This window comes from Erythrobacter sp. 3-20A1M (genome assembly GCF_018636735.1).
GTDB lineage: Bacteria > Pseudomonadota > Alphaproteobacteria > Sphingomonadales > Sphingomonadaceae > Alteriqipengyuania.
The window spans coordinates 673744-729957 of record NZ_CP045200.1 but is presented as its reverse complement, the minus strand read 5'-3'; the positions used below and the strand labels follow the sequence as shown (position 1 = coordinate 729957).

The 56214-nt window shown below is 65.0% G+C and carries 52 protein-coding genes and 1 other RNA gene (2 of these 53 cut by a window edge); 30 read left to right on the top strand and 23 right to left on the bottom strand.

What is annotated here, in order from left to right:
* The 4 genes from F7D01_RS03525 to F7D01_RS03510 form a co-directional block, all read right to left on the bottom strand.
* A protein-coding gene (locus F7D01_RS03525; protein WP_215228860.1) for a cation diffusion facilitator family transporter crosses the window boundary here: on the bottom strand, positions 1–607 show its 5' portion. The gene continues 305 nt to the left of window position 1, outside the view; the window shows 607 of its 912 coding nt (coding positions 1–607); it begins with the start codon at positions 605–607; the stop codon falls past the left edge of the window.
* Between the two features lie 5 nt (positions 608–612).
* A complete protein-coding gene (gene mtgA, locus F7D01_RS03520; RefSeq protein WP_215228859.1) occupies positions 613–1281 on the bottom strand; it encodes a monofunctional biosynthetic peptidoglycan transglycosylase in 669 nt (222 codons plus the stop codon).
* 94 nt (positions 1282–1375) lie between these two features.
* Positions 1376–2281 (bottom strand): RNA polymerase sigma factor RpoH, encoded by a 906-nt coding sequence (gene rpoH / locus F7D01_RS03515; RefSeq protein WP_215228858.1) that lies wholly within the window; start codon positions 2279–2281, stop codon positions 1376–1378.
* A 125-nt stretch (positions 2282–2406) separates the two neighbouring features.
* On the bottom strand, positions 2407–3348 hold the full coding sequence (locus tag F7D01_RS03510) for an RluA family pseudouridine synthase (protein WP_215228857.1): 942 nt from the start codon (positions 3346–3348) through the stop codon (positions 2407–2409).
* A 74-nt stretch (positions 3349–3422) separates the two neighbouring features.
* Here F7D01_RS03510 and F7D01_RS15470 point away from each other — a divergent pair, with 74 nt between their 5' ends.
* The 5 genes from F7D01_RS15470 (at position 3423) to rnpB (ending at position 6571) form a co-directional block, all read left to right on the top strand.
* Positions 3423–4121 carry a Mov34/MPN/PAD-1 family protein gene (locus F7D01_RS15470; protein WP_371819676.1) on the top strand — a complete coding sequence of 233 codons (699 nt, stop codon included), beginning with the start codon at positions 3423–3425 and terminating at the stop codon, positions 4119–4121.
* 129 nt (positions 4122–4250) lie between these two features.
* Entirely contained in the window at positions 4251–4910 is a 660-nt protein-coding gene (locus tag F7D01_RS03495; RefSeq protein WP_215228856.1) for a histidine phosphotransferase family protein, read from the top strand.
* Complete coding sequence (locus tag F7D01_RS03490) at positions 4910–5662, top strand: N-acetylmuramoyl-L-alanine amidase (protein ID WP_215228855.1); 753 nt, start codon at positions 4910–4912, stop codon at positions 5660–5662. The genes F7D01_RS03495 and F7D01_RS03490 overlap by 1 nt, the downstream gene beginning before the upstream one ends.
* A gap of 58 nt (positions 5663–5720) precedes the next feature.
* Positions 5721–6101 carry a PRC-barrel domain-containing protein gene (locus F7D01_RS03485; RefSeq protein ID WP_215228854.1) on the top strand — a complete coding sequence of 127 codons (381 nt, stop codon included), beginning with the start codon at positions 5721–5723 and terminating at the stop codon, positions 6099–6101.
* 60 nt (positions 6102–6161) lie between these two features.
* An RNA gene (rnpB, locus tag F7D01_RS03480) (RNase P RNA component class A) lies at positions 6162–6571 on the top strand.
* A 22-nt stretch (positions 6572–6593) separates the two neighbouring features.
* Here the strand turns inward: rnpB and F7D01_RS03475 are convergent.
* Genes F7D01_RS03475 through F7D01_RS03465 form a run of 3 tightly spaced genes read right to left on the bottom strand, consistent with a single transcriptional unit; the run spans position 6594 to position 9129 of the window.
* The gene (locus tag F7D01_RS03475; RefSeq protein ID WP_215228853.1) at positions 6594–6992 is read right to left on the bottom strand and encodes a hypothetical protein; all 399 of its coding nucleotides are present in this window, start codon (positions 6990–6992) and stop codon (positions 6594–6596) included.
* 3 nt (positions 6993–6995) lie between these two features.
* Entirely contained in the window at positions 6996–8312 is a 1317-nt protein-coding gene (locus tag F7D01_RS03470; RefSeq protein WP_215228852.1) for a UDP-glucose/GDP-mannose dehydrogenase family protein, read from the bottom strand.
* A 7-nt stretch (positions 8313–8319) separates the two neighbouring features.
* Positions 8320–9129 carry a metallophosphoesterase family protein gene (locus F7D01_RS03465; protein ID WP_215228851.1) on the bottom strand — a complete coding sequence of 270 codons (810 nt, stop codon included), beginning with the start codon at positions 9127–9129 and terminating at the stop codon, positions 8320–8322.
* 256 nt (positions 9130–9385) lie between these two features.
* On the opposite strand from F7D01_RS03465, the gene F7D01_RS03460 reads away from it, so the two are divergent.
* Together F7D01_RS03460 and F7D01_RS03455 are read left to right on the top strand one after the other, a co-directional pair.
* Entirely contained in the window at positions 9386–10279 is an 894-nt protein-coding gene (locus F7D01_RS03460) for a TorF family putative porin (RefSeq protein WP_251567034.1), read from the top strand.
* A gap of 74 nt (positions 10280–10353) precedes the next feature.
* Positions 10354–10791 (top strand): VOC family protein, encoded by a 438-nt coding sequence (locus tag F7D01_RS03455; RefSeq protein WP_215228850.1) that lies wholly within the window; start codon positions 10354–10356, stop codon positions 10789–10791.
* 48 nt (positions 10792–10839) lie between these two features.
* On the opposite strand, the gene nhaA is transcribed toward F7D01_RS03455, so the two are convergent.
* Complete coding sequence (gene nhaA, locus F7D01_RS03450) at positions 10840–12069, bottom strand: Na+/H+ antiporter NhaA (protein ID WP_215228849.1); 1230 nt, start codon at positions 12067–12069, stop codon at positions 10840–10842.
* Positions 12070–12164: 95 nt separating this feature from the next.
* Between nhaA and F7D01_RS03445 the strand changes: the two genes are divergently transcribed.
* The 5 genes from F7D01_RS03445 (at position 12165) to F7D01_RS03425 (ending at position 18165) form a co-directional block, all read left to right on the top strand.
* Positions 12165–13562 carry a glycosyl transferase family protein gene (locus F7D01_RS03445; RefSeq protein WP_215228848.1) on the top strand — a complete coding sequence of 466 codons (1398 nt, stop codon included), beginning with the start codon at positions 12165–12167 and terminating at the stop codon, positions 13560–13562.
* Entirely contained in the window at positions 13559–14671 is a 1113-nt protein-coding gene (locus F7D01_RS03440) for a hypothetical protein (RefSeq protein WP_215228847.1), read from the top strand. Before F7D01_RS03445 ends, F7D01_RS03440 begins: the two co-directional genes overlap by 4 nt.
* A gap of 77 nt (positions 14672–14748) precedes the next feature.
* Positions 14749–15663 (top strand): sulfite exporter TauE/SafE family protein, encoded by a 915-nt coding sequence (locus F7D01_RS03435; protein ID WP_215228846.1) that lies wholly within the window; start codon positions 14749–14751, stop codon positions 15661–15663.
* On the top strand, positions 15660–16412 hold the full coding sequence (locus F7D01_RS03430) for a TIGR02186 family protein (RefSeq protein WP_215228845.1): 753 nt from the start codon (positions 15660–15662) through the stop codon (positions 16410–16412). Before F7D01_RS03435 ends, F7D01_RS03430 begins: the two co-directional genes overlap by 4 nt.
* 85 nt (positions 16413–16497) lie before the next feature.
* On the top strand, positions 16498–18165 hold the full coding sequence (locus tag F7D01_RS03425; RefSeq protein WP_371819675.1) for an ATP-binding protein: 1668 nt from the start codon (positions 16498–16500) through the stop codon (positions 18163–18165).
* A 20-nt stretch (positions 18166–18185) separates the two neighbouring features.
* Here the strand turns inward: F7D01_RS03425 and F7D01_RS03420 are convergent, their stop codons facing one another.
* Positions 18186–18920, bottom strand: coding sequence for a 7-carboxy-7-deazaguanine synthase QueE (locus F7D01_RS03420; RefSeq protein WP_215228844.1), 735 nt, complete (start codon positions 18918–18920; stop codon positions 18186–18188).
* Between the two features lie 170 nt (positions 18921–19090).
* Positions 19091–21805, bottom strand: a complete 2715-nt coding sequence (locus tag F7D01_RS03415) for a valine--tRNA ligase (RefSeq protein ID WP_215228843.1) — start codon at positions 21803–21805, stop codon at positions 19091–19093.
* A gap of 70 nt (positions 21806–21875) precedes the next feature.
* On the opposite strand from F7D01_RS03415, the gene F7D01_RS03410 reads away from it, so the two are divergent.
* Genes F7D01_RS03410 through F7D01_RS03395 form a run of 4 tightly spaced genes read left to right on the top strand, consistent with a single transcriptional unit; the run spans position 21876 to position 25417 of the window.
* Entirely contained in the window at positions 21876–22988 is a 1113-nt protein-coding gene (locus F7D01_RS03410) for an ABC transporter permease (protein WP_215228842.1), read from the top strand.
* Positions 22985–23854, top strand: coding sequence for an ABC transporter ATP-binding protein (locus F7D01_RS03405; protein ID WP_215228841.1), 870 nt, complete (start codon positions 22985–22987; stop codon positions 23852–23854). Before F7D01_RS03410 ends, F7D01_RS03405 begins: the two co-directional genes overlap by 4 nt.
* A 7-nt stretch (positions 23855–23861) precedes the next feature.
* Entirely contained in the window at positions 23862–24812 is a 951-nt protein-coding gene (locus tag F7D01_RS03400; protein WP_215228840.1) for an MlaD family protein, read from the top strand.
* An 8-nt stretch (positions 24813–24820) separates the two neighbouring features.
* Positions 24821–25417 carry an ABC-type transport auxiliary lipoprotein family protein gene (locus F7D01_RS03395; RefSeq protein ID WP_215228839.1) on the top strand — a complete coding sequence of 199 codons (597 nt, stop codon included), beginning with the start codon at positions 24821–24823 and terminating at the stop codon, positions 25415–25417.
* Between the two features lie 34 nt (positions 25418–25451).
* On the opposite strand, the gene F7D01_RS03390 is transcribed toward F7D01_RS03395, so the two are convergent.
* The 7 genes from F7D01_RS03390 to crcB are packed head-to-tail and all read right to left on the bottom strand — an operon-like array spanning position 25452 to position 30089.
* A complete protein-coding gene (locus F7D01_RS03390) occupies positions 25452–26258 on the bottom strand; it encodes a ThuA domain-containing protein (RefSeq protein WP_251567033.1) in 807 nt (268 codons plus the stop codon).
* A 41-nt stretch (positions 26259–26299) separates the two neighbouring features.
* Positions 26300–27007, bottom strand: a complete 708-nt coding sequence (locus F7D01_RS03385) for an ATP12 family chaperone protein (RefSeq protein ID WP_215228838.1) — start codon at positions 27005–27007, stop codon at positions 26300–26302.
* Positions 27004–27216, bottom strand: a complete 213-nt coding sequence (locus F7D01_RS03380; protein ID WP_215228837.1) for a hypothetical protein — start codon at positions 27214–27216, stop codon at positions 27004–27006. Before F7D01_RS03380 ends, F7D01_RS03385 begins: the two co-directional genes overlap by 4 nt.
* Positions 27209–27865 (bottom strand): HAD-IA family hydrolase, encoded by a 657-nt coding sequence (locus F7D01_RS03375; protein WP_215228836.1) that lies wholly within the window; start codon positions 27863–27865, stop codon positions 27209–27211. The genes F7D01_RS03380 and F7D01_RS03375 overlap by 8 nt, the downstream gene beginning before the upstream one ends.
* Positions 27862–28461 (bottom strand): FMN-binding negative transcriptional regulator, encoded by a 600-nt coding sequence (locus F7D01_RS03370; protein WP_215228835.1) that lies wholly within the window; start codon positions 28459–28461, stop codon positions 27862–27864. Before F7D01_RS03370 ends, F7D01_RS03375 begins: the two co-directional genes overlap by 4 nt.
* Positions 28461–29660 carry an RluA family pseudouridine synthase gene (locus tag F7D01_RS03365; RefSeq protein ID WP_215228834.1) on the bottom strand — a complete coding sequence of 400 codons (1200 nt, stop codon included), beginning with the start codon at positions 29658–29660 and terminating at the stop codon, positions 28461–28463. The genes F7D01_RS03370 and F7D01_RS03365 overlap by 1 nt, the downstream gene beginning before the upstream one ends.
* An 18-nt stretch (positions 29661–29678) precedes the next feature.
* On the bottom strand, positions 29679–30089 hold the full coding sequence (gene crcB / locus F7D01_RS03360) for a fluoride efflux transporter CrcB (protein ID WP_215228833.1): 411 nt from the start codon (positions 30087–30089) through the stop codon (positions 29679–29681).
* Between the two features lie 234 nt (positions 30090–30323).
* On the opposite strand from crcB, the gene rpsU reads away from it, so the two are divergent.
* From rpsU to F7D01_RS03320, 8 genes are all read left to right on the top strand, one after another.
* A complete protein-coding gene (gene rpsU / locus F7D01_RS03355) occupies positions 30324–30530 on the top strand; it encodes a 30S ribosomal protein S21 (protein WP_215228832.1) in 207 nt (68 codons plus the stop codon).
* A 127-nt stretch (positions 30531–30657) separates the two neighbouring features.
* A complete protein-coding gene (locus tag F7D01_RS03350; RefSeq protein WP_215228831.1) occupies positions 30658–31236 on the top strand; it encodes an FKBP-type peptidyl-prolyl cis-trans isomerase in 579 nt (192 codons plus the stop codon).
* A 183-nt stretch (positions 31237–31419) separates the two neighbouring features.
* On the top strand, positions 31420–32163 hold the full coding sequence (locus F7D01_RS03345; RefSeq protein ID WP_251567032.1) for a PEPxxWA-CTERM sorting domain-containing protein: 744 nt from the start codon (positions 31420–31422) through the stop codon (positions 32161–32163).
* A gap of 83 nt (positions 32164–32246) precedes the next feature.
* The gene (gene gatC / locus F7D01_RS03340; protein ID WP_215228830.1) at positions 32247–32549 is read left to right on the top strand and encodes an Asp-tRNA(Asn)/Glu-tRNA(Gln) amidotransferase subunit GatC; all 303 of its coding nucleotides are present in this window, start codon (positions 32247–32249) and stop codon (positions 32547–32549) included.
* 100 nt (positions 32550–32649) lie between these two features.
* The gene (gene gatA, locus F7D01_RS03335; protein ID WP_215228829.1) at positions 32650–34134 is read left to right on the top strand and encodes an Asp-tRNA(Asn)/Glu-tRNA(Gln) amidotransferase subunit GatA; all 1485 of its coding nucleotides are present in this window, start codon (positions 32650–32652) and stop codon (positions 34132–34134) included.
* Positions 34128–35255 carry an acyltransferase gene (locus F7D01_RS03330; protein ID WP_215228828.1) on the top strand — a complete coding sequence of 376 codons (1128 nt, stop codon included), beginning with the start codon at positions 34128–34130 and terminating at the stop codon, positions 35253–35255. Before gatA ends, F7D01_RS03330 begins: the two co-directional genes overlap by 7 nt.
* A 39-nt stretch (positions 35256–35294) precedes the next feature.
* Positions 35295–36794, top strand: a complete 1500-nt coding sequence (gatB, locus tag F7D01_RS03325; protein WP_215228827.1) for an Asp-tRNA(Asn)/Glu-tRNA(Gln) amidotransferase subunit GatB — start codon at positions 35295–35297, stop codon at positions 36792–36794.
* Between the two features lie 62 nt (positions 36795–36856).
* Positions 36857–37408 carry a hypothetical protein gene (locus tag F7D01_RS03320; protein WP_215228826.1) on the top strand — a complete coding sequence of 184 codons (552 nt, stop codon included), beginning with the start codon at positions 36857–36859 and terminating at the stop codon, positions 37406–37408.
* A 15-nt stretch (positions 37409–37423) separates the two neighbouring features.
* Here the strand turns inward: F7D01_RS03320 and F7D01_RS03315 are convergent, their stop codons facing one another.
* The 5 genes from F7D01_RS03315 to F7D01_RS03300 form a co-directional block, all read right to left on the bottom strand.
* Positions 37424–38758, bottom strand: coding sequence for an AarF/ABC1/UbiB kinase family protein (locus F7D01_RS03315; protein WP_215228825.1), 1335 nt, complete (start codon positions 38756–38758; stop codon positions 37424–37426).
* A gap of 81 nt (positions 38759–38839) precedes the next feature.
* Positions 38840–39145 (bottom strand): hypothetical protein, encoded by a 306-nt coding sequence (locus F7D01_RS03310; RefSeq protein ID WP_215228824.1) that lies wholly within the window; start codon positions 39143–39145, stop codon positions 38840–38842.
* Positions 39146–39213: 68 nt separating this feature from the next.
* A complete protein-coding gene (locus F7D01_RS03305; protein WP_251567031.1) occupies positions 39214–42018 on the bottom strand; it encodes a pitrilysin family protein in 2805 nt (934 codons plus the stop codon).
* Complete coding sequence (locus F7D01_RS15130) at positions 41955–42155, bottom strand: hypothetical protein (protein ID WP_251567030.1); 201 nt, start codon at positions 42153–42155, stop codon at positions 41955–41957. Before F7D01_RS15130 ends, F7D01_RS03305 begins: the two co-directional genes overlap by 64 nt.
* Before the next feature lie 33 nt (positions 42156–42188).
* Entirely contained in the window at positions 42189–44441 is a 2253-nt protein-coding gene (locus F7D01_RS03300; protein WP_215228823.1) for an acylase, read from the bottom strand.
* A gap of 136 nt (positions 44442–44577) precedes the next feature.
* On the opposite strand from F7D01_RS03300, the gene F7D01_RS03295 reads away from it, so the two are divergent.
* The 5 genes from F7D01_RS03295 to F7D01_RS03275 all read left to right on the top strand — a co-directional run bounded on the left by F7D01_RS03295 (position 44578) and on the right by F7D01_RS03275 (position 52152).
* Positions 44578–46023 carry an ATP-binding protein gene (locus tag F7D01_RS03295; protein WP_215229644.1) on the top strand — a complete coding sequence of 482 codons (1446 nt, stop codon included), beginning with the start codon at positions 44578–44580 and terminating at the stop codon, positions 46021–46023.
* Positions 46024–46159: 136 nt separating this feature from the next.
* Positions 46160–48739, top strand: a complete 2580-nt coding sequence (gene clpB, locus F7D01_RS03290) for an ATP-dependent chaperone ClpB (protein WP_215228822.1) — start codon at positions 46160–46162, stop codon at positions 48737–48739.
* 130 nt (positions 48740–48869) lie between these two features.
* On the top strand, positions 48870–49391 hold the full coding sequence (locus F7D01_RS03285) for a hypothetical protein (protein WP_215228821.1): 522 nt from the start codon (positions 48870–48872) through the stop codon (positions 49389–49391).
* Between the two features lie 262 nt (positions 49392–49653).
* On the top strand, positions 49654–50346 hold the full coding sequence (locus tag F7D01_RS03280; RefSeq protein ID WP_251567028.1) for a 2OG-Fe(II) oxygenase family protein: 693 nt from the start codon (positions 49654–49656) through the stop codon (positions 50344–50346).
* A 12-nt stretch (positions 50347–50358) separates the two neighbouring features.
* On the top strand, positions 50359–52152 hold the full coding sequence (locus F7D01_RS03275; RefSeq protein WP_215228819.1) for a tetratricopeptide repeat protein: 1794 nt from the start codon (positions 50359–50361) through the stop codon (positions 52150–52152).
* A gap of 89 nt (positions 52153–52241) precedes the next feature.
* On the opposite strand, the gene F7D01_RS03270 is transcribed toward F7D01_RS03275, so the two are convergent.
* Positions 52242–55250, bottom strand: a complete 3009-nt coding sequence (locus F7D01_RS03270) for a TonB-dependent siderophore receptor (protein ID WP_215228818.1) — start codon at positions 55248–55250, stop codon at positions 52242–52244.
* Positions 55251–55593: 343 nt separating this feature from the next.
* Here F7D01_RS03270 and F7D01_RS03265 point away from each other — a divergent pair, with 343 nt between their 5' ends.
* Positions 55594–56214 carry the 5' portion of an acetyl-CoA C-acetyltransferase gene (locus F7D01_RS03265; RefSeq protein ID WP_215228817.1) on the top strand. The gene runs 552 nt beyond the window's last position, so only the first 621 of its 1173 coding nucleotides appear in the window; it begins with the start codon at positions 55594–55596; its stop codon lies beyond the right edge, outside the window.

The following is a 56214-nucleotide window of genomic DNA, read 5'->3' as shown; positions in this document are numbered from 1 at the left end:
AGGCGATGACGGCGACAATCACGACGCTGGTGACCGGATCGATCCAGGCGAGCCCAGTCCACCAGATCGCCGCGCCTGCCAGTACCACGCCGGCCGACACGGCGGCGTCGGCGGCCATATGCAGATAGGCACCGCGCACGTTGAGATCGCTTTTGCGTCCGCGCATGAACAGGAGCGCGGTGACGGTGTTGATCACGATCCCGATGCCGGCGACCACCATCACCGTTCCCGCGGCGACCGGCTGCGGGTCGGAGAAGCGCTGGATCGCCTCGACCAGGATCATACCGATCGCGATCAGGAGCAGCATCGCGTTCGCCAGCGCGGCGAGGATGGTCGAGCTCTTGTAGCCATAGGTGTATCGCTGGCTCGCCGGCTTCTTGGCCGCCACGCTCGCGCCCCACGCCAGCAGCAGGCTGAGCACGTCGGACAGATTGTGCCCGGCATCGGCGATCAGCGCCATCGAATCGGCGGCGAAACCGTAGAACGCCTCCACCGCGACGAAGGCGGTGTTCAGCCCGACCCCGATCGCGAAGGCGCGCCCGAAATCGGCGGGAGCATGGCTGTGCCCTGCGCCGTGATCATGCGAATGGGAGTGCCCTGCGCCCATCGCCGTCAGTCGTACACGCAGCGATCGAGCCCGTCACGCCGTACGGTGCCGATCCGGCGGGCGATGGTGCCGCCGTGACGCCGCAGCCAGCCCGATGGGTTGGCGACCGCGCGCTTCTTGGGCAGCGGCAGGGCAGCGGCCATCCGCGCGGCCTCCAGCGGGGTGAGCCGGGCGGCGGAATGGCGGAAGTAGCGCTGCGCACCCGCCTCCACGCCGTAAGTCCCGATCCCGGTCTCCGCGACGTTCAGGTAGACTTCCATGATCCGCCGCTTGCCCCAGATCTTCTCGATCAGGAAGGTGAACCAGGCTTCCAGACCTTTTCGGAAATAGCCGCCGTCCTGCCACAGGAAGACGTTCTTCGCGGTCTGCTGGCTGATGGTGGAGCCGCCGCGAATCCGCCCGCCTTGCGCGTTGCGCTGGATCGCGTTCTCGATTGCCTCGCGGTCGAAGCCGTCATGGCTGCAGAACTTGCTGTCCTCCGCCGCGATCACCGCGCGCACCATATTCCGATCGATATTGGACAGCGGCTCCCAATCCTTCGTGATGCCGTTATCGTCCATCAGCATGGTCGCGGTGACGGGCACCGGCACGAACTTGTAGAGCAGTACGAAGAGCAGGCTGAGCCCGAGAAACAGGCCGACCGCCCAGGCGAGTATTTTCAGCAGCCAGCGCATTGCGGTGGCTCTTAAAGCGTGCGGACGGCCGATACAACAAGGGCCCTGCCGGTCCGCACCGGCAGGGCCCTCGTTTGCGTACTCATGCGCCCGGTCAGGCGGCGGTCGGCAGCAGCTTCTCGCTGGCGATGGTCTTCATCGCCTTTTGCACCTTCTCGAACGCGCGTACCTCGATCTGGCGGATACGTTCGCGGCTGACGTCGTAGACCTGACTCAGCTCTTCGAGCGTCTGCGGGTTCTCGGTCAGGCGCCGTTCGGTGAAGATATGTTTCTCACGGTCGTTCAGACTGTCCATCGCCTCGATCAGCATCCCGTGGCGCACCTGCGCTTCTTCCGCGTCGGCGACGGTTTCATCCTGCAGGGGGCGATCGTCGGTCAGCCAGTCCTGCCACTGGCCGCTGCCCTCCTCGTCGCTGCGCATGGAGACGTTCAGCGAGGAATCGCCCCCCATCAGCATGCGCCGGTTCATGTTGATCACTTCCTGCTCCGGCACGCCGAGATCGGTGGCGATCTTGGCTACGTCGTCCGGATGCAGGTCGGTATCCTCGTAGGCGTCGAGCTGCTTCTTCATCCGGCGCAGGTTGAAGAACAGCTTCTTCTGCGCGGCGGTGGTGCCCATCTTCACGAGGCTCCAGCTGCGCAGGATGAATTCCTGGATGCTGGCCTTGATCCACCACATGGCGTAGGTGGCGAGGCGAAAGCCGCGATCGGGCTCGAATTTCTTCACGCCCTGCATCAGGCCCACATTCCCTTCGGAAATGAGGTCGCTGACGGGCAGTCCATAGCCGCGATAACCCATGGCGATCTTCGCCACGAGCCGCAGGTGGCTGGATACCAGCTGTGCTGCCGCGTCGGGATCCTCGTGCTCGGCATAACGCTTGGCGAGCATGTATTCCTGCTCCGCCGTCAGTACGGGATATTTCTTGATTTCGGACAGATAGCGGTTGAGGCTCTGTTCCCCGCCGAGTGCCGGAATGGCCACCGCTTTATTGCTACTCATGTCTTCCCTAACCTTTCTTGCGCCGACCCCGTCGAACGGACCCCTGCCGGGCATCCGATGGCGTTGGGCCGCGAACCTTCGATATAGGACGCGCGGCAAGATATTGCGAGTTTACTATTCCGATATTAACGAGCGGTCGTTTCGATCAGTTCCGCCATGTCGGGGGGCGGTTCGGCGCGAAATTCGACCCGTTCGCCGGTCGCCGGATGGGTGAAGCCCAGCTCTGCTGCATGGAGGGCCTGTCGGTGGAAGCCGAGATCGGACAGCAGCGCTCGCAACGCCTTGGGATCGCGTCCATAGACTTGATCCCCCAATAGCGCATGGCCGATTGACGCACAGTGAACGCGCACCTGGTGCGTGCGTCCGGTTTCCAGGCGGCACTCGATCAAGCTGCAATGGTCGAGCCGGCGAAGCGTCCGATAATGGGTCACCGCGCGTTTTCCGCGCCGCGCATCGTCGGGCAGCACCGCCATCTTCTTGCGATCCCGGTCGCTGCGGCCGATCCGGCCCGCGATCGTTCCGGCGGGCGGGGCAGGGTGCCCGGCGCACACCGCCAGATAGGCGCGGTCGATCGAATGGTCGGCGAACTGCTTCGCCAGCCCCTCGTGCGCCGCGTCGGTCTTCGCCACGACCAGCAGGCCGGACGTGTCCTTGTCGATCCGGTGGACTATTCCCGGCCGCGCGACGCCGTTGATGCCGGACAGCTGCCCCGCGCAATGGTGGAGCAGGGCGTTCACCAGCGTGCCGTCGCGATTGCCCGCGGCGGGGTGGACGACCATCCCGGCGGGCTTGTTCACCACCACCAGATGCGCATCCTCGAACACGATATCGAGTGCGATGTCCTGCGGCTGAGCGGCCAGCGGCGTGGGCTCTGGCAAGGCAATCGAGAACGGCGCGCCTGCTTTGCCCTTTGCCGAAGGATTGGTCGCGGCAACGCCGTCGACGGTGACGGCACCTTCGGCCATCAGCGCCTTCACCCGCTCGCGCGACAGGCCCGTCTCCTCGGCCAGCGCCTTGTCGAGGCGGGTGGCGGCGGCAAGCGCGCCGGTGATGGTGCGGGTGGTCATGGGCGTGCAGTAACAAAACAAAGTCCGCTCGTCCTGAGCTTGTCGAAGGACCGTCTTTCCTTCTAGCGAGACATATGCCGTTCTGGACCTACCTTCTCCATTGTCGCGGAGGTTCCTTCTACACTGGGCACACCGACGATCTGGATCGGCGGATCGCGGAACACCAGAGTGGCGCGTTCCCCGGTTTCACCCGTGATCGTCTGCCGGTCGAGCTGGTTTGGTCGGGCGAGTTTCCGGATCGGCAGCAAGCGTTCGAGTTCGAACGACGGATCAAGGGCTGGTCGCGGGCGAAGAAGCTGGCGCTGATCCGAGGCGACTGGGAGGGAATTTCGCGCTTGGCCCGGAAAAAGGACGGTCCTTCGACAGGCTCAGGACGAGCGGGATTTGGTTTGGCGAGCGGAATCGAACAGAAAATCCTCGGCCACGCCCGGGACGCGCATCCGCACGAATGCTGCGGGTTGTTGCTCGGGCACGGGGACCGGATCGAGGAAATCCGCCCGGCTGCCAATGTCCATCGCGAACCGGCCACGCATTTTGAGATCGACCCGCAGGCGCTCCTCGACGCGCATCGCGCCGCTCGCGACGGGGGGCCGCAGGTGCTGGGCTATTACCATTCGCATCCCACCACGCTGCCCGAACCATCTGCCACCGACCGGGCACGCGCTGCGGGCGATGGATCGATCTGGGCGATCGTGGGGGAGGGGCGGGTGACCTGGTGGCGCGATGAAAAGGATGGCTTCGCTCCGCTTCCCTACGCGGTGCGAGACGGCTAGAGGCGGTCGGATGCACCGACGCACCGTCCTCTTTCCCCAACGATCCGTCGCGCCGGCGTTCGCGGGCGGATTTTCCGCTCTAGGACAGTGTTCCAAGTGTTCCATCCAGTAGGATTTCGCAGTTTCTAGATGACCCAGATCGATCCCATTGCCTTTGCCAGCCAGCTCTGCTCGCGCCTGTGCCACGACCTCCTCAGCCCCGTGGGCGCGCTGTCCAACGGGTTGGAGCTGATGGCGGACGAAACCGATCCGGCGATGCGCGAACGCTGTCTCGACCTGCTCGAACAGAGCGCGGCGACGAGCGCGGCCAAGCTCAAATTCTTCCGCCTCGCCTTCGGCGCAGGCGGTGGTTTCGGCGACAAGGTCGATATCGCCGAGCCGCGCGATGTCATCCAGACGCTGGCGCACGATGCCAAGCGGATCGAGCTCGCCTGGGCGTTGGAGGTCGACAGTCTGCCCAAGCCCGCCGCCAAGGTGCTGCTCAATTTTGCGCATATGGCGATCGAGGCGCTGGTGCGCGGCGGCACGCTCGACATCGGGGCCGAACGGCGCGACGGCGCGCATGAAATCGTGGTTCGGGCGCAGGGCGTGCGGATCGCGTTCGACGAAAGCGTGGGCGCCGCGCTCGACGGCGACATCGATCCCGCCGAGCTGACCGGCCGCACCGCGCCCGCCTACATGCTCCATCTGCTGGCGGAGAAGGCAGGCGGCGCGATCCAGTACCAGCGCAGCGACACGATGTTGCTGCTCGGCGCGGAAATTCCGGAAGGGGAGGGCTGGATCGGCTGATGGCACAAAGCGATTTCGGGAAGGCGGGCGACGAATTGCCACCCAGCGACGACGAGCTGGTCCATCGCACCGCCCGTTCGCCCAATTTCAACGAGCGGGCGCTGCCGATCTCCATGGCGGTAATCCACTACACCGAGATGCAGGACCAGGGCTTCGCGCTCGAGCGGCTGTGCGACCCGGAGGCGAAAGTCTCCGCGCATTACCTGATCGGCGAAGGGGGCGAGGTCGTGCAGCTGGTGGCGGAGGACAAGCGCGCCTGGCACGCCGGGCAGTCCTATTGGCGCGGGCATCGCGACGTCAATTCGGCCAGCATCGGGATCGAGCTGGACCATCCGGGCCACGCCTATGGCTATCGCGATTTCCACGAGGCGCAGATCGACGCGCTGATACCGCTGCTGGCGCGGATCGTGAAGCAATACGACATTCCGCGCGCCAATGTCGTCGGCCATTCCGATGTCGCCCCGCAGCGCAAGATCGATCCGGGCGAGCTGTTCCCGTGGGAGCGGCTGGCCGAATACGATCTCTGTCTGCCGCGGCCGGAGAAGCTCGAACTGGGCGACCCGTTCAGCAATGACGGGGCGTTCTATCTCGCGCTCGAACGCTATGGCTACGATATTACCGATGGGCACAAGGCGGTCGAGGCGTTCCAGCGGCGCTGGCGGCCCGAGAAGATCGACGGCGAGATCGATGGGCAGGTGCGCGCGATCCTGTTCCAGCTGCTGCTCGACCGCGACCGGGGCGTAACGCGCTAGCCGGTCGCGGGAACCCCCTTGCCCGCGGTGGAGTTGGCGAGGTGTGAAGGAGCCTGGAATGACCGAAGAAGCCGCTACCACCGACAAGACCCTGCTGATTGCCTCGAACAAGGTGGACGAGATGACCGTCCGTTCCCGCGATGGGGAGAAGATGGGCCATGTCCACAGCTACATGATCAACAAGCGGACCGGCACGGTGACGCATGCGGTGCTCAGCCTGGGCGGGTTCCTTGGACTCAACAAGAGCTATTACCCGCTGCCGTTCGAGCTGATGGGATACAACGCGGTGGACGACGTCTACGTGGTGACGGTGGATCGCCGCCTGCTGGAAGGCGGGCCGAGCTGGTCGAACAATGCGCCGACCTTCAATCAGGCCTATGCCGACCGCGTGGCGAGCTACTACGAGACTCGGCACGAGGCAGTGTCGGTCGACGATTGACCCGGGCGATTTGCCGCCCCCTCTTGGCGGGGGCGTGCGACTAGCCTATCTCGCGAGGAGCCAGGGGGCCGGGCAGCCGCGGGCGGAGCGATCCGTCCGAGGAAAGTCCGGGCTCCACGAAACGAGGGTGGCGGGTAACGCCCGCCGGCATCGGACCGTCGGTCCGGCGTCAGGGACAGTGCCACAGAGAGCAGACGGCTGGCCTTCGGGCCGGTCACGGTGAAAGGGTGCGGTAAGAGCGCACCGCGCGCGCCGGCAATGGCCGCGGCATGGCAAACCCCACCCGGAGCAAGGCCGCATAGGGGCCTCGCGCCTCAGAAAGAGGCAGGGGCGTTTCGCCCCGAGAGGCCCGGGTTGGCTGCTCGAGCCATGGAGCGATCCATGGCCCAGATGAATGGCTGCCCCCGCGGCGCCGGTCGGAAACGATACCGGTCGCGGGACAGAACCCGGCTTACAGGCCCCCTGGCATCTTCGACCGGATCGGCCCCAGGCTCAATTGAACGGCTTGCACAGCTCGTCCATGCGGTCGGAAAACAGATGGCTGCGCAGCATCGGGCGCGCTTCGGACCAGTCGGTCGCCGGATCGTCGCGCACCATGCAGATCGCGCGCCACGCGATGGGCTGTTCCTTGATCTCCGATGCCACCGGCAGCCCCTCGATCAGCACAGGTCGCCCTTCGTAGGTGCCGCGCACGCGGCCGACGAAATTGCCTTCCGTCCCCTGGAGGTGGATGGTGCCTGACCCTGGATCGATGCTCACTTCGGTATCGACCGACACCGCGACGGCGAGCCAGATGGCGATCGCGACCGTGGCCGCCAGCGCCACCGTGCTGCCCAGTACCGCCCATTTCGCGCGGCGATCGCTGAGGGACTCCTCGGTGGCGTCTTCCATCCGCTATCTTCCCACGCTGGTATAGGTGAAGCCTTGCGCCGCCATCTCCTCGGGCCGGTAAATATTCCTCAGATCGACGAGCACCGGTGCATTCGCGAGTTGCTTCACTCGTCCAAGGTCGAGCGCGCGGAAAACGTTCCATTCGGTCACGATCACGACCACATCGGCCCCCTCGATCGCGGCGTAGGGATCGTCCTTCATCTCGACCTGCGGCATCAACGGCGCGGCCTGTTCCATCCCCTCCGGATCGTAGGCGGCGACGTTCACGCCTGCATCGATCAGCGTCTGGGCGATCGCGATCGCCGGGCTGTCGCGCATGTCATCAGTATTTGGCTTGAATGTGAGGCCGAGCAGGCACGCGCGCTTGCCGCGCGCCTCCTCCTGCCCGCCCAGCGTTTCGAGTACCTTGCGGCCCATCGCGCGCTTGCGGCTCTCGTTGACCTTCGACACCGCCTCGACGATCCGCGTGGGGCTGTCGTAATCCTCGGCCGTTTTGAGCAGGGCGAGGGTATCCTTGGGGAAGCACGATCCGCCGTAGCCGGGGCCGGCGTGCAGGAACTTCGACCCGATGCGGTTGTCCATCCCGATGCCGCGCGCAACATCCTGGACATCGGCGCCTACCTTCTCGCACAGATCCGCCATCTCGTTGATGAAGGTGATCTTCGTCGCGAGGAAGGCGTTGGCGGCGTATTTGATGAGTTCAGACGACCGACGGTTGACGAACAGGATCGGCGATTCGTTCAGGAACAGGGGGCGATAGACCTCGCGCATGACCTCGCGCCCGAAATCGTCTTCCGCCCCGATCACGATCCGGTCGGGTCGCTTGAAATCGCCGATGGCCGCGCCTTCGCGCAGGAATTCCGGGTTCGACACCACGGCGACGCGATGGCCGCGCTCGGCGGCACCGCTATCGGCCAGAATGCGTTCGACCGCATCGCCGGTGCCCACCGGAACGGTGGACTTTGTCACAACAACCGCATCGTTTGCGAGGTGTTCGCCCACCTCCTTCGCCACAGCATAGACGAAGGAGAGATCGGCGTGACCGTCGCCCCGGCGGCTGGGCGTACCGACGGCGATGAAGATGGCGGCCGCGTCCTTGATCCCTTCGGCGAGATCGGTGGTGAAGGTCAGGCGGCCCGCCTTCACATTGCTGTCGACCAGCGCATCCAGACCGGGTTCGTAGATCGGCATGATACCGTCGCGCAGGCGCGCGATCTTGTCCTCGTCGCGGTCGATGCAGACGACGTCGTGGCCGAAATCGGCGAAGCAGGCACCGGACACCAGTCCGACATATCCGGAGCCAACCAGAGCGATCTTCATATGGGCTTCAGTTCCTTAAGCCGATCGCGCCGCGACGGATCGCGATCTTTCCTTTGTGATCCACCGCCTGCAACGACCGTCGCTCTTCCCCTTCCAGGACGAGCGTGGTCAAAACGCCGGTGCGATAAGCTCCCGTATCGATACCGATCCGGTTGGGCTGCTCATCGATGGCCTCCTGCACGGTATGTCCATGGATTACAAGTTGGGGGTGGGGGTCTCGATGCGACAGGAACCGCTCGCGAATCCAGCGCAGATCGCTCGATTTCTGCTGGTCGACGGGGACGCCGGGGGCGATGCCCGCGTGGACGAACAGATAGTCGCCCGCGACGATGCAATCCTCGAACCCTTGCACGAATGCGCGATCGGCTTTGGGCACCGCGGCATGGAGCAGATCCTGCAGCCGATCCATCGGACCATCCGCGATATCGTCCATCGCAATCCCGTAGCTGCGCAGCGTCTGGACTCCGCCATGGCGCAGGAAGTGGCGCAGGATGGCCTGATCTTCGAAGGATTCGAGGAACATCTCCTCGTGATTGCCGGCGAGGATGCGCACGGCCCGCTGCTGTTGCCAGTCGCGGGCCCGCGCAATCACCCCGGCGCTGTCGGGGCCTCTGTCGATGAGGTCGCCCAACAGAACGACGGTGCTGTCCGCCTGGCCACCCTGCCGGTCGTCGTCGTCGATGGCCTCGATCATGCGATCGAACAGGTCGAGACGGCCGTGGATATCGCCAATAAGGTAATATCGCGAGCCGGGGGGCACCGCATGGCGCGGCTTGGGCGATGATGCCGAGAAGAGGGTGCGGAAAAGGCTGGCCATAAGATCGGTATCAAACTCGCGAAGGGCTTTAGCGGAATATGGACCCGGCTGGCCGAATTGCGCGGGTCCGAACGCGCGATTGATCGCCCCTGATGCCAAAATGCAACGATAGGGCACGGAAATTGCGCACCCGCTTGTGCAGTGCAATATTCCGCTTCATATCACACCGCAATACGCAAGAGATCGTTCGGCACGGACCGGGCGACCCGCGAACCCGCAGGTGGGACGAAGCAGTCACGAGAAGGAGACACTCCTCATGCTTACGTCCAAGCGCGGCTTTGCCGCTACTTCCCTCATCGCGATCCTAGCGATGTCCGCCACTCCCGCCTTTGCCGGAGAGGGCCGTGCCCCCGATTCGCAAAATGACGATGGCGCGACCGAAACACCGGCACCGGTTATCGATCTGACACTTGCCTCCGATGGCGGTGACGCCACCAAGCGCGACGCGCAAAGCGTCGACCTGTCCCGGTCCAGTGCAATCGCCGGCGAATCGGGCCTGACGGTTTCGGGCAATGTCGCACTCGTCACCGACTACCGCTTCCGCGGCGTATCCCTCTCGGCGGGCGAACCGGCGGTCCAGGGCGGTATCGATGTGGTCCATTCGAGTGGCTTCTATGTCGGTGCCTGGGCCTCTTCGATCGAGGATTCCGCCGTGTACGGCACGATGGAGCTTGACCTCTACGGGGGCTGGAGCGGCACTATCAGCGATGGGATCACCCTCGATGCCGGCCTGCTGTACTATACCTATCCGGCGGACAGCAAAGGGGCCGCCGCGGGCGATTACTTCGAACCCTACGCATCGATCGGGACGACTCTCGGTCCGGTCGGTGCCACTGTCGGCATCGCCTATGCGTGGGATCAGGATTCCCTCGGCGATGACGACAATATCTATGTCTATACCGATCTCCAGACGGCGGTTCCCGGTACCCCGCTGACGCTGACGGGGCATGTCGGCTACACCGATGGTCCGCTCGCTCCGCCCTTTCTCGCCGGAACAGCGGACAAGACCGGATGGGACTGGTCGGTCGGCGCGAGCATGACGGTGCTGGGCGGACTGACCGCCGGGATCAGCTATACCGACGTAGGCGGCCCGTCGATCGACGACTTCACCAATGACGCCTTCATCGGCACGCTGTCCTACAGTTTCTGACTGTCGGTTGTGCCGTTATCGCGAAGCCCGCCTCGGATTGTGAGGCGGGCTTCGTTGCGTTAAGGCGCGCGGCGATGACCCAATATCTCCATACCATGATCCGCGTTACGGACCCCGCCGCCACCATCGCCTTCTTCGAGATGATCGGGCTGCGCGAAGTGCGCCGCCGCGATGTCGAGCAGGGCCGGTTCACCCTCATCTTCCTCGCCGCGCCGGGGCAGGAGGGGGAGGCCGAACTGGAGCTGACCCACAACTGGCCGCCGGAAAACGGAAGCGCGCCCGAACAGTACGATGGCGGCCGCAATTTCGGCCATCTCGCCTATCGCGTGGACGACATCTACGACACCTGCGAAAGGCTGATGAACGCGGGCCATGTGATCCACCGTCCGCCGCGCGACGGGCATATGGCGTTCGTCAAATCGCCCGATGGCATATCGGTGGAACTGCTACAGGAAGGCAGTCTTCCGCCGCGTGAACCCTGGGCCAGTATGGAAAATTCCGGCACCTGGTAAGCTGCCCGAACGCAGCGGGACCGGACCGGCGCATGCCGGTCCCTCTCATTACGGGCTGGATGGATAGGTCGCTTGGCCCGCGTCCTCTTCCGGATGGGCAGTGGTCATCCGCAGGACTACGTAACCGACTATCGCCGAGATCAGCGAGCCGCCCAGAATCCCGATCTTGGCCTCGTCTATCAGTTCCGTCTGACCGTCGAACGCCAGTTGCCCGATGAACAGCGACATGGTGAAGCCGATCCCGCACAGGATGGTAACGCCCCAGATTTCGGGCCAGCTCGCATTTTCCGGCTTTTTCGCGAACCCGACCTTGGTCGCGGCGACGATGATGCCGAAGATGCCGATCTGCTTGCCCAGGAACAGCCCCGCCGCGATCGCGATCGGCAGCGGGTCGACCAGCGCCCCCAGCCCGAGCCCGGAGAAATCGACCCCGGCATTGGCGAAGCCGAAGACGGGAACCACCAGATAGGCGCTCCACGGGGCGAGGTTGTGTTCGAGCCGTTCCAGCATCGATTGTCCGTCGCCCGTGCGCAGGGGAACGGTCAGCGCGGCCATTACGCCCGCGATAGTGGCGTGAACGCCAGAGAAGAGCACCGCGGCCCACAGCAGAACTGCGAAGAGGAGAAACGGCCACATGCGCTTCACGCCGAACCGGTTCATCCCGATCATCACGCCGAAAATGGCCAGGCTGATCGCCAGCCACATCGGATCGATGCCCTTGTTGTAGAAGGCGGCGATCACCAGCACGGCACCGATATCGTCGACGATCGCGACGGTCAGCAGAAACAGGCGCAGCGAAGAAGGCACGCGGTTGCCCAAGAGGCCTAGCACCCCCATCGCAAAGGCGATGTCGGTCGCCGCAGGAATCGCCCAGCCGCGCACGAGATGCGCGCCCTCCGCCGTCACCACCGCGACGAAGATCAGCGCCGGAACGATCATGCCGCAGGCGGCCGCCAGGACCGGGAGCCGCCGCTGCGCCGGGTCCGACAGCTGCCCGCTGACGACTTCCCGCTTCACCTCCAGTCCGACGACGAAGAAGAAGATCGCCATCAGCCCGTCGTTCACCCACAGGTGAAGCGTGTTGAGCTTGAAGACGCGGGGCGAGAACCAGTAGTCGTGAAACAGCGCGTGGTAGCTCTCCGACAGGGGCGAGTTCGCCACAGCCATCGCCGCCGCAGCGACCAGGATCAGGAGAATGCCTCCGGACGCGTCGCCGACGAACAGCGCGCGGACAGGTGCGAGAGCCCGAACGATGGGCTTGGGTATCGGATCAACCATTGCGGGCGGGAGCTTTCGGGGAATGTTTGCCAGGTTGCAAGGCCGCGAATGCTCCGATAGCTGTCTTTTCTAGGGGAAAATACGGGGGCGCTTTCATGTCGGCAGGGTTCGATGCGGTGCACTGGCTGGTGCTCGTGCAGAACGAACTGCTGCTGTTCTCCGCAACATTCTTTGCCCTGGGCGCGCTCGACGAGGTGGCGGTCGACCTTCTCTGGCTGTGGGGCAAGCTTACCGGGCGGATCAGAACCCACCGGATCGATCGCGAGGCGCTGCCGCGGACGCTGGCCGGACGCGCGGCGGTGCTGATCCCCGCCTGGCGCGAGGAAAAGGTGATCGCCATCACCATCGCGCATCTGCTCGATGCCTGGCCGCAGGCCGAGTTAACGCTCTTCGTGGGCTGCTATCGCAACGACGATGCGACGATGGCGGCGGTGGCGGGGGCCGTCCGTTCCGATCCGCGTATCCGGCTGGTGGTGCACGAGGCCGATGGTCCGACGACCAAGGCGGATTGCCTCAACCGCCTCTATCGGGCGGTCAGTCAGGAAGAGGAGCGGCACGACTTCCGCTTCCGTCTCGTCATGCTGCAGGATGCGGAGGACATGGTCGATCCCGCTGCGCTGGCGCTGGCCGATGCGGCGATCGATCACGCCGATTTCGTGCAATTCCCGGTGCTGCCGCAGCCACAGCCGAAATCGCGCTGGATCGGGGGGCACTATTGCGAGGAGTTCGCCGAGGCTCATGGCAAGGCCATGCCGGTTCGCGGGTTGATCGGGGCCGGCCTGCCGGCGGCGGGCGTGGGGTGCGTCTTTGCGCGCGACATGCTGGCGCGCATCGGTTCGCTCGATCCGGAGGGACGCCCGTTCCACCCCGACAGCCTGACCGAGGATTACGAACTCGCCCTGCGCATATCCGCCATGGGCGGGCGCTCCCGCTTCTTGCGCGCGCGCGACCGTTCGGGTCAGCTGATTGCGACGCGTGCCTGCTTTCCCGCCGATCTTTCCGCCGCGGTGCGCCAGAAATCACGCTGGATAAACGGGATCGGCCTGCATGGTTGGGACCGGGTGGGCTGGAGCGCCCGGCCGGTCGAGATATGGATGCGTTTGCGCGATCGCCGGGGGCTGTTCTCCGCCCTGCTGCTCACCATGGCCTACGCCTTGCTGATCGTGGGCGCGCTGGATCTGCTCCTGGGCTTTCTCGGCTTGCTCCCGGATTTCGCCCTGCCGCCGGGCGTGTGGTGGCTGATTGCGCTCAACTTCGCTCATCTTTGCCTTCGGGCGACCACGCGGTTCGTCTTCACCACCCGTGAATACGGCTGGGCGGAGGGATTTCGCGCGGTCGCGCGGCTGCCCGTTTCCAACATCATCGCGATCATCGCGGCGCGGCGCGCGCTGGCGGCCTATCTGGGCGTTCTGCGCGGTAGCAAGGTGCACTGGGACAAGACCGATCATCCGGTTCACGCGGTTTCCCTGCAGGCGCGGGAAGCCGCTGGATGATCGGCGGCGTGCGGAACGCCCGGGGTGGCCCGCTGCTGGCGCTCGGCGGACTGGCACTGGCCTGGGCAGGTCTGCGAGCGATGACGTGGGCTTCGCCATTTCCGGTGTTCCCGGCACTCGCTCTGCCGCGACCGTCCGCAGCGCAGGCGGCCGCGATGCCCATGAAGGCACTGCACGACAGGGGCGGGGTGGGGCGCGCTCCCGCGACCGCCCTGCCGCTGGCCTTTCCGCCCCGGCTGGCCCCATCGACAGCGCCAGGTCCCACCCATCTTGCGGTTCGGTCATGGGTGAAGGAAGCGGGTGGTTCCGCTGGCACCGTCGGGGAGATATTCAGGATGGCAGCACCCGGCGGACCTGCCTTCGCCATCCGGCAGAGTCTCCCGGCGGGGAGAAGGATGGCCGCGGCCCCGGTACCGATAATTCCCCTCAACCTCGCCGCAGGAAACGTCGGGGCGGCGCGCTGGAGCCTCGATAGCTGGCTATTCGTTCGCGAGCGCGCAGCCGGCCTGACGAGCGCCGGAACCACGCCGGCGAATTACGGCGCAAGTCAGGCGGGGGCGGTCTTGCGCTATCGCCTGGCGCTCGGCTCGTCTCTCGATCCCGCCGCCTATGTGCGTGTCGCAAGGGCGCTGGGCTCGACGCACGAGACCGAGGGCGCGGCTGGCCTCTCCGCCGTGCCGGTCGCATCGATCCCGATTCGCCTGCATGGGGAGGTCCGCCTGCGACACGATCGGGCGGGCTCGACCATCGCGCCGTCCGCTTTCCTCACCACCGAGCTCCCACCTTTGCCGCTGCCGGGGCGCTTCCGGTTGGAGGCCTATGGCCAGGCGGGATATGTGGGCGGGCGATATGCGACCGGCTTCGCGGACGGTCAGGCGCGGATCGACCGGGCAATGGGCACCGTTGGCCCGCTCGAATTGCGGGCGGGCGCGGGCACCTGGGCCGGGGCGCAGAAGGGCGCGGCGCGGGTCGATATCGGACCCACGGCGAGCACCCGCATCGCCCTGGGTCCCGCAAGCGCGCGCCTCTCCGTCGATTACCGCATCCGGGTGGCGGGGAACGCCGCGCCCGGTTCCGGAGTAGCCGTCACGCTCAGCGCCGGTTTCTGAAGGCCGCGCAAAGCGGGGTCTAACCGCGCTTTGCAAGGTGACATGGAACCGCCCGGTCCGCTACGGCTGGTGCGCCCATGGATGTCTATCTCCCCATTGCCAACCTGTCGGTGAATGGCCTGGTCATCGTGGGACTGGGATTCATCACCGGACTGCTGTCCGGCCTGTTCGGGGTCGGGGGCGGGTTCCTGACTACGCCGCTGCTGATCTTCTACGGCATTCCCCCGACCGTCGCCGCCGCTTCCGCGGCGACGCAGGTGACCGGTGCCAGCGTGTCGGGCGTGCTGGCGCACAACCGGCGCGGCGGGGTCGATTATCGCATGGGGGGCGTGCTGGTCGCCGGGGGCGTGCTGGGCGCCCTGTTCGGGGCGGTCCTGTTCCGCATCCTCCAGTCGCTGGGCCAGATCGATGTCGTCATCAACGTGCTCTACGTCGTCCTGCTGGGATCGATCGGCGGGCTGATGATGCGCGAGGCGGTCAATTCCATTCTCGAGCGCAATCGCGGGTCGAGCCGCCCGGCGGCGCGCCGCCGCCACCATCCGCTGGTCGCCGCGCTGCCCTATCGCTGGCGGTTCTATGCCTCCGGGCTCTACATCAGCCCGCTCGCCCCGTTGCTGCTGGGGTTCGGCGTCGGCATCCTCACCATGCTGATGGGCGTGGGCGGGGGCTTCATGCTGGTGCCCGCGATGCTCTACATCCTGGGGATGAGCGGCAACGTCGTGGTCGGCACATCGCTGTTCAATATCCTGTTCGTGACCATGGCGACGACCATGACCCATGCCCTGACGACCAAGGCGGTGGACCTGGTGCTGGCGGTGCTGCTCCTCGTCGGATCGGTGCTGGGCGCTCAGGCTGGCACGCGTCTCGCCCTGCGGGTGAAGCCCGATGCGTTGCGCGTGGTGCTGGCGGCGATCGTCCTGCTCGTCGCGCTGCGGATGCTGTACGGGCTTGGCGTGCGACCGGACGAGGTCTTCACGGTAACCGAGCTATGAAGCGGGTGCTGGCGTTGCTGGTGTGCCTCGTCGCGCTCACCGCCCAGCGCGATCCGACGCTGGTGCCGGAGGTGTCGCAGCACGAGGTGAATGTGCGGCAGGGCTTCGTCGGCACGGAGCTGCTGCTGTTCGGCGCGGTGCTGGCACCCGATGGCCGGGCCGATGCGAATTACGACATCATCGTGGTGCTGAAGGGCCCGACCCGCCCGATCCTGGTGCGCGAGAAGCGCCAGATCGGGGGCATGTGGATGAATGCCGAAAGCACCGCTTTCCGCTCCGCGCCCAGCTTCTTCGCGGTCGCATCCTCGCGCCCGATCGACCGGATCGTGGACGATCGCACGGCGGCGATCTTCGAATTCGGCACCGGGTTCATCCAGCTTTCCCCCTCCGGCGCGATCGATCCGGAGGAGCAGGACCGGTTTCGCGCCGGGCTGGTCGATCTGCGCCAGCGCGAGGGGTTGTATATCGAGGACGACGAGGGCGTGAAGGTGAGCGAGGGCGTGCTGTACCAGGCCCGGATCGAGCTGCCGTCCAATGTGCAGACGGGCATCTACACCGCAGAAACCTTCGCCGTTTCCGATGGCCGGGTGCTCGCGTCCGCCACCGCGGAGGTCGAGGTGCGCAAGGTCGGGTTCGAACGGTTCGTGGAGCAGTTCGCGCTGCACCAGTCGTTGCTCTACGGCCTGCTCGCGATCTCGCTGTCGGTCGTGATGGGCTGGCTCGCGGGGCGCGCGTTCGGACGCAGCTGAGCGCGGGGCAACACGAAATTAACCAGCTTCGCGCTAGGCCGCCGATCCGTGATCCCATGACCAGCGGCAGGGCGACCCCGACGACATGACGCAGATGCAAAACAGCGATGCCTTCGTGGAGCGCCGCCCGGCACCGGCCCCCGATATGGACAATGCCGCGCGGGCGATCGGCACCGTGCTGGAAGTCTCGGGCGCGGGCGTGAAGCTGGCGCTCGACAGCGCCCGGCTGCGCGAATGCAGCGCCGATCCCGACCCCGCCATCGCGCAGGCCGGGCAGGTCGGCAGCCAGGTGAAGGTGCGCGTCGGGGGCAACTGGCTGCTCGCCTCGATCCGCGATCAGCGGCGGGCGGGGGCCGATGGCAACGCCATCGCCTCGATGGCCGATTTCCTGGGCGAGGGGCAGGAGGAGCGCGTGACCGGCCGGATGCACTCCTTCCGGCGCGGCGTGTCGCGCTTTCCCGTACCGGGCGATCGCATCTTCCCCACCACCACGGAGGATCTGCGCCAGACCTATGCCAATACCGGCAGCACCTGTATCGAGATCGGAACGGTCTATCCCACGCGCGATACCCGGGCGGCGCTGTATATGGACGCCTTGCTGGGCAAGCATTTCGCGCTGCTCGGTTCCACCGGCACGGGCAAGTCGACCAGCCTCGCGCTGATCCTGCATCGCATCTGCGACAGCGCGCCCGAAGGGCATGTGGTGATGATCGACCCGCATGGCGAATATACCGCCGCCTTCCGCGATCGCGGGATGACGCTGGACGTCTCCAACCTGCAGATGCCGTACTGGATGATGAACTTCGCCGAACATTGCGAGGTGCTGCTGACCAGCCAGGGCCACGATCGGCAGGTGGATGCGGACATCCTTGCCAAATGTCTCCAGCGCGCGCGGGCGAAGAACAAGATCGCGCAGGAACTGGGCAAGGTGACCGTCGATTCGCCCACGCCCTACCTGCTGTCCGACCTCGCCGTGGCGCTCACCGACGAGATGGGGCAGCTGGACAAGGCGACCAACACCTCGCCCTACATGCGCATAAAGAACAAGCTGGAGGAGCTGCGGGCCGATCCGCGCTATCAGTTCATGTTCTCCGGCATGCTGGTCGCGGACACGCTGAGCGATTTCATCTGCCGCGTCTTCCGCCTTCCGGGCGGCGGCAAGCCGATCTCCATCATCGACGTCTCCGGCGTCCCGTCCGACATCACCGCCACCGTCGTGTCGGTGCTCAGCCGCCTGGTGTTCGATTATGCGGTGTGGGGCCGGAAGGAGGGGACGCGCCCGATCCTGCTCGTGTGCGAAGAGGCGCACCGCTACATCCCCAGCGAGAAGAACGCGGACGGGTCCTCGGTCGCCGACATCCTCAGCCGCATCGCAAAGGAGGGGCGCAAATACGGCATCTCGCTGGGTCTGGTGACGCAGCGCCCGTCGGACCTGGCGGAAGGGGTGCTGTCGCAATGCGGCACCATCATTTCGATGCGGCTCAACAACGATCGCGACCAGGCGTTCGTGAAGGCGGCGATGCCCGAGGGGTCGCGCGGCTTCCTCGATTCGATCTCTGCCCTGGCCAATCGCGAGGCGATCGTTTCGGGCGAAGGCGTCTCGATCCCGATGCGCCTGCGCTTCGATCCGCTGGACGAGGCGAAGCGGCCCGCGTCCGAAGATCCCAGCTTCTCTAAAATGTGGGCTTCGGGCGGGGGCGAACGCCAGGCGGTGGAGCGGATCGTCCAGCGCTGGCGCAACCACAAGGCCTAGGGGTTCGCGGCCGCGGCGGGTCAGGTCCCGCGCGTATCGCCGTAGAGGTGGATATGCAGCCGGTCGGACAGGCGAAAACCATGGCGCAGGCATAGCGACGCCAGCCACGCCTCGCGGGCGCGCAACGTCTCGCTATCGGTGCCTTCCGCCATCAGGAAGACGTGGCCGGGGCGAAAGCGATAGCGTTCCTGCAATGCCAGCACCTCCTCGACGTCGGTCGGCTCGGCGATCACGAATTTGAAGAAGGCGCGCGGGTCGGTCGCGTAGGCGTCCAGCCGTTCGGGCAGCAGCGCGAGCTCGGCCGGATTGCCGCTATGCGCCAGCTTCGGGCTGACATTGAACTGGTCGATCCGCACGTCCAGCCGCGGCGGCGCAGCGACGGTGCCGTTGGTTTCGATCTCCACCGCGATGTCGGGTAGATGCTCCAGCATTTCGGCTAGGCCCGCAGCCTGCAACAAGGGCTCGCCCCCGGTGATGACGAGCCGGTCCTGCCCCAGCGCGGCGATCCGGTCGGCCACCTCGCGCGGCGAAAGCTTCAGCTGGTTCGCGCCCCGGTCGAAGGTTTCGCCGCCGCGATGCGGCCGCGCATCGCCTTCGAAATGCCAGGTATAGGCGGTGTCGCACCACACGCAGGCGAGGTTGCAGCGCGACAGGCGCAGGAATGCGACCGGACGCCCGGCGCTCGGCCCCTCGCCCTGCAACGAGGCGAAGATTTCCGGCTCGTTCGCAGCCTGGGTGGCGAGGGTCAGCTGCATGCGGAATCCAACAGGATGGAACACATGGAACAGTGTCCTGAGGGCGAAAAAACCGCCGCTGTCGCCCGGTTTGCGACGGCGCGGGACATGGTCGGTCGGGAGACGGGTGGGCGAGCGTTGGTCACGCCCGCCCTATGCCACGCCGGGTGCGGGGTAGGAAAGCCGTTCGCCTAGCCCAGCCGCGCCAGCGCCGCCTCGATCCGCTCCGCCTCGGCGGCGTGATGGGCGCGGTCGGCACGCGCCTTCTCGACCGCCTCGGGCTTCGCCTTCTCGACGAAGGCCGCATTGCCGAGCCGCTTGTCCAGGCTGTCGCGCTCCTTTGCAGAAGCCGCCAGCGCCTTCTCCAGCCTCGCCTTCTCCGCGCCGATGTCGATCACTCCCTCCAGCGGGATCACGACCGCGTCGCCGCCCGCCGTTATCTGCATCGCGGGGCCGACCGGGGCCTCGCCTACATGGACCGGCGTCAGCCGCGCGAGCCGTTTCACCGCCGCACCGGCGCGGTCGAGCACGCCCGCCGCGACGGGGGAGGGATCGGCGATCCACGCCTCCAGCTTCGCGCCCGGCGCGATGCCGAGCTCGTTCTTCGCCGCCCGGACGGAGGTGGTAAGCGCAATGACCCAGTCGATCGCGGCGACCGCCTGTTCGCTCACCTGCGCTTGCGGTTCGGGCCACTTGGCGAGGATCAGTTCGTAGGGACGCTTGCCCCCCTGATGCTCGGCCTGCGCATGCCACAGCTCCTCGGTGACGAAGGGCATGAAGGGGTGCAGCATGACCAGGATCTGATCCAGCGCCCACCCGGCGACCGCGCGGGTTTCCTCCGCCGCGCTCGCTTCGGCATCGCCCTGCAACACCGGCTTGATCAGCTCGAGATACCAGTCGCAGAACCGGTCCCACACGAAGTGGTAGATGGTGTTCGCCGCCGCGTCGAAGCGCAGGTCCGCCAGCGCCTCGTCCAGCGCGGCGACGGTCTGCGCGACCTCGCCGATGATCCACTGGTTGGCGGCCATGCGCGCGGGCGGGGCGGCGATGGTATCGCTCGCGCCGATGCCGTTCGCCTGGCAGAACCGGGTCGCGTTCCACAGCTTGGTCGCGAAATTGCGGTATCCCTCGACCCGCGCCTCGTCCATCTTGATGTCGCGGCCCTGGCTTTCCATCGCCGCCATGAAGAACCGCAGCGCATCCGCGCCGAAGCGGTCGATCAGGCCGAGCGGATCGACCACATTGCCCTTCGATTTCGACATCTTGGACCCGTCCGCCGCGCGCACCAGCCCGTGGAGGTAAAGCCGCGGCCACGGCACCTCGCCGGTCAGGTGCATCCCCTGCATCAGCATCCGCGCGTCCCAGAAGAACAGGATGTCGAAGCCGGAGATCAGCAGGCTGTTGGGATAGTGCTTGTAGAAGAGGTCGGTGTTGTCCGGCCAGCCGAGCGTGGCGAACGGCCACAGGGCAGAGGAGAACCACGTGTCGAGGACGTCATTGTCACGGGAAAGCGCGATGCCATCGCCCGCGAGCTGCTGGGCCTCCTCCTCCGTTTCTGCGACGAAAACGTGCCCATCCTCGGCATACCATGCCGGAATGCGGTGACCCCACCACAGCTGGCGCGAAACGCACCACGGCTGGATGTTTTCCATCCAGTTGAAGAAAGTCTTCTCCCAGCTTTTGGGCACGATCTCGACCCGCCCGTCGCGCACCGCGTCGATCGGGGCCTGCGCCAGCTTCTCGGCATCGACGTACCACTGGTCGGTCAGCCACGGCTCTATCTCGACCCCGCCGCGGTCGCCGAAGGGGGTGGGGATGGTGCGCGGCTCGGCGTCGTGTTCAATTTCTTCGCCGTTCTTGTCCTTCGTCACATGCGGGACGAGGTGGCCGCCTTCCTTCATCAGCGCGACGATGCGAGCGCGCGCGTCGAAACGTTCGACTCCGATCAGTTCTGCTGGGACTTTGCCGTCCGCGGTTTGGACTACCCGCGCATCGGCGTCGAACATGTTGAGCATGTCGGCGGGCGCGATTCCTGCGCGCTTGCCCACCTCGAAGTCGTTGAAATCATGGCCTGGCGTGATCTTCACCGCGCCGCTGCCGAGGGCAGGATCGGCGTGCTCGTCGGCGACGATGGGAATCTCGCGCCCTGTGATCGGCAGCTTCACCTTCGCTCCGCGCGCTACCAAATCGGCGTAGCGCTCATCCTCCGGGTGCACCGCCACCGCCATGTCGGCGAGCATGGTTTCGGGCCGCGTGGTGGAAACGCGGATCGAACCGCTTCCGTCCGCCAGCGGGTATTCGAAGGTCCAGAAACTGCCCTTCACATCCTTGGTCTCGACCTCGAGGTCGGAGATCGCGGTCTTGAGCGCCGGGTCCCAGTTCACCAGCCGCTTGTCGCGATAGATCAGCCCGTCATTGTAGAGATCGACGAACACCTTGGTCACCGCGGCGGAGAAATGCGGATCCATGGTGAACTGCTCGCGACTCCAGTCCATCGAGCAGCCTAGGCGGCGCAGCTGGCGGGTGATGGTGCCGCCCGATTCCTCTTTCCATTCCCACACCTTGGCGACGAAATCCTCGCGCGAATAGTTCGTGCGCTTGTCCTGCCGCTCCATCAGCTGGCGTTCGACCACCATCTGCGTGGCGATCCCGGCATGGTCGGTGCCGACCACCCACAACGCATCCTTGCCGCGCATCCGCTCGTACCGGATCACGATGTCCTGCAGCGTGTTGTCGAGCGCGTGGCCGATATGCAGGCTGCCCGTCACGTTGGGCGGCGGGTTCACGATGGTGAAGGGTTCGGCGTCGGGCCGGTCCGGCCGGAACAGGCCGTTCTCCTCCCAATGGGTGTACCAGCGCGCCTCGATGGAGGCGGGATCGAAGGTGGTGGGCAGCTTGGCGTCCATAGTGCCACGGCCTTTGCCAGCGAGGTTGCAGCTTGTGAAGCGCGGTGATTGGCCGCATATGGGGCGCGGCATGGCACAGGGTCCGCAATACAGCGTCGAGGAAGGGGAGGACGGCCGCAAGGTTTTGCGCCTGTCGGGCCCCTATCTCGTCTCCAGCATCGGAGAGATCGACCAGGACCTCAGGGTCATGGACCAGTCGCTCGACCGGATCGACCTGTCCGATGTCAGCGAGATCGACACGGTCGGCGCGTGGCTCGCCTGCTACGTCGCGCGGCAAACCAATGCCGAGATCGTCGGCACCAGCGAACGCGCGGACCGGCTGATGAAGGCCGTGGGCAACAGCATCAACGAGGCCGATGTCGAGGCCGACCGCGCCAGATTGCTGGAACGCGTCCCGGCGGTGGTCGGCGACAAGATATTCGAGATGGGAAGCGGCATTCGCACCATCGTCGGCTTCCTCGGCCAGATCCTGATGGCCGTCGCGGCGATGGTCCGCCACCCGGGCCGCTTCCGTATGAAGGCCATGGTAAGCCAGCTGGAAAGCGTGGGCGTCAACGCACTGCCCATCATCGGGCTGATGAGTTTCCTCATCGGCATCGTCATCGCGCAGCAGGGCGCGGCGCAGCTGGCGCAGTTCGGGGCCGAGACGCTGACCGTGAACCTGGTCGGCCGAATCACCCTGCGCGAGCTCGGCGTACTGATGACCGCGATCATGGTGGCGGGCCGGTCCGGCTCCGCCTTCGCGGCGCAGCTCGGCACGATGAAGCTGACCGAAGAAATCGACGCGATGCGCACCATCGGTATCTCGCCGATAGAAGCGCTGGTGATCCCGCGCATCGCCGCCTGTACCTTCATGATGATCCTGCTCGGTTTCTATGCCTCGGTCATGTCGATCATCGGCGGCGCGGTGATCGCTGACCTGATGCTGGGCATCCCCTTCATCACCTTCCTGCAGCGCATTCAGGAGGTCGTGCCGACCTACGACGTGTGGGTGGGCCTGATAAAGGCACCGGTCTTCGGCCTGATCGTCGCGCTGACCGGCTGCTATCAGGGCATGCAGGTGGAGGGAAATTCGGAACAGGTCGGCTTGCGCACGACGAAGGCGGTGGTCCAGGCGATCTTCGCGGTGATCGTGCTCGACGCCTTCTTCGCGGTGTTCTTCAGCAAGGTGGGCTGGGAATGAGCGACGCGGTCGAACACGATTCCACCGAACCGGCGCTCGGTCGGCACGAGCGGTTTCGCGGAAAATATCCGATCGAGATCGAGGGGGTCACCAATGCCTTCGGCGATCAGGTCGTGCACGAGAACCTGTCGCTGAAAGTGAAGCGGGGCGAGATACTGGGCGTGGTCGGCGGTTCGGGCACCGGTAAATCCGTGCTGATGCGCTCGGTTATCGGCCTGCAGACGCCCGATTCCGGCGATATACGCGTGTTCGGCCGGTCGATCACGTCGGCCGAACCGGACGAGGCGCTGGGCGTGCGCAATCGCTGGGGCGTGCTGTTCCAGGGCGGCGCGCTGTTCTCCACCCTGACCGTGGGCGAGAATGTCGAGGTTCCGCTCAAGCAGTTCTATCCCGATATCGAGCCCGACGTCATGCGCGACATCGCCCGCTACAAGGTGGTGATGAGCGGCCTGCCGGAGGATGCGGCGGCGAAATATCCCAGCGAGCTGTCGGGCGGCATGAAGAAGCGCGCGGGGCTGGCACGGGCGCTGGCGCTCGATCCGGAACTGCTGTTCCTGGACGAGCCGACCGCCGGGCTCGACCCGATCGGTGCCGCCGCGTTCGACCGCCTGACGCGCGAGCTGAAGGAAACGCTGGGGCTGACGGTCTTCCTCATCACCCACGACCTCGATACGCTGTACGAAATCTGCGACCGGGTCGCCGTGCTGGCTGACAAGCAGGTGATTGCGGTCGGGACGATCCCCGAACTGCTCGAAACCGACCACCCGTGGATCGACGAATATTTCAACGGCCCGCGCGGCCGCGCTGCGCTGTCGAGCAAGGAACGAAGCACCGCGATGGACAATTCCTCCGCGAGAGGGGCATAGGAACGTCATGGAAACGAGAGCAAATCATGTCTGGGTGGGCGCGGTCTCGCTGCTGATCCTCGCCGGTCTGGCGCTCTTCGTCGTCTGGATCGCCCGGCTGGGGCAGGGCGACCAGAAGGATTACGACATCTTCTTCAAGCAGTCGGTGGAAGGCCTCGCCAAGGGGTCGCAGGTTTCCTTCGCCGGCGTGCCGGTGGGGCAGGTGCGGGAAATCCGCCTGTGGGAAGCCGATCCCGAATTCGTGCGCGTGCGGATCGCGGTGAAGGACGAGGTCCCCGTGCTGGTCGGCACCACTGCCACCATCCAGAGCTCCTTTACCGGCGTATCCACCATCCTGCTGGACGGCGCGCGCAAGGGGCGCCCGCCGATCACCTGCGAGACCACCGCCTGTCCGGAAGACGTACCGGTAATCCCGCCCAAGGCCGGGGGCTTCGGCCAGATCCTGGCCAACGCGCCGCTGCTGCTGGAGCGGCTGGCGACGCTGACCGAGCGTCTGACCGTCTTGTTGTCGGACCGGAACCAGGCGTCGATCGCGGGCATCCTGGCCAATACCGACAAGATGACCGAGAGCCTCGCTTCCGCCACACCGCAGATCGAGGGAACGCTTGCGGAGCTGCAGGTAACCCTGCGCGAGGCCGGGGAAACGCTCGATTCGTTCCAGAAGGTGACCGATAGCACCGACCGCCTGCTCAACCAGGAAGGCGCATCGCTTGCCGCGCAGCTCAGGCAGACGCTCAATTCGGCGAGCACCGCGGCCAATTCGCTGCAGGCCACGCTGGACGAGACGACGCCCGCGGCGCGCAAGATCAACGAGGAAACCATCCCGGCCGCCACCGCCGCGATCAAGGACCTGCAGGCGACCAGCAAGGCGCTGCGCCAGGTGACCGAGCGGATCGAGAGCGAAGGCGCGGGCAGCCTGATCGGCAGCGAGAAGCTGCCCGACTACAAGCCGAAGTGAGGGTGAGAATGACTGCCACGACCAAGTTTGCTCGCCTGCTGCCGACCGTCGGCCTCGCACTGGCGTTGTCCGCCTGCATCAGTTTCGGCAGCAAACCGCCGCCCTCCCTGCTGACGCTGACGCCCGAACGCACGCCGGTGGCGGGTACGGGGGCCAGCGGAACTGCCGGGGGCGCGATCGCGGTGTCCGGTTTCGATGCGCCCAAGAGCATCGCCGTCACGCGGGTGCCGGTACAGATCGACGCCAGCAACATCGCCTATCTGGAGGACGCGCAGTGGGTCGATCGGCCCGCGCGCCTGTTCCAGACACTGCTCGCGGAAACGCTACGCAACCGCTCCAGCCGGATCGTGACCGACGGCAGCGATCCCGATTTCGCTGCGGACACGCGGGTGCGCGGATCGTTGGTCTCGTTCGGCTACGATGCCCAGTCTTCTTCTGTGGTCGTACGGGTCGATGCCGTGCTGGAGGGCAAGGGGCGCGAGATCACCACCCGCCGGTTCGAGCAGACGGTGCCGGGCATTCCCGCCGAGGTGGGCCCGGTCGGCACTGCGCTGAACGAGGCGGCGAACGACGTTGCCCAGCAGATCGCCGACTGGGTCGGCTGAACGACGCAGCGTGGTCGGGCGGCGTCGCCGCCTATTACGCCGTCGCCCCCGCGGCCCAGCGGATCGCGTTGGCGAGGAAGCGGCGATAATTGGAATCGTCGTAGGCTTCCGGGGTATGGCCAAGCGCGCTGTAGACCACGCGGCCCGGGGTACGCGGATTGGTCCAGATGACCGGATGCGCGCCCATCGCCAGCGCCTCGCCCGGGCGATAGCTGTCCTCGTCGATGCTGGCGACGACCTGCATCCCGTTGTCGGCGGGATTGGCGTCGAAGGAATACCATTCGTCCGCCAGCGTCCATGGGAAGGTCAGCCCGGCCAGCAGCGGGTCGTCCGGTCGGTCCGGCACGATGCGGGCGGGCTCGATGTGGTCGTCGCCACCGGGATGGCCAATGAATGTCGTGCCGATGATGGAGTGGACGTACCACGGTCCGGTATGGCTGTCGTCGCCCGCGGCATGGAGTGCCACGATGCCGCCGCCGCGTGCGAGAAAGCGTGAAAACGCGCCCTCCTGCTCCCGCGTCAGGAAATCGCCGCTCGCGCTGTTGAGCACCACTACCGAAAAATGGCCGAGCTGCTCATCGTTGAAGATCGCCCCGTTTTCGGTGGCGTAGCTCTGCCGCCCAAGCTCCGCTGCGATATCGGCCAGCACTGCGTTCGAGTGCGGAATATGCTCGATATGCCGCCATCCATTCGTCTTGGAAACGATCAGCACCGCATCGTGACGCCCCTCCGGCAGTTCGGGAGCGACCTCGTCGTAGGTCGGCTGCGGCAAATGCGGGTCGGGCGCGGCTGGTGCCCCCAGAAGAAGCAAAAGCACGGCGATGGTCTGCAACACGGTCATCCTCCCCGGATCGGCCTCAGCCGGTTGTGGCGCCGAGGTACCTAGCCATCATCGCGCGATCGGACGGCGAGGGCAAACCGCGCCGCCATCGCGAAGCGGGCCGCGCGGTCGGCGCGGCGTGCTGCGGCCTCCGCGTCTTCGCCCCACAGCTCGATCTGCCAGTCCTCTTCCAGATTGGCGGCGTTCCACAGCGCCTCGATGTCGGCGTCCGGTTCCAGCGCGGCCAGCGCGATGGTGAGCGAGGCGGCGAGCGACGCCATTTGCAGCAGCGCCGCCTGGGTCAACGGATCGACGTTCTGCAGGCGAGCCCGCAGTGTCTCGATGGTCTCGCCCGGCTGCGGGCGATGCATAACGCCGCTAGCACGCGCCAAGCGAACGCCTTCGCGGGCTTCGAGGGCGGTCAGCAGCGGCTCCCACAGCTCCTGCTGACGACGGAAAAGCGGCTCGTCGGGATCGGCGCGGTAACACAGCGTATCGGTCTCCGCGAAGGCCAGCAGCTTGCCGACCGCGTCCTCCGCGCCCGTCGCGATCCGGTCGATGGCAAAATCGGCCATGTCGCGGTTGGGGAAGGCGGCGGCATCGACATCCTCGCCCTGGGCCCGCCATTCGCACGCGAGCGCTTCGGCCAGCGCCCGCGAGGGCACGATCTGCTCGCCCTTGCCTTGGGTCTTCAGCGGTCGCCCGTCGAGCGCGACCTGATAGCCGCCCGCGACCTCTTCGACCGTCACATCCTTCCAGAAGCGCTTCACCGGTCGCTCCCGCGCCAATGACGGGCGAGCAGCAGAGGCCCGAAGAAGAAACCGACGGTTCCCGCGATGAACAACACGCCGCCCAGTGTGGCATCGCCTTCCACCGCGTGCGCAGTGATTGCGGCACCATAGACCGCGGCGACCACGCAGATCAGCCGCACCAGCTGGAGCAGCCAGTAGCGATTGGCGATGCGGGTTTCGTCAGCCATCGATCATCGTCCTCAGCTCGGCTGCGGTGTTCGCCACGCCCACCGCTCCGGCGGAGAGGAGCGTGTCCGGGGGATGATAGCCCCAGCCGACCCCGATCGATCGCACGCCCGCCGCAGCCGCCATTTCGATATCGTAGATCGTATCGCCGATCATCACGCTGTTCGCGGGCTCGGCCAGGCATTCGTCAAGGGCCGCGAGCAGCATCTCCGGCGCGGGCTTGGACGGATGAAAATCGGCCGCCTGCAGGCTGTCGAACAGGTCGGTGAGCCCGTGCGTCGCCACGCAGGCGCGCAGGCCCCGGTCGGACTTGCCGGTCGCAACCGCAAGCGCCCAGCCATCGGCCTTCAGCTCGCGGAGAAGATCGGCGATGCCGGGATAGAGCGGTTCCGAGACTTGCCCGGCTTCGCGGGCCGAGCGGAACGCGGTCTTGTAGGCCTCCACCGCGTGCGCCCGCTGCTCGGCGGGCGCGTCGGGAACGAGGTGGCGCAGGGCCATCGGCAGGCTCAGCCCCACGATCTGGCGAATATCGTGCCGGTCGGGGGTGGGCAGACCCGCTTCGGCGAAGGCGGTCTCCATCGCCTCGCACACCGCGCCCTGGCCATCGACCAGCGTGCCGTCGCAATCGAACACGGCGAGGCGTACGCTCACGCGACGAGCGCCCGCATCAATTGCGCGAGCGCGGGCGAGCCATGGGCTGCGAGTTGCGCGGCGATGGTGTCGCGCTCTTCCGGCGACTTCTTCTGCGACAGCTTCACCGTGGGCCGCCATGCCTGCGCCTCCAGCTCGAAGCCGACGATGCCACGCCGCAGCCCGTCCCAGCGATCGGCCGGGGTCTCCTCCGCCCGCCAGGGCTCGCCCTCGATCCGGTTCTCGTGCCGCTCGATCAGCGTGTGGAGCAGCGCCTCGACCCCGTCTTCGTCCATGCGCCGCACGCGGCCTTCCAGCTCTAGCGCGAGATAGTCCCAGGTCGGCACCTGCGCGCGGTCGGCATACCAGCGCGGGCTGACATAGCTGTCCGGCCCGTTCACGACGATCAGCGCGGTCGCGCCGTCGAGATGGCGGGTCAGCGCATTGCCGCGCGCGAGGTGAAACTGCACTGCGCCGTCACCGGTCGACAGCAGCGGGGTATGCGCCACGCGCGGGCCATCGGGCGTGGTCAGGAACACCATGCCGAAGCCGACCTGGTCGATCAGGCTTTCGAACAGCGCGCGATCCTCGCTGCGAAAGAGCGGGTTGGGGTGCATCAGCCGCGCCCCTTAGGCGATCCTTTTGCGGGTGATCCCTTCGTCGGGCCTTTGCGCTTCGCCCCGGACGGCGACTTCTTCCCCAGCTTGCCGGTGGGGGCGGTCGCACCGCGATTGCGCCGCTCGCCACGCTTCGATTTGCGGACCTGCTTGAAATGGGCGCGCGCGGCCTGCTTCTTTTCGGCCTTGGTCCGTTCGGGGGCTTCGTCGCGCAGCGGCTCCGCCGCGCTCAGCGACAGGTCGAAGCCCATCTGCTCCATGCTCGCAGCGAAATGTTCGGGCAGATCGGCGGTTACGTCCAGCTGGCCGCCACCGTCGAGCTTGGGCTGGCTGATGACGAGACGCCGCGCATGGAGGTGCATCTTGCGGCTGATGGAGCCGGTCAGGAACGCGTCCTGTCCGCCATACTTGCCGTCGCCCACGATGGGGTGGCCGATCGCCGCCATGTGCACGCGCAGCTGGTGGGTGCGCCCTGTCATCGGCTCCAGCTCGACCCACGCCGCGCGGTTGCCTGCGCGCTCCACCACGCGGTAACGGGTGACGGCCCGCTGGCCCCCTTCCTCGTCGACATGCATTTTCTCGCCGCCGGTGCCCGGCTGCTTGGCCAGCGCGGCGTCGATGGTGCCCTCGTGCACATCGGGTACGCCCACGACCAACGCCCAGTAGATCTTCTTCGCGCTGCGGCCCGAAAAGCGCTTGGAATAGCTCGCCGCGCTGCCCGGCGTGCGTGCGATCAGCAGCACGCCGCTGGTATCCTTGTCGAGCCGGTGGACCAGCCGGGGGCGGGGCTCGTCGTCGGTATGATAGGCGTCGAGCAGACCGTCGACGTGGCGGTGCGTCTTGGTGCCGCCCTGCGTTGCGAGACCCGGCGGCTTGTTGAGGACGATCGCGCTGTTGGTGCGCGCGATCACCATGCTCTCGGCCAGTTCGATTTCCTCGGGCGTCAGTTCACGGCGGGTCGCAGTCTTCCGGCGCGTATCCTCACCGCCGGGTGGAATGCGCAGCACCTGCCCGGCGCTCAGCCGATCGTCCACCTTGGCACGGCCGCCGTCGACGCGCAGCTGACCGGTGCGCGCCCAGCGGCTGACCGTACCGAAGCCTACCTGCGGCAGGTTGCGCTTGAACCACCGGTCGAGCCGGATACCGTCGTCGTCGGGCGCGACCGCGAACTGGCGGACTTCATCAGACATTGCGATCATCCTGAGCTTGTCGAAGGGTCATGCCGTCAGCCGCATGGCGATAAGGCCGATATAGAGCCCGACGAGACCCGCCAGCAACGAAACCCCGGCATAGGTGAGGGCAAGCGAGGGCTGGCCGCGCTCTATCAGCAGCATCAGTTCCAGGCTGAAGCTGGAAAAGGTGGTGAACCCGCCGAGCAGCCCTACTCCCACGAAAATGCGCCAGGTCTCGCCCTGCGCCGCACCGTGACGGGCGAGGAATCCGGCGAGCAGCCCCATGGCGAGGCTGCCGATGACGTTGGCCGCCAGCGTCGCCCATGGGAAGGCCGTTATAGTCTGCGGCCCCAGCCACCCGGTCATCGCCCGGCCGAGCTGATAGCGCAGCACCGCGCCGGTGCCGCCGCCGGCGAAGACCAGCGCGGTGGCGGTAAGGGGAGGGGTCGTAGCCATATATGGGCTCCATAGACTTGCCCGCCGCTGTGGCAAGCCTGCCACGGCGCGGCAGGAGTGGTACGGGACCTTGCTTCGAGACGCGCGAAGTCCTATAGGGACCGCGATGGCGCCCGTCCGGAACGGTTACGGGCGCATTTTCGTTGCATTTACAGACGGTGACCCGCCGCCTCCCGAATCGATCGGGCGAATCACGCGGGCTCTGACCGATCGAATTGAAAGGTAGTGAACTCTATGCAGATCGTCGTTCGCGATAACAATGTCGACCAGGCTCTCCGCGCGCTCAAGAAGAAGCTGCAGCGTGAGGGGGTGTATCGCGAGATGAAGCTGCGCCGCCACTACGAGAAGCCGAGCGAGAAGCGCGCCCGTGAAAAGGCCGCCGCCGTTCGCCGCGCCCGCAAGATGGAGCGTAAGCGGATGGAGCGCGACGGCGCGGTATAAACCGCCTGCGTTCATACGCCCGGCTTGAAGATCGGGCCGAGACACGCCAAAGGGCGCGGGTGGGCATATCGCCTCCCGCGCCCTTCGCTTGTCCGGCGCGCGGTTTCAGATCGCAGGACCTCTATCGATGACCGAGATTACCCGTGTACCGCTCCGGCCGATCGCCAAGGGCTCGCTGGCCAAGCTGTGGATCGGCGTGATCCTCGCGCTGCTGGTCGCCGCGGGCGTCGCCTGGGCCGCGGTTCCGGGCGGGGTCAAGGTGACCGAGCTCGAGGCCGGCAACGGCACCAGCCCACAGATCGGCGATGTCGTGTTCATCGATTATGTCGGCAAGCTGCCCGACGGGAAAACCTTCGACCAGTCGCAGCCTTCGCCCTTCCCCCCGGGCATCCTGCCGCCGGGCACGCCGATGCTACTGGAGGATGGGCAGATGATCCCCGGCTTCGTGGAAGGGCTGCAACGCACCGAGAAGGGCGGCAAGTACCGGATCGAGATTCCTTCCGACCTCGCCTATGGCGACAGCCCGCCGCCCGGTGCCCCGATCCCGCCGAACAGCGATCTTGTCTTCGACGTTACCGTGAACGACTTCATGAGCCGTGAGGATGCGGAGCGTCGTGTCCAGATGCTGCAGCAGATGATGATGCAGCAGCAGGGTGGCGCGCCGGGGGCAACGCAGGCGCCCGATTCGGCACCGGCTGGCAATTAAGGATAGTGCAGACCAAGTTCCCGCCTCGGGAATTTGGAGCCTTTCCTTCGGGTTGCCGGTCGCTGTCTCAACGCGGGACGGGTGTATTCGCGGCGATTGTCAGCGACCAGGGGCCGAATTAATCCTTTCTTCATGACCGCACATCGCAGGGGCGATGATCCGGGTGAAGGAGGGCCGACGGCCATGAAACGTCTGAGTGTTATTTCCGCCGCCGTTATCGGCGCATCGATGATGGCCATGCCCGCCAGCGCGGCGCCGACCATCAATTTCGGTACGAAGCATTCCAGCTCCACGAGTGGCGCTCCGGGCAACACCCGTACCTTTACGGGCACGGATAACGGCCAGACGATCAACGTCACCGCTTCCGCCTGGTCGGTGTTCATGAACGTCGTCACCAGCGCCTATCTCGGCGATTACGCGAACGGTCTGGGCGTGACGAACTTCCTCGAAGGTCGCGGCGCCAACAACACGCACACGATCGACAATTCGTTCGGCAGCGACTTCATCCTGCTGACCTTCGACCAGCCGGTCTCGCTGCCCTACGCCTATCTGTCCGCCTATGGCGATACCGACGTGACCTTCGCGTCGCTATCCTCCGGCGATACGAAGGGCTGGAACGGTTCCTCGGTGTCCAAGATCAATTCGCTGATCACCTCCAGCGACAACAGCTATGGCGGCACCGGCAGCCGCTGGGCGGCGAACGAATCGGGCGGGACGTCCGCCAACTGGATCGTCGGCGCGCTGACCCCCCGCAATCAGGTGACCGACAGCTTCAAGCTGGGCGCGGTCGTGGCGCAGGGTGTCCCGGGCGTGCCCGAACCGGCGACCTGGATGATGCTGATCCTGGGCTTCGGCGCGATCGGTTTCGGCATGCGTCGCCAGCGCAGCCGGACGCCGCGCGTTTCGCGCACCGTTCGTTACGCCTGATTTCGGACAATCGGTCCGAATTCCTTCGCAAGAAGAGCGCGCGTGCTTGATGCGCACGGACGGGGGCGCTAACCGGCGTCCCCATGTCCGTAGACAAGCAGACCGTGGCCAAGATCGCTTCGCTGGCGCGCATCCGCATGGATGACGCGGCGCTGGAGCGCATGGTGCCCGAACTCAACAACATCCTCGGCTGGGTCGAACAGCTGGGCGAGGTGGATGTGGCCGGTGTCGAACCGATGACGGCCGTCATCCCGCGTGCACAGCGGCTGCGCGACGACGTGGTCGATGCCGACCCGCTGACCGGTGGCGGCGTGCGTGACCAGGTGCTGGCCAACGCGCCCGTAGCCGAACACGGCTTCTTCGGTGTGCCGAAGGTCATCGAGTGACGATCCCATCCGTCATTCCCGCAGCGGCGGGAATCCAGCGTGGCGCATGCCGCGCTCCGTTTCATGGGACCCCCACCTTTGCGGGGGTGACGAGGTAAGCATGACCGACCTGACAGAACTGGGCGTGAAGGCGATCCGCGACGGCGTCGCGGCGGGCGATTTCACCGCGCGCGAGGTGGCCGAAGCCTTCAACGCGAATGTCGCGGCGGCGCAGGACGCGCTCAACGCCTTCATCGTCGCCACGCCGGAGCAGGCGCTGGAGGCTGCGGACGCGGTCGATGCCGCGCGCGCCGAAGCAAAGCCGCTGGGCAAGATGGCGGGCGTGCCGATCGGGATGAAGGACCTGTTCGCGACCAAGGGCGTGCAGACCACCGCGGCCAGCCACATCCTCGAAGGGTTCGTGCCCCAATACGAAAGCACCGTGTCGCAGAACCTGTGGGACGCGGGCGCGGGCATGCTGGGCAAGCTCAATCTCGACCAGTTCGCGATGGGTAGCTCGAACGAAACGAGCTATTTCGGCAACGTCAATTCGCCCTGGCGGAAGGCGGGCAGCAATGCCGCGCTTGCCCCCGGAGGAAGTTCGGGCGGGTCGTCCGCCGCGGTTGCCGCACGGCTCGCGCCTGCCGCGACCGGCACCGACACCGGCGGCTCGATCCGCCAGCCCGCCGCTTTCACTGGCATCACCGGGATCAAGCCGACCTATGGCCGCTGTTCGCGCTGGGGCGTGGTCGCCTTCGCCAGCAGCCTCGATCAGGCCGGGCCGATGGCGCGGGACGTCACCGATTGCGCCATCATGCTGGAAGCGATGGCGGGTTACGATCCGAAGGATTCGACCAGCCTCGACATGCCCGTACCCGAATGGGAAGCGGGGCTGAACGCCGATCTGAAGGGCAAGCGCGTCGGCATTCCGCGCGAATACCGCATGGACGGCACCGACCAGGCGATCCTCGACAGCTGGGAACGGGGCAAGGAATGGCTGCGCGATGCGGGTGCGGAGATCGTCGACGTCTCGCTACCGCATACGAAATACGCGCTGCCCGCCTATTACATCATCGCGCCTGCCGAAGCCTCGAGCAATCTCGCGCGCTATGACGGCGTGCGCTATGGCCTGCGCGACCTGCCCGAGGGGGCGGGCTTGCAGGACATGTACGCCGCGACCCGCGCCGACGGCTTCGGCGACGAGGTGAAGCGGCGCATCCTGATCGGCACCTATGTGCTGAGCGCGGGGTTCTACGATGCCTACTACACGCAGGCGCAGAAAGTCCGCGCGCTGGTGGCCCGCGATTTCGAGCGTGCCTGGGCAGATTGCGACGTGATCCTCGCCCCGACCACGCCCACTGCCAGCTTCCCGCTGGGTGAAAACAGCGACGATCCGCTGGCGATGTATTTGAACGACGTGTTTGCCGTACCCGCCAGCCTTGCCGGGCTGCCCGCGATGAGCGTGCCCGCGATGCTGAACGATGACGGCCTGCCGCTGGGCCTCCAGATCGTCGGCAAGCCCTTCGACGAGCAGGGGGTGCTGAACGCTGGCCTTGCCATCGAACAACGCGCTGGCTTCACCGCGAAACCGGAACGCTGGTGGTAGCCATCCGCGCGGCCCCGGCCGGGGGCACGCCGGAAAGGTTCGTCGCGCTCGATTCGCTGCGCGGGATCGCGGCCCTGTTCATCGTCTTCTACCACATGGGCGATTTCGGCTGGGTGTCGGGGTGGACGCCGTTCCGCTCGGGCTGGATGCTGGTCGATTTTTTCTTCGTACTGTCGGGCTTTGTCATCGCGATGAGCTATGGCGCGCGGCTTGCGCATGGCTATCCGCGCGGCAGCTTCCTTCTGATCCGCTTCGGCCGGGTCTTTCCACTGCATCTTGCGGTGGTTGCGGGTTTCACTCTGCTCGAATTCATCGTGTTCCGCCCGATCCTGCATCAGGCGCACCCTCCCATGGAGTGGGTCAGGGGCGCTTTCCTGCTGGATGCCTTCGCGGTCGGGGCCGGCAATTTCTACGCTCCGGTCAGCTGGGCCGTGGGGGTGGAGATGGTGCTGTATGCGCTCGCCGCGTTGCTGTTCGGGCGCGGCGCGGTCGCAATTGCCGTCGCCGCCATGCTCGCCGTTGCCGCCGCATGGGGGCTGTGGAACCATATCTCGGTGGTGGGCTTCGGCTCGCTGCTCCAGCGCGGGCTGTTCGATTTCGCCATCGGCCTGCTGACCTGGCGCATCCACCAGCAATTTGCGCGGAGGGAGATAAGTGCGACCCTGCTGACGGTTCTGGAAATCGGGTTGATCGCGCTCCTGATCTGGCTGCTGTGGATCCCTGGCAAGGATGGACGCTGGGTCCTGCTCGCCGCGCCGCTCTTCGCCGCCATGGTGCTCGTCTTCGCGCGCGATCGCGGGCATGTCGCGCGCCTTCTCCACGCCGCGCCCTTCGTCTGGCTGGGGAAGCTCAGCTTCGCGCTGTTCATGGTCCATCTGTTCTGGGTGATCCTGCCCAACCGGTTCGGGCCGTGGATATTCGATGCGCTCGGCCATGCGGACTGGATTGCGCCCGGACTGAACAAATACGGCCTGCTCAGCATGGCCCCGCCGCCTGCGCTCGCCACGGCGATCAGCCTCGCGCTGCTGGCCGGTGCACTCACCACCGCGTGGCTGGCGTGGCGCACGATCGAGGAGCCTGCGCGCCACTGGACGAAGCGGCTCGCGCCGCCTGCGAAGTGATGCTTCACACCCGCGCCCGTCGCTATTAGAGGCAAGACCATGTCCAGCTATCGTATCCAGGGTGCCACCGGCGAATGGGAGGTCGTGATCGGCCTCGAGGTTCACGCGCAGGTCACCAGCAAAGCCAAGCTCTTCTCCGGTGCCTCCACCGCGTTCGGGGCGGAGCCCAATTCGCAGGTGTCGTTGGTCGACGCCGCGATGCCCGGCATGCTGCCGGTGCCGAACCGCGAATGCATCCGGCAGGCGGTGCGCACCGGCATGGCGATCGAGGCGCAGATTAATGCGTGGAGCCGGTTCGACCGCAAGAACTACTTCTACGCCGATCTGCCGCAGGGCTACCAGATCAGTCAGCTCTACCATCCGATCGTGGGCGAGGGCCAGCTGACCATCGACGCGGACGAGAAGGCGGGCATCCCGGAGGACAAGGTCATCGGGATCGAGCGCATCCACGTCGAACAGGACGCGGGCAAGCTGATGCACGATCAGCATCCGACCATGTCCTATGTCGATCTGAACCGCAGCGGCGTCGCGCTGATGGAGATCGTCAGCCGACCCGACATGCGCAGCCCCGCAGAAGCCGGGGCCTATGTCCGCAAGCTGCGCAGCATCCTGCGCTATGTCGGATCGTGCGACGGCAATATGGAGGAGGGCTCCATGCGCGCCGACGTCAATGTCAGCGTGCGCAAGCCGGGCGAGGAATTCGGCACGCGGACCGAAACGAAGAACGTCAACTCCGTGCGCTTTGTAATGCAGGTGGTCGAATACGAGGCGAACCGGCAGGTCGACGTACTGGAAAACGGCGGGACGGTGGACCAGGAAACGCGCCTGTTCGATCCCGGCACCGGCACTACGCGGACCATGCGCAGCAAGGAAGACGCGCACGATTACCGCTACTTCCCCGATCCCGACCTGCTGCCGCTGGAGCTGGACGAGGATTTCCTGGCCGAATGCCGGGCGTCGCTACCGGAGCTGCCCGATGCCAAGCGCGCGCGCTATACTGGCGAACTGGGCCTCACCGAATACAACGCGCGCGAGCTGACGGCCGAGGTCGAGACGTTCGAGCGGTTCGAGATGCTGCTGGCCGAAACGGCCACCGCGCTGGGCAAGCCGGAAGCCGCGGTCGCGACGCAGGTCGCCAACTGGTCGCTTTCCGTCGCGCCGGGCGTGGTGAAGTCGCTTGGGGACGAGGCGAACCCTGCCCACGCCAGCGCGCAGGCGCAGGCCGCGATCCTTAAGATGCAGGATGCGGGCGAAATCTCGGGCGGGCAGGCGAAGGAGATCTACGAGATCGTCCTCAGGACCGGTCGCCATCCGGAAGAAATCGCCGATGCCGAAGGGCTGAAACAGGTAAGCGACACCGGCGCGATCGAGGCGAAGATCGACGAAATCCTCGCCGCCAACGAAGACAAGGTTGCCGAATATCGCGGGGGCAAGGACAAGCTGTTCGGCTTCTTCGTCGGCCAGACGATGAAGGCGATGCAGGGCAAGGCGAACCCCGGCGTGGTCAACCAGTTGCTGAAAGCAAAGCTGGACGGCTGACGCGATTGGCAGACTTGCGTCGGTAGCCTAGAAAGGTGCGCCTTTAGCGAAGGGAAATTGTCTTGCTGGGTTTAGCATTCTCGCTTGCCATGTCGGCGGCTGCAACCTGGGCCGCTTGCCCTGAGGACATCCCTGCCGGAGACTTCCTGTTCGATGTCTGCGAGGCGCCCTCCGATCTTTCTGCGGCCTATTCCGCGACGATGCGGGCGAGTTTGAAGCCCGCACCAGCCGCGCAGCAGGTCACGATATTTCGCGACGACGGGAAATGGCGGATGCGCGTCGTCGGCTACCGCTGGACCCTGGGTGCGGAGACGGTGAGCCGGCAGAACGAGTTCGAGATTTCCGATCGTGATGCGGAGGTGATTATCGACCGCATGAGTTCGGATGCGATCGAGGAACTTGCGCAACGCCCCTATTTCGGGCGCGAGGGCGTGATCTGCACCGATGGTTCAAGCTACGAACTCGCAATCGCGAGTAGAGATCGTCGGCTCGCAGCAAAGCAGCACAGTTGTGCGGGCAAGACCGAACTTAACAAGACCGCAGCTGTCTTTCGTCGCATTGCGCTGAAATATGATCCGGCCTTCGATGGCATGCTCGACGGTTTGAGGGGGTAGGGGGAAGTCGACGGATCAGCCCGGCGCAACCCGTTCCTCCACCATTCCCCGCACGTCCACCCGTGCCTCAAGCCGGGCGCCGAGCAGCGCGGTGCCGCTGATCTTGCGCTGGACGAACAGCGTCTCGATCGGCGGGATGTGCCAAATGGCGCGATCGGCGGCTATCTGCATGCCGAGGTCTCGGACGGTGCCGACGAAGGCGCGGTCGCCGAAATCGAACGGCCCCTTGCGGCTCATTTCGGTGACGATGATATCGATGATGCGGTCGAGCGGCTCGCGGTGGTGTTCCAGCACGCCCGGGCCGACGAAGCCTGCCTCCACCGCCGCCGCGCGGACCGCGTCGCGATCCTCGGCCAGCCCCGCCGCGAGCAGGCGGCGATAGACGGCGGCGACCTCCGGCTCCACATCGCGGGTCGCGCCGAAATCGAGCAGCACCAGTCGACCGGTCTCGGGCTGGTAGCGAAAATTGGCGAAGTTCGGATCGGTCTGCATCACGCCAAATTCGAACAGTTCGCGCAGCACCAGCGCGATGATGCTGGCCGTCACCCGGTCGCGCTCCTCCTGTGGAGCGTCGACCAGCGCCTCGATCGGGCGGCCGGGCAGGTAATCCATCGCCAGCACGTTGGCAGTCGAGAAATCCGGCGCGATGGCGGGGACCACATAGTCCTGCTCACCCGATAGAAGAGCGCGGTAGCGCATCATCTGCGCGCCCTCTCGCTCGTAATCGGCCTCGTCGTGCAATTGTCGCTTGGCCTCCAACAGCAACGGCGCGAGGTCGAGTTCCTTGGGCAAGAGGCCGGAGACACGCAGCAGGTTCGCTACATTGTCGACATCCGCATCGATGCTCTGGCGGACGCCGGGATATTGCACTTTGATCGCCAGTTCGCGCCCGTCCTGCGTCGTCGCGCGGTGAACCTGGCCGATCGAGGCGGCGGCGAGCGGGGTCGCGTCGAAGGCGGAAAAGCGCGCGCGCCACCCTTCGCCCCATTCGCGGTTCAGCACGTCGCGCAACTGGCGTGGCGGCATACGGTTGGCCTGATCGCGCACGCGGGCCAAAATCTCGGCCAGCTCGGGCGGCAGCATGTCGCCCGCGTCCATGCTGATCATCTGGCCCATCTTCATCGCCGCGCCGCGCAGATGCGACAGCCGGTCGGCCATGCGCGCAGCATTGCCATGGGTGAGGATCATGTCGCGCATGCGAGGGCGTTCGCCCCGTGCCAGCCGCCGCGCACCTTCCGCAGCCATCCCGCCGGCGAGCCCGCCTGCCAGCCGCCCGAACACGCCGAGCCGGCTGGCGCGCCCGCTTGGTACTGCGCGCCCCCGCTCCCGCTTCCGGTCCTCGTCACTCACTGCGCGCGCCTCATGCGATCCAAACGAAAGGGGCGCCGGAATCGCTCCCGACGCCCCTTCGTAAATTCATCGGACCGTAGATCAGTCCTTGCGTTCGCCCGTCAGCGGCATGTCGCCGAAGGCGCCGGCATTGACCTTGCCGGTCATCTGATCGCCGTTCACGTCGGCAGTGCAGTCGAGCGTCATCGGCATGGGGACGGTCATGTCCATCTTCCACCGCAGCGTGTCGCCGTCGATGGTGCCGTCCTTCACGTCCATGGAGCCCATGCCGCCGGCCATGCTGCCGGTGAAGGTCTTGCCATCGTCGCCGGGCACGACGGTGAAAGTGCCCTTCTGGTCGCCCATCGGACTCTTGACGACGGTTTCATAGGTACCTGCAACGGACATTCGATAAACTCCTCTCTGGGACAAATTGAGATAAGCGTCGGCGGGGCGCGCCGCTACTTACATGGATGTCAACGGATGGCGGGGGCTTCGCGTTCCTCGATCGGCAGGCCGATCTTTTCGAGCTGCGGGCGCACCTTCTCGGCATCGCCAACCACCACGAAGACGAGGTCGTTGCCGAGGAAGTCGGCCGCGGCCAGTTCATCGAGCTGCGAGGCCTGCAGGCCCTGATACTTCGCCGCCAGCGTCTCGTAGTAATCGTCGGGACGATCGTATTCGACGATGTTGGCAATTCCGCCAAGCACATCGCGGCTCGTCTCGAACTGGCCCGGCAGTTCGCGTACGCTGCCGTTGACGAGCCGGGTCAACTCCTCCGCGGTCACACCTTCGCCGCCTTCGGTGTAGGCGGTCAGGTCCTTGCGCAGCTCGACGATAGAATCGCCGGTGCGATCCGCCTGGACCGGGGCATAGATCATGAAGCTGGTGCGATCGATCGGGCTGCCGATCTGGCTACGCACGCCATAGGACCACCCCTTCGTCTCGCGCAGGTTCATGTTGATCCGCGACAGGAAGCTGCCGCCGAACACCTCGTTGGCGGCGCGCAGCGCGACGAGGTCGTCGGTCCCCTTGGCATTCAGGATGCGACCGGCGACGATCACCGATTGCGGCGATTGCGGGCGATCGATCAGGATGATGCGCGATGTCTGTGGCGGTACGGGCACGTCGAAATTCTTCGTCGGGGCAGGCCCCGCCGGGGCCTTCCAGTCGCCGAAGCTCTTCTCCAGCGCGGCCTTCACCGCGGCGAGCGAGGTATCGCCGACCACGAACACCTTGGCCGCATCGGGGCGCAGCCATTTGTCATGGAACGCCGCGAGGTCTTCCCGGGTCAGGTTCTGCACCACCTCCAGGTCGCCGGTGCCGCTGGGCGCGACGCCGTAGGGGTGGTCGGTCCCGTAGAGCAGCGGCTGCAGGGCGCGGGCCGCGATCTGCCCGGGGTTGTTCAGCTCGTTCTTGATCCGCGTTTCCTGCTGCGTGCGCACGCGCTCCAGATCGGCCGGGCGGAAGGCGGGGTAGCGGATATAATCCGCCAGCAGTGCCACCGACGGGTCGAGGTTGGGCGTCAGCGCGTCGAGCCCGAAATCGGTCGTGTCGAGATCGGCCGTGCCGTAGAGATTGACGCCCAGCCGCTCCTTCTCCGTGGCAAGCTCGCTGGCGGTCAGATCCTCGGTCCCCTCGTCCATCGCCTCCAGCATCAGCGACTGGATGCCGAGCTCGTCCTTCGGATCGGCGGCATAGCCGGCATCGAAGGAAACACGCATGGTGACCACGGGCACCGCATCGCGATGCGCGAAATAGACCTGCATGCCATTGGAAAGCGTCGTGCGCTCGATCTTCGGGAAGTCGAGCGGGGCGAGAGTACCAACAGGGGGTAACTGGCTGCGATCGGCCTCCGCCGTCGTGGCAGCCGCAGCGGCCATCGTACCCGGTGCCGCGTAATAGGCCGGGGCCGCGCCGCCGGTGCCGTCCATCGTGAAGGCCCAGGCCCCGGTGCCGCCGTTGAACGACCAGCCGCCGCGGTTCTCGCCGCCCTCGGTCCGGTCGCCCGGTTCGATGACGAGCGAGAAGGCGGGCCGCGACATCCACTTGGCGGTTACTTCGCGCACGCGCTCGGGCGTCATCGCCGCAGCGCGTTCCAGCGTGTCCTTGTAGGCGGCAGGATCGCCTTGATAGAGCAGCCCCTCGGCCAAGGTCGGTGCCTTGCCGGAGAACCCGCCGACCTGCTCCAGTCCGCGGATCTGGCCGGCGGCGTAAGTGGTGGTGGCGCGCTGCAACTCGTCTGCCGTCGGGCCTTCTTTCACGAACTTGGCGATTTCGGCGTCCAGCGCGGCGCCGAGCTGTTCCTCGGTCACGCCGGGCTTGGCATCGGCGTAGATCACCAGCTGGCCCGCCTGGGCGAAGATCTGGGGGCTGGCGGAAACGCTCACCGCCAGTTCCTGGCCGCGCACCAGCGCATCGTCGAGACGCGAACTGGCAAGGCCGCCGAGCACGCTTGCGCCCATCGACAGCGGCAGGAATTCGGGATCGTTCAGGCCCGGAACCGCCCACATGCGATAGATGCGCGGGGTCGCGATGCGATCCTTGATCGTTTTCGACTTGGGTGCATCCAGTGTGGGGACGGGTGCGTCCACCGGCGCTACCGCCGGGCCGGAAGGAATCGCGCCGAACCAGTGCGTCACCTTCTCCTTCGCGGTGGCGAGGTCGATGTCGCCGGCCAGCACCAGCACGGCGTTGTTCGGTGCGTAATGGTCGCGGAACCAGCTCTTCACATCGTCCAGCGTCGCACCGGACAGGTCCTCCATCGAACCGATGGTGGAGTGGTGGTAGGGGTGCCCGACCGGATAGAGATTTTCCAGCTGCTCGTATTCGACGAGGCCGTAGGGCTGGTTGTCGCCCTGCCGCTTCTCGTTCTGGACCACGCCGATCTGGTTATCGAGCTTCTCCTGCGTGATCGCGCCGAGGAGATAGCCCATCCGGTCGCTTTCGAGGAACAGCGCGCGGTCCAGCGCGCCGGTCGGCACCGTCTCGAAATAATTGGTCCGGTCGAACCATGTGGTTCCGTTGAAGTCGGTCGCCCCGACCTGCTGCAGCGGTTCGAAGAAATCGCCCGGCGAATGTTCGGAGCCGTTGAACATCAGGTGCTCGAACAGGTGGGCGAAACCGGTCTTGCCCTTCGGCTCGTTCTTCGATCCGACCTTGTACCACACGGATACGCCCACGATCGGTGCCTTGCGATCCTCATGCACCAGCACGGTCAGGCCGTTCGCGAGCTTGAAGCTGTCGTAGGGGATCGACACTTCGTCGACGAGTTCGGACACGGGGCGGGATCGCCGATGGTATCTTCGGCACTGGCGAGCGACGTGCCTGCGTCCGCGCGCTCCATCTGGCTGTCGCTCATGGTGGCGCACCCGGCCAGCGAAATCGCGAGCAGGCTGACGGCGGTGGTCTTCAACATCGGTGATTCTCCCCAAGGAATGCGTGCGTTATCCTACCGCGCGCTCGATACGACAAGGCGCGAATGTGCGTTCGCAATCACATCGTCGCGCCAGAAATGGACCGGCTTCAGGCGGTGCTGGATGAACAGCGTCGCCTGGTCGGAATAGTGCGGGTTGTCGGGCCGAGTGGTCGCCGCGCCGTAGGGCTCGATCGAGCGCGAACTTACTCGCTGGCCGGGCAGCCATTCGACCCACTGGATGAAGCTGTCGCCGTGCTTCACGCTCAGCTTGCCGTCCGGATCGATGTCCCACAGCGTGGATGCGCGCAGCGTGTCCGACCCGCCGTCGAGCGGCAGATCTACGGCATAGGGGCCGACCGGCTGGCGCAACCGCAGCAACTCGCTCATCGGCGGATCGAGCCGCCCGAACACGCGCATCAGGTGATCGGCCGAGCGTTTCAGCTCCTCACCCGCATCGGGCCAGGGAACGTTGTTGTAGCTCGACGCCATGAAGGGCTTGATCATCAGCAGCGCCAGAGCGTCGGCGCGCCCGACATTGTCCTCGCTCCCGTCCCATTGCAGCATCAGCGCCTGGGCCGCCTGCATCTCGCGGGTGCGCGGACGCAGCGCGGCGACGTCGGCCATCATGTGCGCGATGTAGCCGGCGGACTCGTAGGCGGTGTCGTACTTGATCCGCGCCAGGTTCTCCCGGTCGAGCAGCGGGGCGTCGCTCATCAGCTTCCACGCGCGGCGCGCCCGGTTGGTCATCTTCAATTCGACGCCCATTTCCGGCGGGACGGAGTCCGGGGAGAGGTCGCTGCCCGGACCGGCGGCGATGAAGGGCGTGTTGTTGGAATTGAACAGCCAGCCGCTGGCGGGGTCCTTGTACTGCGGCAGGCTGTCGAAGGGTACGCTGCGCTGCCAGATCAGGCGGCTGTCGTCGCCGGGGAGGATGCCGCGCCAATCGATCGGCTTGCCGTCGAGCGTGGCGGGCCGGTCGGGGATCGAGGCGTTGTAGATATAGGCGATGTTGCCGGCTTCGTCGCCATAGATGAAGTTCGTGCTGGGGATCGCCATGCGCGACAGGATGGTGCGCCACTCGTCGTAGGTCTTCGCCTTGTTGAGGCGGTAATAGGCGTCCAGCTGGCCCAGCTGCCCGATCCCGCCATAGCGGACGGCGAACGCGCCCTTGTCGTTCTTGATCACCGGCCCGTGGACCGAGCGCCAGATGTCCTTGCGAATGGGCAGGACCAGCGGGCCGAGCTTTACGGGCAGGGTGACCGTCTCGTGTTCCAGCGGCACCCATTTCCCGTCGAGGCGATAGCGGGTCCCACTGTCGTCTAGCACCAACTGGTAGACATCGACCATGTCGGGCGTGTTGACCGTGTTGGTCCAGCCCAGATGTTCGTTATGGCCGAGGAAGGGGTAGGGCGAGCCGGGGAAGGTCGCCCCGGCATAATGCCAGCCTTCGCCGCTTTCGACGACCAGTTCGTACCACGCGACGCCGCCGCGCCATGGCTGGTGCGCGTTGGAGATGAGCGTGGTTGGACCGCCCGCTTTGGCAGGCGCGACGGCAAAGGCGTTGGAGCCCGACATCGCCGCTTCCTCGCCCAGCGCGACGGGTGTGTTCACCCGGCTGGCGACGGGTTTGGCCGCTGCGGGTCGCTCGTCCATGATCGGCGGCGCGTCGCCGATTGCTGGTTGGCGCGTCGCGCCGGGAATCTTGGGCCCGTGCTCGGGCGTCAGCGGTTCGCCGGACACGAGCGGACCGATCACACTGCCGAGCCCGAAGAACAGCGGCTGGCGCAGCGCAAAACCCGCCGCGATGTCTTTCCCGTGGACCGGGAACAGGTTGGCGAGCTTGATCTCGCCCGGATGCGCCTGCGCATAATCGTTCAGACCGGCGGCATAGGCATCGAACAGCGCCCGCGTATCGGCGGGGACCTGCGGCCAGTTGCGATCGGCCACGCCGCGCGCGTCGAGCAAATGGTAGAGGAAATCGACCTGCGCCCCGTCCTCGCCCGCGATCGCGCCATAGCGACCCCGGCTCATCGCCACCACGTCCTGCAGCGTGAAGAAGTCGTCCTGCGCATGGGCGACCGCAACGCCGTAGGCGACGTCGGCATCGGTCTTGCCATAGATATGCGGCACGCCGAACTCGTCGCGCACGATTTCGGCGGTGTAGGCGCGGCTGGTTTGCGGTGCCTCTCCCTGCCGGGCGAAGAAGGGTTCCCACACCATCAGCCCGACGAGAACCACCAGGACCAGCGCGAGCACACCCAGTCCGATCCGCCCCAGAGTTTTCATGTGCAACCTCTCCTCCATCGCTGGCCTAGCCGGGCGGGCGATGCGGGTGAAGGGGAAAACCGGTCGCGCGGGCGAATCGGGAAAACTCCGGCTGCCGCCCTTCCGCCTGGGCGATCCCCTTCGCTACGCTGGGGCCATGGGTACGCGCATCACCATCGGACATGATTCGACCGCACAGGCGGTGACGTTCGACGTGGAGGAGCTCCTCGCGACCCGCCTGCTCGTCCAGGGCAATAGCGGTTCGGGCAAGTCGCATCTGCTGCGCCGCATTCTGGAAGAGAGCGCCGGGCTGGTGCAGCAGGTGGTGATCGATCCGGAAGGCGATTTCGCTTCGCTCGCCGATGTGTTCGACCATGTGGTGATCGACGCCGCGGCCTATTCCGCGGCGGAGATCGAGGCGCTGGCGGGCCGCATCCGCGAACACCGCGCCTCCGTGGTGCTGGCGCTGGAGGGGCTGGAGGTTGAGCAGCAGATCCGCTGCGCCGCGCAGTTCCTGAACGCGCTGTTCGATGCGCCTCGCGCGCACTGGTATCCCGCGCTGGTGGTGGTAGACGAGGCGCAGATGTTCGCGCCCTCGCAGGGCGGGGAGATGGCGGAGGACACGCGCCGCATGACGCTGTCCGCCATGACCAACCTGATGTGCCGGGGGCGCAAGCGCGGTCTGGCCGGGATCGTCGCGACCCAGCGGTTGGCCAAGCTGGCGAAGAATGTCGCGGCCGAAGCTTCCAACTTCCTGATGGGGCGGACCTTCCTCGACATCGACATGCAGCGCGCGGCAGACCTGCTCGGCATGGAGCGGCGGCAGGCGGAGCGGATCCGCGATCTCGAACGTGGGCATTTTCTCGCACTCGGCCCCGCGATCAGCCGCCGTCCGCAAGCGGTGAAGATCGGCCCGGTAAAGACCGGCAAGGCGCTCGCGGTCGAGGGGTTGATGCCGCTGCCCGAGGCTCCGCGCGCCGAGATGGAGAGCCTGCTGGTGAAGGACCTGGCAGAGGAAGTCGCCGCCGCGCCGCCACCCCCGCCGCCCGCTCCCCCGCCACCGCCGGTCGAGGAAATCGAGCGCGGGCTGGTCGAGCGCGAAGCCGCCGCGGCTCCTGCGCCGACCGAGGACGACGGGGAACGCGAGGCACGGGTCGATGCGATCCTGCGCGAAATCGCGAACGAGGACGGCGCGACCTATCGCCCGGCGAGCCGCCAGTATCAGGGCTTCCTCACCCGGTGCCGCCAGGCGCGCATCCCCGGCGTGCCGATGGACATGGCCGCGTTCCAGCGCCGCTTCGCGCTCGCGAGCGTCCGGATGGGCAATCTCGACGACCATGTCCGCGCCCGCGTGCTGGAGCTGGGCGAGGGCGTGGACGACGATATCCTCGCCCCCTTTCTCACCATCGCCACCGCGAACGCGCTGGGTGCCCCCGCGCCGGACGACGACGAGCTGGCGCGGGTGTACGGCACCAGCTCGCCGGGCCGCATCCGCCGCCTGCTCGACCATCTCGAACGGCTCGGCCTGATCGTGGTGCGCGAGGAATATGGCGGCGGACGCACGCTGCTGGTGCCCGGCCTGGAAGGTGTGTCGGTGCAATAAAACACCCACCGCTCTCGCACCCTTGCGGGAGACCCCTATATCACTATCGCCGAGCAAAAATCTTGGCGCCGATCTTGTGTTGCAAAACCGCAACACCATCTTGGCCCGGTAGTCGAAACAAGGGGACATTCCACCCATGAATCTCGAAAAGTTCACCGACCGCGCGAAGGGTTTCCTCCAGGCCGCGCAGACCGTTGCCATCCGCATGAACCATCAGCGGATCACGCCCGCGCATATCCTGAAGGCGATGATCGAGGACCCGGAAGGTATGGCCTCCGGGCTCATCGCTCGCGCAGGCGGCAATCCGCGTGACGTCGAAAGCGAGGTCGATACCGCGCTTGGCAAGATACCGGCGGTAAGCGGGGGCGGGGCGCAGCAGACGCCGGGCCTCGACAACGATAGCGTGCGCGTGCTCGACCAGGCAGAACAGATCGCGACCAAGGCGGGCGACAGCTACGTCCCCGTTCAGCGGCTGCTGCAGGCGCTGGCGCTGGCGACCACGACCAATGCCGGACAGGCGCTGAAGGCCGCCGGGGTCGAGGTGAAGGCGCTGGAGAACGCGATTCAGGAGGTTGCGGGCGGCCGCAATGCCGACACCGCGAGCGCCGAAGAAGCCTATGACGCGATGAAGAAATACGCCCGCGACCTGACCGAGGCGGCGCGCGCGGGCAAGCTCGATCCGGTTATCGGCCGGGACGAGGAAATCCGTCGCACCGTGCAGATCCTCGCCCGCCGAACCAAGAACAACCCCGCCCTGATCGGCGAACCCGGCACCGGCAAGACCGCCATCGCCGAAGGGCTGGCGCTGCGCATCGCCAATGGCGACGTGCCCGACAGTCTCAAGGGCCGCACGCTGATGAGCCTCGACATGGGCGCGCTGATCGCGGGCGCGAAATATCGCGGCGAGTTCGAAGAGCGGTTGAAGGCCGTGCTCGACGAGGTGAAGGGCGCGGAAGGCCAGATCATCCTGTTCATCGACGAGATGCACACGCTGATCGGCGCGGGTGCTTCTGAAGGTTCGATGGACGCCTCCAACCTGCTGAAGCCCGCCCTGTCGCGCGGCGAACTGCATTGCATCGGTGCGACGACGCTCGACGAATACCAGAAATATGTCGAGAAGGACCCTGCGCTCCAGCGGCGCTTCCAGGCGGTCTATATCGACGAACCGAGCGTCGAGGACACGATCAGCATCCTGCGCGGGATCAAGGACAAGTACGAGCTGCACCACGGCGTGCGTATCACCGACGGCGCGATCGTCGCGGCGGCGCAGCTCTCCAATCGCTATATCCAGAACCGCTTCCTCCCCGACAAGGCGATCGACCTGATGGACGAGGCTGCGTCGCGCATCCGCATGGAAGTGGAATCCAAGCCCGAGGAGATCGAGGCGCTCGACCGGCGGATCATCCAGCTCAAGATCGAGGAGCAGGCGCTGCAGAAGGAAAGCGACAGCGCCTCGAAAGATCGACTGGAGAACCTGCGCAAGGAACTGTCGGGGCTCGAGGAGCAATCGAGCGCGCTGACCGCCCGCTGGCAGGGCGAGCGCGACAAGATCAACGCCGAAAGCCGGTTGAAGGAAGAGCTCGACCAGGCGCGGATCGAGCTGGAACAGGCGCAGCGCGCAGGCGACCTCGCCAAGGCGGGCGAGCTTTCCTACGGCAGGATCCCCGAGCTGGAAAAGAAGCTCGCCGAGGCAAGCGGCCAGACCGAGAACGCCCTGCTGCGCGAGGAAGTGACCGAGGACGACATCGCCGGCGTGGTCAGCCGCTGGACCGGCGTGCCGGTCGACCGGATGCTGGAGGGCGAGCGTGAGAAGCTCCTCCAGATGGAAGCGATCCTCGGCAAACGGGTGATCGGGCAGGAACAGGCGGTGGAGGCCGTTTCCAAGGCCGTGCGCCGTGCGCGCGCCGGTCTGCAGGACCCGAACCGGCCGCTGGGCAGCTTCCTGTTCCTCGGCCCCACCGGCGTCGGCAAGACCGAGCTGACCAAGGCACTCGCCGGCTTCCTGTTCGACGACGACCAAGCGATGGTCCGCATCGACATGAGCGAGTTCATGGAGAAGCATGCGGTCGCCCGGCTGATCGGCGCGCCTCCGGGCTATGTCGGTTACGAGGAAGGCGGCGTGCTGACCGAAGCGGTGCGGCGGCGGCCCTATCAGGTCGTGCTGTTCGACGAGGTCGAGAAGGCGCATACCGATGTGTTCAACGTTCTGCTGCAGGTGCTCGACGATGGGCGCCTGACGGATGGGCAGGGCAGGGTGGTCGACTTCTCAAACACGCTGATCATCCTGACCTCGAACCTTGGCAGTCAGTTCCTCTCCAACATGACCGACGAGCAATCGGTAGAGGATGTCGAGCCCCAGGTGATGGACGTCGTGCGCGGACATTTCCGTCCCGAGTTCCTGAACCGGCTGGACGAGATCATCCTGTTCCATCGCCTGGCGCAGGAGCACATGGCCCCGATCGTCGATATCCAGGTCGCGCGGGTGCAGAAGCTGCTGGCGGATCGCAAGATCACGCTTGACCTCACCGACGCGGCGCGCCGCTGGCTGGGGCGGGTGGGCTACGACCCGGTCTACGGCGCACGGCCCCTGAAGCGCGCGGTGCAGCGCTATCTGCAGGACCCGCTCGCCGACAAACTCCTCCGCGGGGAAGTGCCCGACGGCAGCACGGTGAAGATCGACGAAGGCGACGGCGCGCTGGAGATGCGGGTGGGGTAGAAGATCACACAGCTAGGGGATCGATAACCAGGTGATCATCCCCGTGAATCCGGGCTTGCAGAGGCCAAAGTGATATGTGAGCCTCTCGTCCGCGGTAACGAGATAACGATCCAGATAAGAGAGATAACCGATGCATTTCAAATGGTACGCCGCAATTGTAGTTGCACTGGCGCTAGGATATCCGAGTCTATGTCTGGCAGAGGATGATCCTCAGTCGATTATCGGCGATGTCATCTTGTGCCAAGAAATCACGGATTCGTCACAACGGCTTGAATGCTTCGATGGCAATGTTCGCGAACTTCAACGTGTTCGGGATGCGAAAGAAATTATCGTCGTGAGCCGGGAGAACCTCGCGAAGTCTCGGCGGAACCTATTTGGCTTTCCGTCTTCCGATGCGCCCTTTGTGAATGGTGGCAGTGAGGCAGAAGAAGAAAAGATTGAGGAGCTGACGACGACGATTAAATCGGTCGGTGGGGGTGAAGGCCATTACGTTCTGACGCTTGAAAACGGTGCAGTCTGGGAGCAATCCGAAAGCGGCTACATGACGGAACCGAAAAGCGGAGAGTCAATTGTTATCAAGCGCGCGATTTTGGGAAACTACATGGCAAGGATCAGTGGTCGTCCGGCCTTTCGGATCAAGCGACGGCGGTAGCGGCCGCGAATCGCGTACATGTTGCGCCATGCACCCCGCACTAATTCGCAATTTGTATAGCGAAGCTGCCGAACGAAGATTCACTACAAAGATAAAGGAATGTTATGTGCACGCACCCAAGGCGAGATACGGTGCGCGATAACGTCGGCAAGCGTGTCGAAGCTTAGACAACGGAATTAATTGAAAGTTCCTAGTAAACGTCAATATCGGGGTTCGAAGCGAGATGTGCAGAGGCGGACTGGAGCTATTCGAACTGAATCCGGTGATTGATCGTGGCGCTTTGGCTACGGCATTTGAGCGAACTGGGAGGGTACAGGTCGCTGACCTTTTGACGGGGGAAAGCGCCAAAAATCTCTTCGAAGTTTTGCAAAGCGGAACGCCTTGGGGTTTGGCGTGGCAGGCCGGTTCGGAAGGACCGCACGGAGAGCGCGCCGGCGATCTCTCCCCCTCCCTGCTAAAGCGTGTCGAGGCGCGAACCTTCGAGGCCATGCGTCAGGGTTCCTATGCATTTTCTTTCGGACAATATCGCATGCTGGATGCCTATTTGGAGCGCTGGTCGCCAGGCAGCGCCCATGATGCACTGCTTGAGCACGTGAATGCCGGACCTTTCTTGGAATTGGTGAGCGAAATAACCGGCGAGTCAGGTCTAATAAAAGCCGACGCACAGGCGACCTATTACGGACCTGGCCACTTTCTTTCTATACACAACGACAGCCACGTTGGAGAGGGGTGGAAAATCGCATATGTTCTGAATATGTGTCCAGTCGATTGGCGCCCTGACTGGGGCGGTTATCTCAACTTCTTCGGTTCCGATGGCAATATCGAGCAAGGGTTTCGACCCTCGTTCAACCAACTCAATTTATTCCGCGTGCCTCAGCTACACAACGTTTCTTACATACCTCCGTTCGCGCCCGCGGCCCGGTTTGCGGTAACTGGCTGGTGCCGGGATCGCTAATAGGCCGATCTGATGAATAGCCCAGCCGATCTTCCGGCCATCCATCGCAGGATGCAGAGTGGTGACCTTGCAGGCGCAAGGTTGGCAATAGAAGGGGTGGTTCGATCATACCCGAAAAGCGCCGCGGCTTGGCATTTGTGTGGCGTGATTAGACGGAGGGCAGGCGACCATGCTGCAGCAGTGGAAGCTTTCGCCGCGGCGACCAAGGCTGGGCTGCTAACAGCCGAAATTGCCAACAGCATGGCTTGTTCACTTCAGGAGCTCGGCAGGCTGACCGAGGCAGAGAGCGCGTTTGCCGAAGCTATATCACGCGATCCTGCATATTTGCCCGCGCGAGTAAATCTTGCGAGGTTGAAGGCCGAAGCGGGGCGTTTCACAGAGGCCATCGCCCTCCTTGAAGAGACGATTCGTGCTCACCCCCGATCAATTTTGGCTTTGAACGCGCTCGGCCGGACCCTTCGCGAGGCAGGAGAGCCAAAGTACGCGGCTGAGACGTTTGCCCGCACCCTTCAAATTGATCCTGACAATGCGGAGGCGGTAGTTTATCGCGGGCAAGCACTACGCGAGTCTGGCAGACCTTCCGACGCTCAAGTTCACTTCTCCGCCGCACTCGGCAAGTTTGGCGATGCTCCAGAACTTCTTGAAAGTCATGCCGGCGCACTAATTGACATGGGCGAAACTGACGCGGCAAAGTTAGTGCTTGATCGGCTTATCTCGAAGTTTCCATCTTATATGCCTGGCCACCAGACGCGTGCCAGATACATTCGCGAGTTCGGCTTACAAGAGGATGCCTATTCTAGTTATCGCGACTTGGCTCGTCGCCACCCTAATGAGCAAGTTGTGTGGTCGGAATGGCTACGACTCGCGCTATCCTATCGCGACTACGCGGAAGTACTAGAAGTCGCTGAACGCGCTACAGCAGAAACTGGCCGCTCTGCGACATACGATTACGCTGCGGCAGTTGCACATGGGGAACTTCTCCACGCCGATAATGCGATTCAGCTTTTTAGCAGCCTCGAGGGCATCCTGGGAGATGTGCCAGCATATCTTACTGCATTCGCACGCCAGATGCTGCGAACGGGCGAGCCGCAACTTGCGGAGCAGCTTGCCACGAAGGCGACATATCTATCGCCGCATGATCAATTTGCATGGGCTTATCTCTCGCTGGCTTGGCGGTTACAGGACGATCCGCGGGAGTTCTGGCTTCACGATTACGAGGAGCAAGTCCGTTACCTACCGGTGCAGCACCTTCACGAATCGAAGCAACTCGAGCGCTTGTCCGAACACCTTCAACGTTTGCACGCGGCGCGCCATCATCCGCCGGATCAGAGTTTGCGTGGTGGTACGCAAACTTTCGGCGCCCTCTTCGTAAATCGATCTTCAGAAATCGTGGAACTGGAACGAGCAATAAGAACAGTACTACACGACTACATCGCTACCTTGCCCGATGACGACCAGCATCCGTATTACTGTCGTAAAGCGAAAAACATCCGATTTATCGGTTCATGGTCGGTCCGCTTGGCAGAAGGCGGCTTTCATGTTGCGCACATTCATCATCAGGGATGGGTGAGTTCAGCTCTTCATATTGAAGTACCCGCAGTGCAACCGGATGAGCCAAAACAGTCGGGTGCGCTGTTTTTGGGGTCGGCTCCGGACGAGCTCGGTCTAAGTCTTGAGCCGCGGAGAGTTATCTTGCCGCGCCCGGGATATTTGGCACTTTTCCCTTCGTCGCTATGGCATGGTACACATGCCTATCGCTCCGACGAAGAGAGATTAACGGTAGCATTCGATGCAGTGCCTAGCTGACAGCAAACGCTGCTAAAGCATTCGCAAGATTGAGGCACAAAAAAACGGCGGGCCAAGGGCCCGCCGTTTCTTTTACTTTGGTCCTATTCTTAGAATTTCACCCGCGCCTGGAAGGTATATGTGCGGCCAAGCGCGTAACGGTCGTAGAAGCTGATGTTGGTGTTAGACTGTTCGAAAATGCCGGTCGTCGTTTGCGGCGGTGTTTTGTCCAGCAGATTATCCACGATCGCGGTGAACTCAAAGTTTTCGGCCGCCTGCCAACGCAAGGAAAGGTTGACCAAGTGCAGGTCGGGGATCCGATCGGGGAACTGGTCGTACAGCGACGCGAAATCAGGGTCATTGAGGTCGTAGGGATACAGACCATCAAGGAACGCGCCCGGATAGTTCTGCTTAGCGCCCTTCTTCCAGACGTAGCGGACCTGCCCGGTAATGGTATCGTTCCGCCATCCTACGGTCGCCGTATTCGCCCACTTCGGAATGACGCCCCCAAAGCCGGGTGAGGTCGTATCCGTGAAGTTAGTCCCGTTGATTGAGTACTTGTCTACATAAGTGAGCACATCGGAGAGGTAGAGTTGCCCGCCGAACGCATTGTAAGTAACGTCCAGACCGCCATCGATACCCGCAGTAATGAAGTCATTACCGTCCTCAGAATTGACGACGGTAGTATTCACCGCGGTCACCTGACCGGTACCCGGATCGCGGGTAATGCGAGCACAAGCACTTGCCACCTGCTGGGTATAGCATTGGGAAAGGAAGAACTGTGCACCCTGTGCTGCGACACGGTTCTCAAGCTTTATGTGGTAGTAGTCCGCAGTCAGTGTGACCCGACCCCCGAACAGGTAACCAGGCGTAAGCACAACACCCGCAGTGTAGGTCTCGGCCTTCTCTTCGCTCAGATTAGGGTTGCCGAAGGCGAACGCCTGCACCTGCTGGTTGTTCTGGCTGAAGGTATCGATGACAGAGGCCGGAACACCTTGGGCGATGCAGAAAGCTTCGTCGCGACTGGTGCTCGAAGCATTGCACGGATCCGTGTAGGACGGAAAGCCTTGGTTGCCGTTCTGGAACAGTTCGAACACGTTGGGTGCACGAGCCGCCTTGTTGAACGAACCGCGAACCTTGATCCAATCAGTCGGCGTAAATTCGGCCTCGGCCTTCCAGTTAAACAGGCCGCCGACGGAAGAGTAGTCCGAGTAGCGCGCACCGGCCCCAAGCGTGATCAGGCTGAGAATTGGAGCACGGATTTCGCCGTAGACTTCCTTGACGTTGATCGAACCAGAGATGTCGTTCTGCGCGTTGAAGCCGATGATATCGCCCGTCCGCTTCGCATCGTCGACGAACGTCGAGCCAGTGTCCTTGCGGTATTCCGCACCGATCGCGATACCGAGCGGACCACCCGGGAGCTCGAAAAGGCTACCGGTCAGGTTGCTGGCCACGCGAACCTGCTCGAACGTCTCAGTGTCGGTCGTCGTCAACGCAACGAACGATAGCATCGCAGGCGTCAAAGTGTTCGGCCCGAAGATATCGACTGCAACGCAACCTGGAGCCGACCCAGTAGGGCAGCCGCTCAGCCCTTGTGCAAGCGCCGAGTTCCGAATGTTTCCTTCATTGCGTGACTTATTGTCGATGCGCCCGAAGCTGCCCACCAAGTTAACGGCCCAGTTGTCGCTCAGGTCATGCTCGAGGATAGCCCGTACGTTCTTCGCGTCGGTAGTGAAGTAACCCAGGCGCGGTCCAGTCTCAGTGAAGCGACGGTTGATAATGAACGGCGCATCCGGGTCAGGACGACTGGCAAGTGCGACCTGGAGATCAGCCGGGATCAGCGGACTGTCGGCAGGCACCACGATTTGAGTCGCAGGCGTCGGGGCCAGCGAAACTTCCTGGTTTGCGTTGGTGTAAGACGTATAGAACTTCAGACGTGTACTGTCCGTGAATTCATAGTGACCATTCGCGGTGATGGTCAGTCGATCGTATGGCGTTATCAGATAATTGTCCGGCGCGAAATTGTAGCGCGAGGAACCGATCGAACGAAGCGGAATGCTGCACAGTCCGGACCCGTTTCGCGGGGTCAGCTCGCCGGCATCGTTGAAGGATAGCGCACCGGTGTTGTAGGCGCCACCCGCCACACCATCGCAATTGGTGTCGGTATTGCCAGCCCCAAAGTTGCCTGGGAGCAGGGTGCCCAGATTCTGGAAGGGGTTGGCCGCGTTGTTGTCGATGACGCCCCACGGCGGAGTCGCCGATCCACCACTGCTGGCGACAGCTTGAGTGAATCCCGGAGTATTCCGCACATCGCTTGGATCGTCGGCAACATATGGAATGCCGTACTGGCCCGTCGCATCGTCGATCGGTAGATAGATAGCGCCCGAAACGCGCGAATAATCGTAACGTCCCTGGCCGACACCACCGCGCTTCGTGTAGGAACCGTACACGCTGATATTGCCGCGATTGTCGGCGAAGTTTCCACCGACCAAACCGGAGAAGTTGTAATTGAACCCGGTACCATCTTCGGAAATGCCGCTCTGAGCAGTCAGTTCGACGCCTTCGAAATCATCTTTAAGGATGAAGTTCACGACGCCGGCGATCGCGTCCGAACCGTAAACTGCAGATGCGCCGCCCGTAACGACTTCGACACGCTCGATCAGACCAGTGGGAATCTGAGAAACGTCGGTAACACCGGTGGTGGTCGAAGCGGGGAGACGCTCACCATCGAGAAGGATCAGCGTTCGGCCCGCACCCAAACCACGCAGGTCGATGGTCGAGAAGTTCTCGCCGCCCGCGTTGTTCGAAACGCGCGTGTTACCCGGGATGACCTGCGGCAGTTCGTTGAGGAGGTTTTCGACGGTGGTAGTGCCGGTAAGCTGCACTTGTTCGGCGCTTACCACCGTGACCGGGCTAGCGGCCTCAATGTTCGGACGCGCGATGCGCGAACCGGTAACCACGATCGTGGCGCCCTCGGACGGAGTTCCGTCCGCATTGGCCGTTTCGTCTTCGGGTTGCAGCGGACCGTCGGATACTTGCGCGAGCGCCGGCGAAGCCACCAGCGCCAAGCTCAGCGCGAGAGGCGCAGCGCCAGCCTTGAGAATTGAAGTCGTTTTCATGTGTTCCCTGTCCCCATAAGCGGGTCCGAAGGTGGACCCATTCAGCGAGATACAAACCACCCGACGGCGCAATCCGACCGATGGCTGCTACATGCGGGATGGTCTATTACTGTGACGCGCGGCAATGGGAATTGCAGCTTTCGGGCATATTCGGGACGGTCCTGTGTTATCGTTGCAACAGTGTGACGGTTTGGTGATATGGGGCCGTGCTAATATAGCGTGCTCGGTCCCGATGAGGTTGGTCATGCAACCGCGCTCCCTTCCAAGCCCCCGCCCTTGACTCCACCCCCCAACTCGCCCCACCGCCCGGTGGCAAACAGAAACCTACCTTGAGGAGAGCCACATGCCCGCAGCCTATATCGTCGATGCGCTTCGGACTGCCGGAGGGCGCCGCGGGGGTCGCCTCGCGGGGGTCCACGCGGTCGATCTCGCCGCGAAGTCGCTCGACGCTCTAATCCAACGAACCGGGGTCGATCCGGCGGCGATCGAGGACGTCATTATGGGCTGCGTCGGGCAGGCGGGTGAGCAGGGCATGCAGGTCGGGCGCAACGCCGTGCTCGCGGCGCGGCTGCTGCCGGAATCGACGCCCGCAGTGACGATCGATCGGCAGTGCGGGTCGAGCCAGCAGGCGATCCAGTTCGCCGCGCAGGCGGTGATGAGCGGCACGCAGGACGTGGTTGTCGCCGCCGGCATCGAGAGCATGAGCCGCGTTCCGATGGGCACGCCGGTGACGCTGGCGATGAAGGAGGGGCTGGGCAACTACAAATCGCCGGGTCTCGAGGCCAAATATCCGGGCGTGATGTGGTCCCAGTTCGTCGGGGCGGAGATGGTCGCTAAGAAGCACGGCTTCGACAAGGACGACCTCGACCGCTTCGCGCTGGAGAGCCACAAGAAGGCGATCGCCGCGACCGAGGCGGGCCGTTTCGAGGCCGAGATCGTGCCGGTGGAGATCGAGACGCCCAAT

Excerpts from the sequence above, each read along its gene's own strand:
- mtgA (WP_215228859.1), bottom strand. The coding sequence starts at position 1,281 with ATGCGCTGGCTGCTGAAAATACTCGCCTGGGCGGTCGGCCTGTTTCTC.
- rpoH (WP_215228858.1), bottom strand. The coding sequence starts at position 2,281 with ATGAGTAGCAATAAAGCGGTGGCCATTCCGGCACTCGGCGGGGAACAG.
- F7D01_RS03510 (WP_215228857.1), bottom strand. The coding sequence starts at position 3,348 with ATGACCACCCGCACCATCACCGGCGCGCTTGCCGCCGCCACCCGCCTC.
- F7D01_RS15470 (WP_371819676.1), top strand. The coding sequence starts at position 3,423 with ATGCCGTTCTGGACCTACCTTCTCCATTGTCGCGGAGGTTCCTTCTAC.
- F7D01_RS03495 (WP_215228856.1), top strand. The coding sequence starts at position 4,251 with ATGACCCAGATCGATCCCATTGCCTTTGCCAGCCAGCTCTGCTCGCGC.
- F7D01_RS03490 (WP_215228855.1), top strand. The coding sequence starts at position 4,910 with ATGGCACAAAGCGATTTCGGGAAGGCGGGCGACGAATTGCCACCCAGC.
- F7D01_RS03485 (WP_215228854.1), top strand. The coding sequence starts at position 5,721 with ATGACCGAAGAAGCCGCTACCACCGACAAGACCCTGCTGATTGCCTCG.
- F7D01_RS03475 (WP_215228853.1), bottom strand. The coding sequence starts at position 6,992 with ATGGAAGACGCCACCGAGGAGTCCCTCAGCGATCGCCGCGCGAAATGG.
- F7D01_RS03470 (WP_215228852.1), bottom strand. The coding sequence starts at position 8,312 with ATGAAGATCGCTCTGGTTGGCTCCGGATATGTCGGACTGGTGTCCGGT.
- F7D01_RS03465 (WP_215228851.1), bottom strand. The coding sequence starts at position 9,129 with ATGGCCAGCCTTTTCCGCACCCTCTTCTCGGCATCATCGCCCAAGCCG.
- F7D01_RS03460 (WP_251567034.1), top strand. The coding sequence starts at position 9,386 with ATGCTTACGTCCAAGCGCGGCTTTGCCGCTACTTCCCTCATCGCGATC.
- F7D01_RS03455 (WP_215228850.1), top strand. The coding sequence starts at position 10,354 with ATGACCCAATATCTCCATACCATGATCCGCGTTACGGACCCCGCCGCC.
- nhaA (WP_215228849.1), bottom strand. The coding sequence starts at position 12,069 with ATGGTTGATCCGATACCCAAGCCCATCGTTCGGGCTCTCGCACCTGTC.
- F7D01_RS03445 (WP_215228848.1), top strand. The coding sequence starts at position 12,165 with ATGTCGGCAGGGTTCGATGCGGTGCACTGGCTGGTGCTCGTGCAGAAC.
- F7D01_RS03440 (WP_215228847.1), top strand. The coding sequence starts at position 13,559 with ATGATCGGCGGCGTGCGGAACGCCCGGGGTGGCCCGCTGCTGGCGCTC.
- F7D01_RS03435 (WP_215228846.1), top strand. The coding sequence starts at position 14,749 with ATGGATGTCTATCTCCCCATTGCCAACCTGTCGGTGAATGGCCTGGTC.
- F7D01_RS03430 (WP_215228845.1), top strand. The coding sequence starts at position 15,660 with ATGAAGCGGGTGCTGGCGTTGCTGGTGTGCCTCGTCGCGCTCACCGCC.
- F7D01_RS03425 (WP_371819675.1), top strand. The coding sequence starts at position 16,498 with ATGACGCAGATGCAAAACAGCGATGCCTTCGTGGAGCGCCGCCCGGCA.
- F7D01_RS03420 (WP_215228844.1), bottom strand. The coding sequence starts at position 18,920 with ATGCAGCTGACCCTCGCCACCCAGGCTGCGAACGAGCCGGAAATCTTC.
- F7D01_RS03415 (WP_215228843.1), bottom strand. The coding sequence starts at position 21,805 with ATGGACGCCAAGCTGCCCACCACCTTCGATCCCGCCTCCATCGAGGCG.
- F7D01_RS03410 (WP_215228842.1), top strand. The coding sequence starts at position 21,876 with ATGGCACAGGGTCCGCAATACAGCGTCGAGGAAGGGGAGGACGGCCGC.
- F7D01_RS03405 (WP_215228841.1), top strand. The coding sequence starts at position 22,985 with ATGAGCGACGCGGTCGAACACGATTCCACCGAACCGGCGCTCGGTCGG.
- F7D01_RS03400 (WP_215228840.1), top strand. The coding sequence starts at position 23,862 with ATGGAAACGAGAGCAAATCATGTCTGGGTGGGCGCGGTCTCGCTGCTG.
- F7D01_RS03395 (WP_215228839.1), top strand. The coding sequence starts at position 24,821 with ATGACTGCCACGACCAAGTTTGCTCGCCTGCTGCCGACCGTCGGCCTC.
- F7D01_RS03390 (WP_251567033.1), bottom strand. The coding sequence starts at position 26,258 with ATGACCGTGTTGCAGACCATCGCCGTGCTTTTGCTTCTTCTGGGGGCA.
- F7D01_RS03380 (WP_215228837.1), bottom strand. The coding sequence starts at position 27,216 with ATGGCTGACGAAACCCGCATCGCCAATCGCTACTGGCTGCTCCAGCTG.
- F7D01_RS03370 (WP_215228835.1), bottom strand. The coding sequence starts at position 28,461 with ATGCACCCCAACCCGCTCTTTCGCAGCGAGGATCGCGCGCTGTTCGAA.
- F7D01_RS03365 (WP_215228834.1), bottom strand. The coding sequence starts at position 29,660 with ATGATCGCAATGTCTGATGAAGTCCGCCAGTTCGCGGTCGCGCCCGAC.
- crcB (WP_215228833.1), bottom strand. The coding sequence starts at position 30,089 with ATGGCTACGACCCCTCCCCTTACCGCCACCGCGCTGGTCTTCGCCGGC.
- rpsU (WP_215228832.1), top strand. The coding sequence starts at position 30,324 with ATGCAGATCGTCGTTCGCGATAACAATGTCGACCAGGCTCTCCGCGCG.
- F7D01_RS03350 (WP_215228831.1), top strand. The coding sequence starts at position 30,658 with ATGACCGAGATTACCCGTGTACCGCTCCGGCCGATCGCCAAGGGCTCG.
- F7D01_RS03345 (WP_251567032.1), top strand. The coding sequence starts at position 31,420 with ATGAAACGTCTGAGTGTTATTTCCGCCGCCGTTATCGGCGCATCGATG.
- gatC (WP_215228830.1), top strand. The coding sequence starts at position 32,247 with ATGTCCGTAGACAAGCAGACCGTGGCCAAGATCGCTTCGCTGGCGCGC.
- gatA (WP_215228829.1), top strand. The coding sequence starts at position 32,650 with ATGACCGACCTGACAGAACTGGGCGTGAAGGCGATCCGCGACGGCGTC.
- gatB (WP_215228827.1), top strand. The coding sequence starts at position 35,295 with ATGTCCAGCTATCGTATCCAGGGTGCCACCGGCGAATGGGAGGTCGTG.
- F7D01_RS03310 (WP_215228824.1), bottom strand. The coding sequence starts at position 39,145 with ATGTCCGTTGCAGGTACCTATGAAACCGTCGTCAAGAGTCCGATGGGC.
- F7D01_RS15130 (WP_251567030.1), bottom strand. The coding sequence starts at position 42,155 with ATGTTGAAGACCACCGCCGTCAGCCTGCTCGCGATTTCGCTGGCCGGG.
- F7D01_RS03300 (WP_215228823.1), bottom strand. The coding sequence starts at position 44,441 with ATGAAAACTCTGGGGCGGATCGGACTGGGTGTGCTCGCGCTGGTCCTG.
- F7D01_RS03295 (WP_215229644.1), top strand. The coding sequence starts at position 44,578 with ATGGGTACGCGCATCACCATCGGACATGATTCGACCGCACAGGCGGTG.
- clpB (WP_215228822.1), top strand. The coding sequence starts at position 46,160 with ATGAATCTCGAAAAGTTCACCGACCGCGCGAAGGGTTTCCTCCAGGCC.
- F7D01_RS03285 (WP_215228821.1), top strand. The coding sequence starts at position 48,870 with ATGCATTTCAAATGGTACGCCGCAATTGTAGTTGCACTGGCGCTAGGA.
- F7D01_RS03275 (WP_215228819.1), top strand. The coding sequence starts at position 50,359 with ATGAATAGCCCAGCCGATCTTCCGGCCATCCATCGCAGGATGCAGAGT.
- F7D01_RS03270 (WP_215228818.1), bottom strand. The coding sequence starts at position 55,250 with ATGAAAACGACTTCAATTCTCAAGGCTGGCGCTGCGCCTCTCGCGCTG.